This window comes from Streptomyces sp. NBC_00094, assembly GCF_026343125.1.
Classification (GTDB): domain Bacteria; phylum Actinomycetota; class Actinomycetes; order Streptomycetales; family Streptomycetaceae; genus Streptomyces.
The window spans coordinates 2122115-2178916 of sequence record NZ_JAPEMB010000001.1; the positions used below are offsets into that span (position 1 = coordinate 2122115).

Below are 56802 nucleotides of genomic sequence, written 5' to 3' on the forward strand. Positions count from 1 at the left end.
GTGGGTGAGGAGTTCGGCGCCGTTCGCCGCGTACCAGCCGGCCATGGGGGCGGTGACCTCGGCGGGCAGGGCGCCGGCGAGGGGGCGGTCGGCCGCCTCGACGACGGTGACGGCGCAGCCCGCCTCGCGCGCGGCGGTGGCGAACTCGGCGCCGATCCAGCCGGCGCCGACGACCACGACGGCGTGGCGGCGCTCCAGGACGGGGCCGAGGCGCACGGCGTCGTCGAGGGTGCGCAGGAGGTGGACGCCGGGTACGCCCTCGGCGCCGGGGAGGGTGACCGGGTGGGCCCCGGTGGCGACGACCAGGACGTCGTACGGGACGGGCCCGGCCTCGGTGTCGACCTCGTGGTCGGCGGCGCGGAGCCCGGTGACGTCGAGGCCGAGGCGGAGGTCGATGTCCAGGGCCTCGAAGTCGACGTCGAAGGCGGAGTCCTCGGCCTTGCCGAGCAGGATCGCCTTGGAGAGCGGTGGCCGGTCGTAGGGCTGGTGGGGTTCGGCCCCGATGAGGGTGACGGTGCCGGTGAAGCCCTGTTCGCGCAGGGCGACGGCGGTCTGCACTCCCGCCATCCCGGCACCGACGATCACGACCTGCTGCTGGGCCTGCTTCTGCTCGCTCACCCGACCACCTTACGCATCTGACGATCCGTCAGGAAGGGAGGGGCCTGGGACCGCATCGGGGCTGCGGCTAGTCTGGCGGGCGTAAAGCACTCGCGGGAGCCCGGACGCACCGGGCTGAGAGGGAGGCTGGGCGGCCTCCGACCGTACGAACCTGATCCGGGTCATGCCGGCGAAGGGAGGGGCTGGACGCCCATGCGTTCTTCCGATGTCCTCGTGGTCGGGGGCGGCATCATCGGCCTGGTCACGGCCTGGCGGGCCGCGCAGCGCGGGCTGCGCACCGCCGTGGTCGACCCGGACCCGGGCGGCGGCGCCGCGCGGGTCGCGGCCGGGATGCTCGCCGCCGTCACCGAACTCCACTACGGCGAGGAGACCCTGCTCGGTCTCAACCTCGCCTCCTCCGCACGCTATCCCGCCTTCGTCGCCGAGCTGGAGGAGTCCACCGGTCACGACGTCGGCTACCGCGCCTGCGGCACCCTCGCCGTCGCCCTCGACGCCGACGACCGGGCCCACCTGCGCGAACTGCACGCCCTCCAGACCCGCTGCGGCCTCACCTCGGAGTGGCTGAGCGGGCGCGAGTGCCGCCGTCTCGAGCCGATGCTCGCTCCCGGGGTGCGCGGCGGGCTGCGCGTGGACGGCGACCACCAGGTCGACCCGCGCCGGCTGGCCGCCGCGCTCCTCACCGCCTGCGAGCGGGCCGGGGTCGTCTTCCACCGGGCCCTCGCCGAGCGCCTGACGGTGGTACGGGACCGGGCCCACGGAGTCGTCCTCACGGGCGGCGACGAGGTGACGGCGGACCAGGTCGTGCTGGCCGCGGGCAGCCTGAGCGGGCGGCTCGCGGGCGTGCCCGCCGAGGTCCTGCCGCCGGTCCGCCCCGTGAAGGGCCAGGTCCTGCGGCTGCGGGTGCCCGCCCCGTACGCCCCCTTCCTCTCCCGTACCGTCCGGGCCGTCGTCCGCGGCAGCCACGTCTACCTGGTGCCCCGCGAGAACGGCGAGCTCGTCGTCGGCGCCACCAGCGAGGAGCTGGGCTGGGACACGACGGTGACGGCGGGCGGGGTGTACGAGCTGCTGCGCGACGCCCACGAGCTCGTCCCCGGGATCACCGAGCTGCCGCTCACCGAGACCCGGGCCGGACTGCGCCCCGCGTCCCCGGACAACGCGCCGCTGCTCGGCCCCAGCGCCCTGCCCGGCCTGCACCTGGCCACCGGCCACTACCGCAACGGGGTGCTGCTCACCCCCGTCACCGGCGACGTCATGGCGGAGGTGCTCACCACGGGCGCCCTTCCCGACGAGGCGCGCCCCTTCACCCCCCGGCGCTTTTCCCCTACTCCTCCCGTACGACAGGAGCAGCCCGCATGAACGTGTCCGTGAACGGAGAACCCCGCGAGCTCGCCGGTCCCGTCTCCCTCGACGCCCTCGTCGCGACCCTGAGCACGGCCCCGACCGGGGTGGCCGCGGCCGTCAACGAGGCGGTCGTCCCGCGCAGCGAGTGGGCGGCGACGCTGCTCGGCGAGGGCGACCGGGTCGAGGTCCTGACCGCGGTGCAGGGGGGCTGAGCGCGATGTCCGACGACCTGTTCACCCTCGGGGGTACGGAGTTCTCCTCGCGTCTCATCATGGGCACCGGCGGCGCGCCGAGCCTCGACGTCCTGGAGCGCTCGCTGATCGCCAGCGGCACCGAGCTGACCACCGTCGCGATGCGGCGACTCGACCCCACGGTCCAGGGCTCGGTGCTCTCCGTCCTGGAGCGGCTCGGCATCCGGGTCCTGCCCAACACGGCGGGCTGCTTCACGGCGGGCGAGGCGGTCCTGACCGCCCGGCTCGCCCGGGAGGCGCTCGGAACCGACTGGATCAAGCTGGAGGTCGTCGCCGACGAGCGGACCCTCCTTCCCGACGGGGTGGAGCTCCTCGACGCGGCGGAGACCCTGGTCGACGAGGGCTTCACCGTCCTGCCGTACACCAACGACGACCCGGTCCTCGCGCGGAAGCTGGAGGACGTGGGGTGCGCGGCGATCATGCCGCTCGGCTCCCCGATCGGCTCGGGGCTCGGCATCCGCAACCCGCACAACTTCCAGCTGATCGTGGAGCGGGCGGAGGTCCCGGTGATCCTGGACGCCGGGGCGGGTACGGCCTCGGACGCGGCGCTCGCGATGGAGCTGGGGTGTGCCGCGGTGATGCTGGCCTCGGCGGTGACGCGGGCCCAGGAGCCGGCGCTCATGGCCTCGGCGATGCGGCACGCGGTGGAGGCGGGCCGGCTCGCGCACCGGGCGGGCCGCATCCCCCGCCGCCACTTCGCGGAGGCCTCCTCCCCGGTGGAGGGCCGTCCGCACCTGGACCCGGAGCGCCCGGCGTTCTGACGCGAGCCCGGCCTGATCGACAAGACACCCCCTGGGGCACTCGTCACAGCTGCGCTGCAGACCGGGGCATCCGCACGGGGGCCGTGTCCACGGCTCGTAGACTCGACGCCGTGGACACGACCCTTCAGGACCCCCTCGTCGGGAGGCTGCTCGACGGCCGCTACCGCGTCGACGCGCGCATCGCCGTCGGCGGGATGGCCACGGTCTACCGGGCCGTCGACACCCGCCTCGACCGCGTCCTCGCGCTCAAGGTGATGCACCCCGCCCTCGCGACGGACGCCGCCTTCGTCGAGCGGTTCATCCGCGAGGCCAAGTCCGTCGCCCGGCTCGCGCACCCGAACGTCGTGGGCGTCTTCGACCAGGGCGCCGAGGGCGCGTACGTCTACCTGGCGATGGAGTACGTCGCCGGCTGCACCCTCCGCGACGTCCTGCGCGAGCGCGGCGCGCTCGCGCCCCGCGCCGCCCTCGACATCCTGGAGCCCGTCCTCGCCGCGCTGGGCGCCGCGCACCGGGCCGGGTTCGTGCACCGCGACATGAAGCCGGAGAACGTCCTGATAGGGGACGACGGCCGGGTCAAGGTAGCCGATTTCGGTCTCGTACGGGCCGTGGGCTCGGCGACCGCCACCACCGGCTCGGTCCTCGGCACGGTCTCGTACCTCGCGCCGGAGCAGATCGAGCACGGCACGGCCGACACCCGCGCCGACGTGTACGCCTGCGGCGTCGTCCTGTACGAGATGCTGACCGGCGGCAAGCCCCACGCCGGCGACACCCCCGCGCAGGTGCTCTACCAGCACCTCCACACGGACGTGCCCGCCCCCTCCCTCGCCGCCCCGGGGCTCGCCCTGGAGCTGGACGAGCTGGTCGCGGCCGCCACGGCCCGCAACCCCGAGGTCCGCCCGCACGACGCCGTCGCGCTGCTCGCCCTGCTCCGGGAGGCCCGCGCCACGCTCGGTGACGAGCAACTGGACGCCGTGCCCCCGCAGGCGCGTTCCGAGGCCCGGGAAACGGCCGAGGACCGGACGAGCGTGATCGCCCGCGCCGTCCCGGCCGCCGCGGACGTCCAGCAGGTGCAGTACACGAACCGTCTTCCGGCCCCGGAACCGCCTCCGGCCGGCGCCCGCCGCAGGCCGCCCCGCGGCCCGCTGCTGATCGTCCTCGGCGTCCTGCTCGCGCTCGGCCTCGGAGCCGGCGTCTGGTACATCAATTCCGGCCAGTTCACCCGTGTCCCGGCCGTCCTCGGCCAGACCGAGGCCGTCGCGACCCAGCGGATCAAGGACGCCGGCCTGGACGTCGGCACGACGAAACGTGCCTTCAGTGAGGTGTACGAGCGCGGCACGGTCATGGCCGTCGACCCGGCGCCCGGCGAGCGCGTCCGGGGCAGCGACACGGTCACCCTCACGCTCTCCCGCGGCCCCGAGATCGTGAAGGTGCCCAACCTCAGGAACAAGCCGCTCCCGGAGGCCCAGCGCATCCTGAAGGAGGAGGGCCTGGCACCCGGAGTGATCACCAACGAGTTCAGCGACTCCGTCGCCCAGGGCGCCGTGATCAGTTCCGACCCCGAGCCCGGTACCGAGCGACGCCCCGACTCCGCCGTCGCCCTGGTGGTCAGCAAGGGCTCCCCGATCGACGTGCCCGACGTCACCGGCGAGACCGTCGCCGACGCCACGGCCGCGCTCCAGGAGGCCGGCCTCACCGTGCGGATCGCGCCGGAGCGGATCCACTCCCCCGAGGACACCGGCGCGGTCGCCGCCCAGTCCCTCGCCGAGGGCAGCCGGGCCGCCGAGGGCGACACGATCACTCTCACCGTCTCCAAGGGACCGAAGCTGGTCGAGGTCCCGGACGTCACGGGCGAGAGCACCGACGACGCCCGCGCGGCACTCGAGGAAGCGGGCTTCGAGGTGGAGGTCAAGAAGTCCTTCCCCTTCCTCGGCAACACCGTCGCGAGCCAGTCCGTGGACGGCGGTTCCACCGCCCCCGAGGGCTCCGTCGTCACCATCACGATCAAGGGACTCTAGAAACTCATGCGCAACCCCGTCGGCGGCCATGTGCCCGTGGCCGGTGGCCTCGCCACGACCGGTCTCGCCTACGCCCGCGTGCTCGGCGCCGAGACCGTCCAGGTCTTCGTCGCCAACCCGCGCGGCTGGGCCACCCCGGTCGGCAACCCGGCCCAGGACGAGCGGTTCCGGGCCGAGTGCGAGGCCGGGTCGATCTCGGCCTGGGTCCACGCGCCGTACCTGATCAACTTCGGCTCCCACACCGAGGCCACCGTGGAGAAGTCGGTCGAGTCGCTGCGGCACTCGCTGCGCCGGGGCCGGGAGATCGGCGCGAAGGGCGTGGTCGTGCACACAGGCTCGGCGACCGGGGGCCGCCCGCGCGAGGTGGCCCTCGCCCAGGTCCGGGAGCGGATGCTGCCGCTCCTCGACGAGCTGACCCACGAGGACGACCCGTACCTGCTCCTGGAGTCGACGGCCGGCCAGGGCTTCTCGCTCTGCTCGCGCGCCGAGGACTTCGGTCCGTACTTCGACGCCCTCGACCGCCACCCGAAGCTCGGAATCTGCCTCGACACCTGCCACATCTTCGCTGCGGGCCACGACCTCGCGGAGCCGGGCGGGGCGGTACGGACGCTCGACGAGCTGGTGGAGGTGGTCGGCGAGGGACGGCTGAAGCTGATCCACGCCAACGACTCGAAGGACGTCGTGGGCGCCCACAAGGACCGCCACGCGAACATCGGCGCCGGTCACATCGGCGAGGAGGCCTTCCGGGCGCTCCTGCGCCACCCGGCGACGGACGGGGTACCGCTGGTCATCGAGACCCCGGGCGGCACGGAGGGACACGTGGCCGACGTGGAGCTCCTGAAGAAGCTGCGCGGCTGATCCCGGGGCGCGATTTCCCGTTGAGGAATACCCCAGGGGGGTATAGCGTTGGGACAACGGCAGGAATCGCTACCCGAGCTTGGGGGCACTCATGCAGCACGACGCGCACGCCCATCACGACCACACCGCCCACGAGGGGCACGCCCAGCACGGCGAGCACCAGGAGCACGAGGGGCACCACGAGCAGCACCAGGGGCACCAGGGACACGCCCCGGCTCACGGCAAGGTCTCCTGGTCCACGGCCGCCAAGGCCACGCTGCACTGCCTCACCGGCTGCGCCATCGGCGAGGTGCTCGGCATGGTCATCGGCACCGCGCTCGGCTGGGGCAACGTCCAGACGATGATCCTCGCGATCATCCTGGCCTTCTTCTTCGGCTACGCGCTCACCCTGCGCGGCATCCTCACCGCCGGCGTCGACTTCCGGACGGCCGTCAAGGTCGCGTTCGCCGCCGACACCCTCTCGATCGCCGTCATGGAGATCATCGACAACGGCGTCATCGCCCTGTGGCCCGGCGCCATGGACGCGCATCTCTCCGCGCCGCTGTTCTGGATCGTGCTCGCCATCGCACTCGCCGCCGCCTTCGTGATCACCACGCCGGTCAACAAGTGGATGATCGGCCGCGGCAAGGGCCACGCGGTCGTCCACCAGTACCACCACTGAACGAACCGCACGGCAGCATCCCGACGGTCCGGAGCCGCTAGGGGGTGCCTTGTCGATCGGGCCGGATCAGGGAGCGGGGTCTGGTGCCGTGGATCGCAAGGCGGAGGAGGGAGTCAACGCGGAGCGTTGGTGACCGACGACAACGCGGCGAGGCGCGGCACCAGACCCCGCGAGCCCGGCCTGATCGACAAGACACCCCCTACAGCTCCGGGCCGTCGCCCGGTTCCTCCTGGTACGAGAAGCGCTGCTCCGTCCACGGGTCACCGAGGTTGTGGTAGCCGCGCTCCTCCCAGAAGCCCCGGCGGTCGGCGGCCATGTACTCCACGCCCCGGACCCACTTGGGGCCCTTCCAGGCGTACAGGTGCGGGACGACGAGCCGCAGCGGGAAGCCGTGCTCGGCGGTGAGCAGCTCCCCGCCCTTGTGGGTGGCGAAGATCGTGCGGTCCGCGGCGAAGTCGGCGAGCCGCATGTTGGCGCTGTAGCCGTACTCGGCCCAGACCATGACGTGCGTGACCTGCGGCGCGGGAGGAGCCAGTTCGAGGATGGTCCGGGCGGGTACTCCACCCCATTCGGCCCCGAGCATGCTGAATTTCGTCACGCAGTGCAGATCGGCCACGACCGTGGAGAACGGCAGGGCCGAGAACTCCTCGTGGTTCCAGCACCGCTTGTCGCCGTCCGCCGTCGCGCCGAAGACGCGGAACTCCCAGCGGTCCGGCTTGAACTTGGGGACGGGGCCGTAGTGCGTGACCGGCCAGCCGCGCTGAAGCCGCTGACCCGGCGGAAGATCCGGTGGACGACCGGGCTCCCCCGCTTCCCCTTCCCGGCGTTCTCCGCTCTCCGGCTGACCCATGTCATCCATGGTGACAGACGGCGAGGGGTGGTCATGACCAGCCAACCTCCCACCCGTCGGCGATTCGGGCAACTCCCACTAAGCCTGCACTTACTGGACGCCCCCCATTCGGGGTGCGAGGATGCGGCCATCCTGCCCAGTGACGGCACAGACACGCAACGTGGAAGTGGAAGGAGCCTCTGCGATGCAGGGCGACCCCGAGGTCCTCGAGTTTCTCAACGAGCAGCTGACCGGCGAGCTGACGGCCATCAACCAGTACTGGCTGCATTACCGCATCCAGGACAACAAGGGGTGGACGAAGCTCGCCAAGTACACCCGCGAAGAGTCCATCGATGAGATGAAGCACGCGGACAAGATCACCGAGCGCATCCTGATGCTCGACGGCCTGCCGAACTACCAGCGGCTCTTCCACGTACGGGTCGGCCAGACGATCACCGAGATGTTCCAGGCGGACCGCCAGGTCGAGGTGGAGGCGATCGACCGCCTCAAGCGCGGGATCGAGGTCATGCGCGCCAAGGGGGACGTCACGTCCGCCAACCTCTTCGAGGAGATCCTCGCCGACGAGGAGCACCACATCGACTACCTGGACACGCAGCTGGAGCTGATCGAGTCCCTGGGCGAGGCGCTCTACATCTCGACCCTGATCGAGCAGCCGAGCTGATCGCGGCCGCTCACGGCGCTCAGGCGGCCTCGGAGAGCCCCTCGGGGTCGACCACGTCCGCCGCCAGGGCCGGTATGCCCTGATCGAGGAGCTCACGGCGCGGGCAGCTGCCACGCCCGAGGATGGCCTGAATACGACGGACGCAGGAACCGCAGTCCGTTCCGGCCTTGCAGGCCGAGGCGATCTGGCGGGGCGTGAAGGCGCCCGCGTCCGCGTGCTCCTTGACCTGCTTCTCCGTGACACCGAAGCATGAGCAGACGTACACGCGGTTCACCTCCCGCCGAGATCGATAAGGCTAACCTAACCTTACCCGGCGGCCCGGAGCCTCAAAAGCCCCGGATACGAGGATGGGGCGCGGATCACATGGATCCGCGCCCCATCCTCGTAGGTACCTACCTACTGATCACGCTCACTGGTCGCGGTACATCTCCGCGACGAGGAACGCCAGGTCGAGCGACTGGCTGCGGTTGAGTCGCGGGTCGCAGGCCGTCTCGTAGCGCTGGTGCAGGTCGTCGACGAAGATCTCGTCGCCGCCGCCCACGCACTCGGTGACGTCGTCACCGGTGAGCTCGACGTGGATGCCGCCCGGGTGGGTGCCGAGCTCCTTGTGGACCTCGAAGAAGCCCTTGACCTCGTCGAGCACGTCGTCGAAGCGGCGCGTCTTGTGGCCGGAGGCGGCCTCGAAGGTGTTGCCGTGCATCGGGTCGGTGACCCAGGCGACGACAGCGCCCGAGGCGGTGACCTTCTCGACGAGCTCGGGGAGCTTGTCGCGGACCTTGTCGGCGCCCATGCGGACGATGAAGGTCAGTCGGCCCGGCTCGCGGTCCGGGTCGAGGCGGTCGATGTACGTCAGCGCCTCGTCCACCGAGGTGGTCGGGCCGAGCTTGATGCCGATCGGGTTCGCGATCCGCGCCGCGAACTCGATGTGGGCGTGGTCGAGCTGGCGGGTGCGCTCACCGATCCAGACCATGTGGCCGGAGGTGTCGTACAGCTTGCCGGTGCGCGAGTCCGTACGGGTCAGGGCGCCCTCGTAGTCGAGCAGCAGCGCCTCGTGGGAGGCGTAGAACTCGACGGCCTTGAACTCGGCCGGGTCGGTGCCACAGGCCTTCATGAAGTTCAGCGCGTTGTCGATCTCCCGCGCCAGCTGCTCGTAGCGCTGACCCGAGGGGGACGACTTCACGAAGTCCTGGTTCCAGGCGTGCACCTGGCGCAGGTCGGCGTAGCCACCGGTGGTGAAGGCGCGCACCAGGTTGAGCGTGGAGGCGGAGGCGTTGTACATCCGCTTCAGGCGCTCGGGGTCCGGGACGCGGGACTTCTCGTTGAAGTCGAAGCCGTTGACCGAGTCACCGCGGTACGTCGGCAGGGTCACGCCGTCGCGGGTCTCGGTGCCCTTGGAGCGGGGCTTCGAGTACTGGCCGGCGATGCGGCCGACCTTCACCACGGGCACGGACGCCGCGTAGGTGAGGACGGCGCTCATCTGGAGCAGCGTCTTGAGCTTGGCCCGGATGTGGTCGGCGGACACGGCGTCGAAAGCCTCGGCGCAGTCGCCACCCTGGAGCAGGAACGCCTCGCCACGGGCGACGGCTCCCATCCGGGCGCGCAGCTGGTCGCACTCGCCGGCGAAGACGAGGGGAGGATACGACTCGAGGTCCGCGATCACATCGCGCAGAGCCTCGGCATCGGGGTACTCAGGCTGCTGCGCCGCGGGCAGGTCTCGCCAGGTCGCCTTGGCGACGGCGTGGGAATCAGCGTTCACGGTCACACGCACCACACTACGGGGTTCTTCGTCCAGTCTCGGTCCCCTGCCCAATGACTGAGACGCGCGCCCGAAATGTCTGTCGACGATCTTCACGCCTTCGGGTGGTGTTACCCTCTGGCCCGTTTCACATGACAGTCAATTCACAGGGGTGGGCGTGACCCAGAGGCACCGCAGGGACCGCAAGAAGAAACGACTCATGTACGGAGCGGCGGCCGCGGTCGTCGCCACCGCCACGATCGGCACCATCGCGGTCGCCTCACCGGGCCTCCTCGGTGCGGCGGGCGATGGCAAGGCGGCTGCTGGGGACGTTTCCCTGCAGTCGCAGTTCGCAAACGCGGCGCGCGAGTTCGATGTCCCGCAGAGCGTGCTGATGGCGGTGTCGTACCAGCAGACCCGCTGGGAGTCGCACGACGGTGAGCCGAGCACGACCGGCGCGTACAACGTCATGGGTCTGACGAAGGTCGACCCGGAGGACGTCCAGAACCAGGTCACCGACGAGCAGATCGAGCACTTCAACGGCTCCGGTCGGCCGGAGATCGAGAAGACGTTCGACCGCGAGAAGCTGCGGAGCGTCCTGGAGAAGATGCTCGTCGACACCGACGACCCTCAGCTCCACACCCTGGACAAGGCCGCCGGGCTGATCGACAGCTCCACCGAGGCCGTCCAGAACGACACCGCCGCCTCCATCCGCGCCGGCGCCGCCCTCCTGGTCGAGTACCAGAAGCAGGCGGGCGCCGAGCTGTCGGAGGAGCCGGGCGACTGGTACCCGGCCGTGGCCCGCTACGGCCAGTCCTCCGACCGGAAGGGCGCCGACCTCTTCGCGAAGCGCGTCTTCGAGTCGGTCAAGAAGGGCGAGCGGGCGCTCACCCTCGACGGCGAGCAGGTCGCCCTGCCGGCCGACCCCTCGGTCGAGCCGGTCAAGCCGGCGAACGTGCCGCTGGCCGCGAGCTTCGCGAGCACCACGGCGGCCGCGCTTCCCGAGTGCCCCGCCGGCCTGAACTGCAACGTCAAGCTGAGCGTCCCCAACTCCACGGGGAAGAAGAACTACACCGCGGCCGACCGCCCCAACCAGGGCGTGGACATCCGTCAGATCGTCATCCACGACACCGAGGGCGCGTACCAGCCCTCGCTCGACGTGCTCACCGACCCGACGTGGCCGGGCAGCGCCCATTACCTGATCAAGGCCTCGGACGGCCTGGTCACCCAGATGCTCGAGAACAAGAACCTGGCATGGCACGCGGGCAACTGGACCCACAACATGCACTCGATCGGTGTGGAGCACGAGGGCTTCGCGATCAAGGACGGCAGCTGGTACACCGAGCCCCAGTACCGCTCCTCCGCGGCGCTGGTGAAGCACCTGGCGACCACGTACGGCGTGCCGATCGACCGTGAGCACATCATCGGCCACGACGAGGTCGCGCTCCAGACGGACGGCGACGTCGACAAGCTGCACTGGGACGCGGGCCCGTACTGGGACTGGAACTACTACATGTCGCTCCTGGGCGCCCCGCAGGGCGACAAGGGCGCGGGCGGCCTGCTCAAGGCCGGCCAGGTGGTCCGTGTGGTGCCGCCGTTCACCACGGCGAACCAGCCCCAGCTCACCACGGGTGGCACGGCCGTCCCCGCGCGCCCGTCCAACTTCGGCTACCTGTACACGTCGCCTTCGACGAGCTCCACGACGCTGAAGGACCCGTACTTCACCTCGGGCTGGTCCGAGGGTTCGAACTACGGGAACAAGGTCCGCGCGGGCGGCCTCTACGTCGTCGCCGAGGCCCAGTACAACTGGACGGCGATCTGGTACGCGGGCCAGAAGGCCTGGTTCTACAACCCGGCCGGTCAGTACACCGCGCCGGTGAACGGCGCCACGACCGTGAAGCTGACGTCGGGGCTTGCCTCGACCAAGCCCTTCGGACGCTCCTTCCCGGAGACCGCCGCCTACACCGCGGCCGGGCTGACCGCGCCGGGCGACGAGAACGACCCCCTGTCGAAGTTCACGTTCGCCGCGGGCCAGGCCTATGTGAAGGCCGGCCCGGCGGTGAAGGGTGACGACTGGTTCGGTTCCGCCCAGAAGAACGTCGTCGGCACCACGATGTTCGTGCCGATCCGCTTCCACCACAAGGTCGTCTGGGTGAAGCAGACCGACATCGTGGAGGCGCCCGGCGCCACCCCCGTCGCCACGAACAACCGCTACAACGTCCTCGCCCGTGACACCGCCGGTGTCCTCTGGCAGTACCAGGGCACCGGCAGCGCGACCACTCCGCTCCTCAGCCGGTACCGGGTGGGCGGCGGCTGGCAGGGCTACAACGTGATCACCGCGATGACGGCCATGCGGGCCGACGGCACCGGTGACGTCGCGGCCCGGGACACCTCCGGCGTGCTCTGGTACTACCAGGGCAGCGGCAACATCTCGGCGCCGCTCAAGAACCGGGTGAAGGTCAGCGCCGGCTGGCAGATCTACGACCGGATCATCGGTGTCCGGGATGTGACCGGGGACGGCAAGGCCGACCTGATCGCCCGCGAGAAGTCGGGCGTCCTGTGGCTGTACAAGGGCACCGGCATCCCGTCGGCACCCTTCGCGACCCGCACCACGATCGGCCCCGGCTGGCAGATCTACAACTCCCTCGTCAGCTCCGGCGACGTGACCGGTGACGGCAAGGCCGACCTGATCGGCCGTGACGCCTCCGGCGTGCTGTGGCTGTACAAGGGCACCGGCGGCGCCAACGCCCCGTACGCGACCCGCACCAAGATCGGCCCCGGCTGGCAGATCTACAACACCATGTCGGGTCCGAGCGATCTGACCGGTGACGGCAAGGTCGACCTCCTGGGCCGTGACGGCTCCGGTGTGCTGTGGCTGTACAAGGGCACCGGCGGTGCCAACGCCCCGTACGCGAGCCGCACCAAGATCAGCGCCGGCTGGCAGGGCTTCAACCTGATCGTCTGATCGGGTAGTTCAGCAGGGTCTCGGGGCCCGGCCCGCACCGTCCACGGTGCGGACCGGGCCCCGTTTCCGTGTCCGCTGGGCTACAGTGCTCGCATGTTCGCGCTGCAGATCCAGAACTGGTGGTGGACCGCTCATCCGGCGGCCCACTGATCGCGCGTACACCGACTGACACGCGAAGGCCGCCCGAGGGCGGCCTTTTCTCGTACCCGGGCCGCTCCTCTCCGCACCCCCCCGGAAGGAACGACCCACCCCATGGACCTCTCCCGTCTCCTGGACGACTCCTGCCCGCCCTTCGCCCTGCTGCGCAGGCGCACCCCCGGCCGTGACCACGACACCGTCGAGGTGCTGATCGGCCGGGTCCACGAGGCGGAGCGCCTCGCCGAACTGCCCGTGGGCCCGCTGCCGACGCTCGCCCTCGTGCCCTTCCGGCAGATCCGGGAGCGCGGCTTCGACGTGCGGGACGACGGCACCCCGCTCTCCGTGCTCGTCGCCGACGAGACGTACGAGCTGCCGCTCGCGGAGGCCCTGCGGCAGCTGCCCGCGCACGACGTGACCGTCGAGGACGGCCGGTTCGACGTCTCCGACGAGGAGTACGCCGGGACCGTGCGCCGGGTCATCGACGAGGAGATCGGCTCGGGCGAGGGCGCGAACTTCGTCATCCGGCGCACCTACACCGGCGAGATCCCGGGCTTCGGGCGGGCCGACGCCCTCGCCCTGTTCCGTCGGCTCCTCGCGGGCGAGCGGGGCGCGTACTGGACGTTCGTCGTGCACACCGGCGACCGGACGCTCGTCGGGGCCAGCCCCGAGGTGCACGTGCGGATGGCGGGGGGCACGGTCGTGATGAACCCGATCAGCGGCACGTACCGCTACCCGGCCGGGGCCGCGCCGACCCCGGAGGACCTGCTCGCCTTCCTCGCCGACCGCAAGGAGACCGAGGAGCTCTCCATGGTGGTGGACGAGGAGCTCAAGATGATGTGCACGGTGGGCGACATGGGCGGGGTGGTGATCGGTCCGCGACTGAAGGAGATGGCCCATCTCGCGCACACCGAGTACGAGTTGCGGGGCCGCTCCACGCTGGACGTGCGGGAGGTGCTGCGGGAGACGATGTTCGCGGCGACCGTGACCGGCTCGCCGGTGCAGAACGCCTGCCGGGTGATCGAGCGGCACGAGGCCGGCGGGCGGGGCTACTACGCGGGGGCGCTCGCGCTGCTCGGTACGGACGAGAGCGGGGCGCAGACGCTGGACTCGCCCATCCTCATCCGTACGGCGGACATCTCCGGCGACGGAAAGCTGCGGGTCCCGGTCGGCGCGACCCTCGTCCGGCACTCGGACCCCGCCGGCGAGGTCGCCGAGACCCACGCGAAGGCGGCCGGGGTGCTCACCGCGCTCGGGGTGCGGGAGGGCCGGCCGGTGGCGGACGCGGCGGCTCCGGCCCCCGCGCGGCTGGCCGACGATCCGCGCGTACGGGCCGCCCTGGACGCGCGCCGGGCCGATCTGGCGCCGTTCTGGCTGAAGATGCAGGTCCGTTCGGCGGAGCTGTCGGGCCACGCGCTGGTGATCGACGCCGAGGACACCTTCACGGCGATGCTGGCGCACGTCCTGCGTTCCTCGGGCCTTGAGGTGTCGGTCCTCCGCTACGACGAGCCGGGGCTGCGGGAGCTGGCGCTCGCCCACGAGGGGCCGGTCGTGCTGGGCCCCGGTCCGGGCAACCCGGCGGACGCCGCCGACCCGAAGATGCGCTTCCTGCGCGGTCTCACGGCCGAGCTGGTGCGGGACCACCGGCACGGTCTGCTCGGGGTGTGCCTGGGGCACGAGCTGATCGCCGCCGAGCTGGGCCTGGAGATCGTCCGCAAGCGGACCCCGTTCCAGGGGGCCCAGCTGCGGATCGACCTGTTCGGTCAGGAGCAGACGGTCGGCTTCTACAACAGCTTCACCGCCCGCTGCGACGACCGGGCGGCGACGGAGCTCGCCCTGCACCGGATCGAGGTCAGCCGGGACGCGGGGACGGGCGAGGTGCACGCGCTGCGCGGACCGGGCTTCGCGGGCGTGCAGTTCCACCCCGAGTCGGTCCTGACGATGGACGGCGCGTCGCTGACGGCCTCGCTGCTCGCGGGAGTCCTGGTCTAGGACGTGTCGTGGCGCGCCCGGCCCGATCGGCGAGGCGACTCCTAGGAGACCCTCGGCACCAGGACGTTCTCGCTGCGCCGCCCGGCGGTGTAGTCGAGGACGTTCCGGACGGTGGTGTCGATGATCTGGCCGACCGCGTCCACCGTGTAGTACGCCTGGTGGGAGGTGACCACCACGTTCGGGAAGGTGACCAGGCGGGCCAGGGTGTCGTCCTCGACGACCTCCAGGGACTTGTCGAGGAAGAAGAGCCCGGCCTCCGCCTCGTACACGTCCAGGCCGACTCCGGTGAAGCGGCCGGTCCTGAGTTCGGCGACCAGGGCCTCGGTGTCGATGAGCCCGCCGCGGCTGGAGTTCACCAGGATCGCGTCGTCCTTCATGGCCCGGAGGGCGGCGGCGTCGATGAGGTGGTGGGTGGACGGGAGCAGCGGCACGTGGAGGCTGATGAGGTCGGCCTCGGCGAAGAGCCGTTCCTTGTCCACGTACTCCATGCCCAGCGCGACGCAGACCGGGTTCTCGGCGACGTCCCAGCCGAGCAGCTTCATGCCGAAGCCGTCGGCGATCCGGGTGAAGGCCTCGCCGATCTTGCCGGTGCCGAGGACGCCGACCGTACGGCCCCGCAGGTCGCGGCCCATCAGTCCGTCGAGGCGGAAGTCGAAGTCACGGGTCCGGTTGGAGGCGCGGACGATCCGGCGGTTGACGGCCATCGCGAGCGTCCAGGCGAACTCGGCGACGGAGTAAGGGGAGTAGTACGAGACCCGGGCGACGGTGAGGCCGAGGCGCTCGGCCACCTCCAGGTCGATGTTGTTGAAGCCCGTGGAGCGCTGGGCGATCATCTGGGTCCCGCCGGCGGCGAGGGTCTGCAGGACCCTGCTGTCGAGGCTGGCGTTGACGCTGGTGGAGACGATTTCGTAGCCGGCCGCGATGGGCGCCGTGTCCTCGGTGAGGAAGACGTCCAGGCAGCGGACGTCATGATGCCCTTCGAACGCCTTCTCCATCAGGGGCTGCTCGTCCGCCTGCACGCCGAATGCCAGGATTTCCACGAAACTCCCCTAGAAACGATGAAGGGCCGTATATGCGCGGTCCTCGCGAATATACGGTCCCCCACGTCGCCGCGCCCGGTACCGAAGGCCCTCTACGCGTCGTCGAGCCCGCGCTCGATGGCGTACCGGACGAGCTCCACCCGGTTGTGGAGCTGGAGCTTGCCGAGCGTGTTCTGCACGTGGTTCTGGACGGTGCGGTGCGAGATCACCAGGCGCTCGGCGATCTGCTTGTAGCTGAGCCCCTTGGCGACGAGCCGCAGGACCTCCGTCTCGCGCTCGGTCAGCTGCGGCGCCTTCGGCTCGTCGCCGCCGGCCGCCGGGGCGGGCTCGGAGGCCAGCCTCCGGTACTCGCCGAGGACCAGGCCGGCCAGGCCGGGGGTGAAGACGGGGTCGCCGACGGCCGTCCGCCGTACGGCGTCGATCAGCTCCGCCGTACTGGCCGACTTGAGGAGATAGCCGGTGGCGCCGGACTTGACCGCCTCCAGGACGTCGGCGTGCTCGCCGCTCGCCGAGAGGACGAGGACCCGCAGCGCGGGCTGCGCGGCGACGAGCTCCTTGCAGACCTGGACACCGGGCTTGACCGGCAGGTTCAGGTCCAGGACGAGGACGTCGGGGCAGGCCGCCATGGCCCTGCGCACCGCCTGCTCGCCGTCGCCCGCGGTGGCGACCACGTCGAAGCCCGCCTCCGCGAGATCCCTGGCGACCGCGTCCCGCCACATCGGATGGTCGTCGACGACCATCACCTTGATCGACTGCTGCTCGCTCATCTTCCCTGTCCTGCCTTCCCCCGTGGAACCTTCAACTCGACTTCCGTGCCCTGCCCCGGGACCGAGATCAGCTCGGCCGATCCGCCGAGGTCCCGCAGTCTGCCCCGGATGGAGAGGGCGACGCCCATCCGGCCCTCGCCCTCGGCCTGCGCGAGGCGGCCCTCCGGGATGCCGGGACCGTCGTCCCGGACGGTGACGATCACCTCGTCCGGCCAGTCCTCGACCAGGATCCAGGCCCGGGCGTCCTCCCCCGCGTGCACCCGGACGTTGTCCAGGGCGGCGCCGACGGCGGCGGCCAGCTCACGCGCGGCGGGCGGCACCAGCAGCACCGGCGCGCCCGGCTCGGAGAGGGTGACCCTGGCCCCGGCGCGCGGGGCGAGCAGGAGCCGCAGGTCGACGGGGGTGTCGTCGTCCGGCTCGTCGTCCACCTCGACGACCCGCACCACGGCCCCTTCGGACTCGTCCTCCGAGACCAGGCTGGGCCGGGTGAGACCGCCCGCGACGAGCGTACGGAGCGCCACCTCCTGCTCCCCCGCCATCCGCCCGAGCTCGGCCGCCTCACCGCCCAGCGCCGTGCCGCGCCGCTGCACCATCGCGAGGACCTGCAGGACGCTGTCGTGGATGTCCCGGGCGAGCCGCTCCCGCTCCCGGGTCGCGGCCTCGATCTCCAGGGCCCGGGCGAGGGTGCGCTCGGAGGCGCGGGCGACCTCGACGACGTATCCGATGGCGATGGAGGCCACCCAGACGAGCAGGACGTTGTGGAGGGTGTCCCGGCTGGGGTCGCCGCGCTCCACGATGTTGGCGACGGCGACCAGGGAGGAGGCGACTCCCGCCCAGCGCCAGCCGCCCTTGATCGCGAACGCGAGGACGGAGCCCGCGGTCCATATCGACGGCAGCGTGGGGCCGTCGACCGACTGCGCGTGGGCGTCGGCGAGCGGGGTGAGCAGGATCCCGACGAGGGCGACGGTGAGGTCGGCGGCGAGGAAGCGCTTGGTGCAGCTGGCCGCGTTCGCCACCCTGGGAAGGGTCGCGAGGGTCCAGACGCACATCACCGCCAGATAGGCGACGGCGACCCAGGGCCGCTCGTACCGCTCCCGCCCGAAGGCGAAGAGCAGGACCGCGTAGATCATCGTCAGGACGCGGTAGCCGGTCAGCGCCCGCCACAGCGGCTGCTCTACCGACATGCGCACGACACGCTCGCGCTTGGCCATCTCCCCCACCCCCGGGCACCCGTCAGCGGGTGCTTACGCGCCGGACTCTTCCCGCGCCGCGATCTCGGCCTTGACGGCCTCCTTGGCCGCCTTCTCCGCGTCCGCGATCTGCCGCTTGGCGGCGGTCGCGTAGATGTCGACGTACTCCTGGCCGGACAGCTTCATGATCTCGTACATGACCTCGTCGGTCACCGAGCGGAGGATGAAGCGGTCCCCGTCCATCCCCTGGTAACGGGTGAAGTCCAGCGGCTTGCCGATCCGGATCCCCGGGCGCATCAGCTTGGGGACGACCTTGCCGGGCGGCTGGATCTTCTCCGTGTCGATCATGGCGACCGGGATCACGGGCGCGCCGGTGGCCAGCGCCACCCGCGCCAGACCGCCGGGCTTGCCGCGGTAGAGACGGCCGTCGGGCGAACGGGTGCCCTCGGGGTAGATCCCGAAGAGCCCGCCCTTCTCGATGACCTCGATACCGGCCTTGATCGCCGCCTCGCCGGCGCCGCGGGCACCCGAGCGGTCGACCGGGAGCTGTCCGACGCCCTTGAAGAAGGCCGCGGTCAGCTTGCCCTTGACCCCCGGGGAGGTGAAGTACTCGGCCTTGGCGATGAAGGTGACCTTGCGGTCCAGGACGGCGGGGAGGAAGAAGGAGTCGGAGAAGGAGAGGTGGTTGCTCGCCAGGATCGCGGGACCCTCGGCCGGAATGTTCTCCAAACCCTCGACCCAGGGCCGGAAGGCAAGCTTCAGGGACCCTCCGATGGAGAACTTCATTGCGCCGTAGATCAACTCGCCATGCCTTCCGTGTGCCGTCGCCACGACTTTATCCCGTACCGGCCCACGGCCCCCGCTACGGCCCTGGTCGGTGTCGGTCCGGTCGCGTACCGTGAAGGTCCTTCCCCATTTTCCGTCGCTTCGGCGCACCCGAAGTCGAACGAACAGGAGACCCCGGTGCCGGTCCTTCCCGGAGCCGAGCCGTACCGCCATGAAGGCGGAGAGGTCGGCGTCCTTCTCTGTCACGGATTCACCGGATCCCCGCAGTCGATGCGCCCGTGGGCCGAGTATCTGGCCGGCCGCGGGCTCACGGTGTCGCTGCCGCTGCTCCCCGGCCACGGCACCCGCTGGGAGGACCTGCAGCTCACCACGTGGCACGACTGGTACGCGGAGGTGGACCGGGCCCTGCGCGAGCTCCTGGAGCGGTGCGAGACCGTCTTCGTCTTCGGTCTCTCCATGGGCGGGGCGCTGACCCTGCGGCTGGCCGCGCAGCACGGCGACGCGGTACGGGGCGTCGTCCTCGTCAACCCGGGCAACAAGGTGCACGGCCTGGCGGCGCACGCGCTGCCGGTCGCCCGCCATCTGGTCCGCACGACGAGCGGCATCGCGAGCGACATCGCCAAGGAGGGCGTGACGGAGGTCGGCTACGACCGGGTGCCGCTGCACGCGGCGCACTCGCTGCGGCAGTTCTTCCGGACGGTGGACGCGGAGCTCCCGCAGGTCACGCAGCCGCTGGTGGTGCTGCACAGCCCGCAGGACCATGTGGTGCCGCCGGTCGACTCGGCCCGGATCCTGAGCCGTGTGTCCTCGACGGACGTCCGCGAGATCCTGCTGGAACAGAGCTACCACGTCGCGACGTTGGACCATGACGCGGAGCGGATCTTCGAGGAGAGCTGGGCATTCGTCGAGCGGCTCGCGCCGAGTCCGGTCGACGGGAAGAGGAGCAGCAGCGGTGGCTGATCAGCAGGACGGCGGCGAGCGGGAGCCGCAGCCCATCGACGAGGAGGCGGCCTGGGCCGCGATCGTCGCCGGGTACGGGGAAGAGCCCGCGGACCCCCCGGGGGCCAGGCCGTACCGGCCGATCGAGAACCTGTCGCTGCCGGAGCCGGAGGACGAGCCGGAGGACGAGCCGAAGAAGCCGGTCGCCGACACCGGGGCCGACACGGGTACGGGCACGAGCACGGGTACGACCACAGGATCGGGCTCGGGGACCCCTGCCGGGTCCGGGACCGGGTCCGAGACCGGCGGCACGTCCGGGCCGGGGACCGCCCCCGGCGGCGAGCCCGGGACCGGGAAGGACGCCGAGGCATCGGCCGACGCCGACCGGAAGCCGGAGGCAGGAGCGGGGAAGCCCACGCTGGGCAGCTCCGTCGTCTTCGCGCCCGGGGTGCGGCCGAGCGGCCCCCGGGACTACTCCCCGGCCGAGCCGGAGGACGGTCCTGGCGGCTCCGACGAGGGCCACTTCGTCCCGCCGGAGCCCCCGCCGCTGCCGGAGGCGGACGCGACGACCAAGTTCGCCTGGCTGGGCGTGGTCGGCGGTCCGGTGCTGATGCTGCTGGCCGTCCTGCTCCAGTGGGACATGACCTGGTGGCTGACGACGCTCTGCGTGGGCGGCTTCCTGGGCGGCTTCGCGACCCTGGTCACGCGCATGAAGCACGATGACGACGATGACGACGGTTTCGGCGACCCGGGCCGCGGGGCGGTCGTGTAGCCGATCCTCCCGACGCCGCCCTCGCGCCGCTCGGCGCCGGGGCGCCTCCCGGGCTTCGGACGGCTGCGCCGGACTCCGTCCGCCGATCGCGCGGCCGGGGTCCGGCCCACGGCACGTCGCCGTCAGGTCGTCGCAGGCACACGGACCGCCGCCAGTACGGGCAGGTGGTCCGTCGCCGTTCGCAGATCCGTGGGGTCCAGGTGCTCCGGGACCCCGCAGCCGAGGAACTCGATGCCCGGGGTGGCCAGGATCGCGTCGATCCGCTGGTGCGGGTCGGTGGGGGTCGAGGTGTGTTCGCCGCCCCAGGGGCTGACCGCCCAGCCGTCCCGGAGCTCCGTCGTGAGCCGGGTGAAGGCGGGGCCGCCCGGGCGTTCGTTGAGGTCGCCGGCGACGAGGGTGTACGGGGTCCCCAGCGCGGCGACCTGGTCGAGGACCATCCCGGCCTGGGCGTACCGCTCGTCCTTCCGCAGGCTCAGATGGCAGCTGACCAGTCCGACCCTGGCGCCGGCGAAGCGGACGACGGCGGTCGCGAGGCCCCGGCGGTGCAGGCCCGGGGTGAGGGGCAGCAGGACGTCCTCGGTGCGTTCCACGGTGGCCCGCAGCGAGCAGAGCAGCAGCGGTCCGGCCGCGGTGGCGCCGCCGCTCAGGACGACGAGCTCGCTCTTCGCGGCGAGCCGGGCCGCGTGCTTGCGCCAGCGGAAGAAGCGCGGGGCCTCCTGGACGAAGACGAGGTCCGGGGCGCAGGCGCGGATCACCCGGGCGAGGGCGTCCTCGTCGTCGCGCATCGAGCGGACGTTGTAGCTCAGGACCCGGAGGACGGCCGAACCGTCCGCCTCGGTGCGGGAGTTGGGCAGTTCGCTGATCGCCATGCCTGGCAACATACGACAACCGCCCGCCGCGTCCGAGAGGACGCGACGGGCGGTCGGGGTGACGGTGATCGGCCGGGGGCGGCCGGTGCTCAGCCCTGACGGGCCAGGTCCGCCGCGCCGACCAGGCCGGCCTTGTTGCCGAGCTGCGCGGCGAGCACCTGCGCGTGCGGGCGCCACTGGCCGCCGATCAGCCAGCGCCGGAAGGACTTCCGGATCGGGTCGAGGACGAGCTCGCCCTCGTCCGAGACACCACCGCCGACGATGAAAGCCGACGGGTCGAAGAGCGAGGCCAGGTCGGCGAGACCGGCACCCGCCCAGCGGGCCAGCTCGCGGAAGGAGTCGACGGCGACCGGGTCGCCCGCGCGGGCGGCCTGGCTGACGTGCTTGCCCTCGATGCCCTCGGGGGTGCCGTCGCCGAGGGCGAGCAGGACCTCCGCGCGCTCCGGGGTGGCCGCGGCGCGCTGCCGGGCGTACCGGACGAGCGCGCGCCCGGAGGCGTACTGCTCCCAGCAGCCCTGGCTGCCGCAGCCGCACAGCAGGCCGTCCGGGACGACCCGGATGTGGCCGAACTCGGCGGCCACGCCGAAGCGTCCGCGGCGCAGCTTGTTGCCGATGATGATGCCGCCGCCGAGGCCGGTGCCGAGGGTGATGCAGATGACGTCCTCGTGGCCCTGGCCCGCGCCGAACTTGTACTCGCCCCAGGCCGCCGCGTTGGCGTCGTTCTCGACGACGACGGGCAGGCCGACCCGCTGCTCGACCTTGTCCTTGAGCGGCTCGTGCCGCCAGTCGATGTTCGGCGCGAAGAGGACGGTGGCACGCTTGTCGTCGACATAGCCCGCCGCACCGATGCCCACAGCCTCGATCGAGTGCCCCTTGCCGGCCTCGGAGACCGCGGCGCTGATCGCGTCGACGATGCCCTCGGGGGTCGGCGGGGTGGGCACCTTGTGCGTGTCGAGGATGTTGCCCTCCTCGTCGACCACGCCGGCCGCGATCTTCGTGCCGCCGATGTCGACGCCGATGGTGAGTCCCATGTGTCCCTCAGTTTTCGGTCGAGCCCCGCTAGGGCCCACCGTACCCGAGGGGGAGGGGCGTCCCGATCAGTCCAGGTCGATGTGCTGGCCGGTTCCGGGCCCTTCGTCGTCGCGGCCCGGCTTGTCGTCGCGGCCCGTCTCGTCCTTGCCTTCACGATCGCCGTCACCGTCGCCGGTGGCGTCGGCCTCGCGGCGCGGGTCGTCCTCGGAGACGGTCCCGCCGCGGGTCCAGCGGGTCTCGTGACCCTCGACGGCGGAGCGGTAGGCGGCGAGCAGTTCGCTCCCGGCGGCGGCGAGGTGGTCGAAGACCTGCGGGTTGCGCTCGATGACGGGCTCGACCGCGGCCTTCGCCTGGCTGACGAACTGCTGCACGGTCTGACCGCTGATCCCGCCGCCGAGCCCGCCGAGCAGCGAGCCCCCGAGTCCCCCGGCGACCTTGTCGGCGACGGCGTCGAAGAGCTTGCGGAGCTCCTCGGCGGCCGAGCCGGGCTCGGCCCCGCTCTCCGCGCGACGGCGGGCCTTCTCCGCCTCCAGGTCCTCGGCGCACGCCTTGGCCCAGGCGTCCGAATCGCTCATGGCGTACTCCTCACAGGCTGGTACTTCGACGGTACACGCCCTCAGGGGGTACGTGGCCAGAGTCCCGGGTCCGGGGTGAAGCGCACCCGGAGGTCCCCGTCGACCAGGCCCGCGCCGGTCACGGTGCAGCGGCGCAGGGCGCCCGGCAGAGCCAGGTGACGGCGGAACGGGCCGACGGTCAGGAGGAGTTCGTCGCCGCGGCGGACGAGGGAGAGCTCCTCCTTGACGGCACCGGGCAGGGCGAGGTGCCAGACGAGGACGCCGTCCTCCTCCCGCCGGTCCTCGACCTCCCGTCCGGGGGCGGGCGCGAGGGGTACGGCCGGCGGGACGGAGGCGAGGAGGGCGAGGTCCTCGGCGCCGCGGGGGTCGCGGCCGAGGTGCGGCAGCTCGTGCACGACGCCCGCGGCGGTACGGAGCTCCGCCAGGTGCCGGTGCTGCTGGGCGGTGAGACCCGCGAGCCAGGGGTCCTCGGAGTCGGCGGGCAGCAGCCGGTTGGCGACGACGGCGTCGAGGGCGAGGCCCTGCAGGGCGAGGCCGAGCCGGGCGGTGCGCAGGGCCCGGACGGCGGCGGGGCCGGGTTCGAGGACGAGGCGGACGCGGGTGGTGGGGGCGTCGGCGACGGCCTGGGCCGCCGCGAGTTCGGCTTCCCAGCGGGCGGTGGTCTCGTACAGCCACTGCGCGGGCATGGGGACGCCGGCGAGCTGGGCGAGCATCGGGCGCAGCGCGCGGGCGGCCTGCCGTTCCGGGGGCAGGAGGCGGCGCAGGTAGCGGCGGAGCTGCTCCGGCAGGGCGAGGAGGGCGAGGGCCTCGGGGAGCGGGGGCAGGTCGACGACGGCGAGGTCGTGCTCACCGGCGGCTGCGTCGCGCAGGGCCCTCAGCAGGGCGAACTGCCGGCTGCCGGGGAGCTCGGTGAGCTCGGCGTCCTCGAAGGGCGCGGCGCCCAGCAGGTCGAGGGCGGCGCCGGAGCGCGCCTGGAGAGCGAGGAATTCGCGGCGGAAATCCGCGGCGGGGTCGGGCCGATGGACCCGCAGGCTCCCGCCGCCGGGAAGAGGAGGAGTCGAGCCCTGCTCGTCGTCCGCAGAGCGGGGAGTCGAGCCCTGCTCGCCGTCCGGAAGCCGGGGAGTCGAGCCCTGCGGCGTGCCCGCGCCTCCGAGGGCTTCCGGGAGCGGGCCCCTCAGCGGGTCGGGGTCCTCCGAGACGAGGAGGACCCGGTGGCCCGCACGCGCCTCGGCGAGGGCGGTCGCGGCGGCGACGGTGGTACGCCCGGCGCCGCCGAGGCCGGTGACAAGGATGATCCGCATGTGGAGGACGTTACCGCCGCCCTCCTGACGGCTCTGCTGCCGGTCGGACCGGACCGGCCGGCGACGTGCCCCGGAGGGTCACGCGCCGGATTCGACGCGCTTCTTCAGGCCGGCGAGGGCGCGGTCGATGATGACCTTCTCCGCCTTGCGCTTGATCATGCCGAGCATGGGGATCTTGACGTCGACGGTCAGCTGGTACGTGACCTCGGTGCGGTCGCCGCCGAGCGAGGTGAGGCGGTAGGAGCCGTCGAGCGAGCGGAGCATCTGGGACTTGACCAGGGTCCAGCTGACCTCGTCCGCGCCGGTCCAGGTGTACGCCAGGGTGTGGTCGTCCTTGATGGCTCCGGCGTCGAGGAGCAGCCGGACCTTCTCCGCGCGGCCGGCGGTGTCCGTCTCCAGCACCTCGGCCTCCTTCACCTCGCCCGTCCACTCCGGGTAGCGGGCGAAGTCGGCGATCACACCCATGACGTCGGCCGGCGCCGCCTCGATGGTGATGCTCGAGCTGGTGTGTTCGGCCATCGCGGTGGCTCCTCCACTGTGCGGTCCGGCGAGAACTCGAAGGAAAAAGGGCACGGACGTACAGATGTGCCGACGGAAGGCTATCGCGCTCGGGCGCCCGGCCCGCCACCCCGGGCCCGGGCTCCCGCTCACCACTCCAGGGCGAAGGGCCTGCCGGAGGACGCGAAGTGGCCGACGTTCACGCACTCGGTCGCGGCGATCCGCATCCGCCGGGCGAGCGGCTGGTGGACGTGGCCGAAGAGGGCGTACCGGGGCCGGGTGCGCCGGATCGCGTCGAGCAGGGCGCGGCTGCCGCGCTCGAAGCGGCGGGCCACCGTGTCGTACGTCAGCTCCGGCACCTCCGGCGGGATGTGGGAGCAGAGGACGTCGACCTCGCCGAGGGCCTCGACCTTGGCCGCGTACTCCTCGTCCGAGATCTCGAACGGGGTGCGCATCGGGGTGCGCAGTCCGCCGCCGACGAAGCCGAAGGTGAGGCCGCCGATCTCGACGCGCTGCCCGTCGAGGACGGTCGTGCCGGGACCGGCGAACTCGGGCCAGAGCCGGGGGATGTCGACGTTCCCGTACGTGGCGTAGGTGGGGGTCGGGAAGGCGGCGAAGAGCTCGGCGTACTGGCGGCGGACGGCGGCCTCGATGGCGGTGTCGCGGTCGACGTCCAGCTCGGCCCAGAGGCGGCGGCCCAGGTCACGGGCCTCGTCGAAGCGGCGGGCCGTGCGCAGCTCCACGAGCCGGTCGGCGTTCTCGACGCCGAAGAGGTCGGGGAAGATCCCGCGGCCGTGGTCGGCGTAGTCGAGGAAGAGGACCAGGTCCCCCAGACATATGAGGGCGTCGGCGCCCTCCCCCGCCCTGGCGAGGTCTCCGGCGTTGCCGTGCACGTCACTGACCACATGGACTCGCATGGGCCCACCTTAGGGGGTGTCACCTGCGGTTACTTCCGAGTCGGGAAAGCCGTGGATTACTGTGCGAACAGCATCGTCATGGATGTGTGACGCACGGAACATCTGGCCGGGACCCCCTATCGGAACCAACTACTGATGGGTAACGTCCGGGCAGTCCAGTCGTGCTCACCCCCACTGAGCACCTGCCCGATCATGGACCACACCGGTGCATCACACAGAGCCGTGGCGCCGGCGCCCGATGAGGAGCAGCAGTCTTGCGCGAGTTCAGCCTTCCGGCCCTGTACGAGGTCCCCACGGACGGCAATCTGACGGATCTCATCCGCCGCAACGCCTCCCGGCACCCAGATGTCGCCGTGATGGGGCGCAAGGTCGACGGGGTCTGGACCGACGTGAGCGCCACGCAGTTCCTCGCGGAGGTCCGCGGGGTCGCCAAGGGCCTGATCGCCGCGGGCGTGGAGCCGGGCGACCGGATCGCGCTGCTGTCCCGTACGCGCTACGAGTGGGTCCTCCTGGACTTCGCGATCTGGAGCGCGGGCGCGGTGACCGTGCCGGTGTACGAGACGAGCTCGCCGGAGCAGATCGAGTGGATCCTCGGTGACTCGGGCGCCACGCTGGCGCTCGTGGAGAGCGCGGCCCACGAGGCGTCCGTGGCCTCGGTCCGTGCGGGCCTGCCGGACCTCAAGGACGTCTGGCAGATCGAGGCGGACGCGGTCGCCCGGCTGACGGAGACGGGCGCGGAGATCTCCGACGAGCTGCTCGACGAGCGCATGTCGGCGGCGAACGCGGACGACCCGGCCACGATCGTCTACACCTCGGGAACGACCGGCCGCCCCAAGGGCTGCGTCCTCTCCCACCGGGCCTTCTTCGCCGAGTGCGGCAACATCGTGGAGCGGCTGAAGCCCCTCTTCCGTACCGGCGACTGCTCGGTGCTGCTCTTCCTGCCGGCCGCGCACGTCTTCGGGCGGCTCGTCGAGGTCGCGTCGGTCATGGCGCCGATCCGGCTGGGCTGCGTACCGGACATCAAGAACCTCACCGACGAGCTCGCCTCGTTCCGGCCGACGCTGATCCTGGGCGTGCCGCGGGTCTTCGAGAAGGTCTACAACTCGGCCCGGGCCAAGGCGCAGGCCGACGGCAAGGGCAAGATCTTCGACAAGGCCGCGCACACGGCGATCGCGTACAGCCGGGCGATCGGGACCCCCGAGGGCCCGTCCCTCGGCCTCAAGCTCAAGCACAAGCTGTTCGACAAGCTGGTCTTCGGCAAGCTGCGGGCGGTGCTCGGCGGGCGCGGCGAGTTCGCGATCTCGGGCGGCGCGCCGCTGGGCGAGCGGCTCGGCCACTTCTTCCGGGGCATCGGCTTCACGGTCCTGGAGGGGTACGGCCTGACGGAGTCGTGCGCGGCGACCGCGTTCAACCCGTGGGACCGGCAGAAGATCGGCACGGTCGGGCAGCCGCTGCCGGGCTCGGTGGTGCGGATCGCCGACGACGGCGAGGTCCTGCTGCACGGCGAGCACATCTTCTCGCGGTACTGGAACAACGAGGCGGCGACGGCCGAGGCCCTCGCGGACGGCTGGTTCCACACGGGTGACATCGGCACGCTCGACGAGGACGGCTACCTCGCGATCACCGGCCGCAAGAAGGAGATCCTCGTGACGGCGGGCGGCAAGAACGTCGCCCCGGCGGTCATCGAGGACCGCATCCGGGCGCACGCTCTGGTCGCGGAGTGCATGGTGGTCGGCGACGGGCGTCCGTTCGTGGGCGCGCTCGTCACCCTGGACGAGGAGTTCCTCGGCCGCTGGGCCAGCGACCACGGCAAGCCGGCCGGCTCGACGGCGGCCTCCCTGCGCGACGACGCGGAGCTCCTCGCGGAGGTCCAGCGGGCGATCGACGACGGCAACGCGGCGGTCTCCAAGGCGGAGTCGGTCCGCAAGTTCCGCGTCCTCCCGGCCCAGTTCACGGAGGAGGCGGGTCACATCACCCCGTCCCTGAAGCTGAAGCGGAACGTGGTGGCGAGGGAGTTCGCGGACGAGATCGAGGCGATCTACCAGGGCTGAGCCCGGTCGCGGCGCGAGAACGTACGGAGAGGGGCCCGGGGTGACATCACCCCGGGCCCCTCTGCGTACGTTCTCGGATTCCCCAGGTCTCGGACTCCGCACGTCTCGGACTCCGCGCGTTCGCGGACTCCGCACGTGTCAGAGCAGCTCGCGCAGCCGTTCCGCGAGCAGGTCCCAGCGCCACTTCTCCTCGACCCAGGCGCGGCCCCGCTCGCCCATGCGGGCCCGGAGCTCGGGGTCGAGGAGGAGGGTGGCGACGCGGTCGGCGGCCTCGTCCGGGGAGTCGCCGCGGACGACCCAGCCGGTCTCGCCGTCGAGGACCGCGTCGGGGGCGCCACCGGAGTCACCGGCGACGACCGGGAGGCCGGTGGCGGAGGCCTCCAGGTAGACGATGCCGAGGCCCTCGACGTCGAGGCCGCCGCGGCGGGTGCGGCAGGGCATGGCGAAGACGTCGCCGGCCCCGTAGTGCGCGGGCAGTTCGGACCAGGGGACGGCGCCGGTGAACCGTACGGAACCGGCCACCCCGGTCTCCTCGGCGAGGCGGCGCAGGTCCTTCTCGTACGGACCGCCGCCGACGATCAGGAGGACCGCGTCCGGGACCCGGCGCAGGATCGCGGGCAGGGACCGGATCAGGGTGTCCTGGCCCTTGCGCGGGACGAGCCGGGAGACGCAGACGACGACGGGACGGTCGGTGAGCCCGAGGCGGGCGCGGACCTCGGCGCCGCCCGAGTCGGGATGGAACGTCTTCTCGTCCACACCGGGCGGGAGCTGCGCCATGCGCCCGGCGGCGTCGGGCGTGAGGGCCGTCGCGATCCGCGAGCGGGTGTACTCGCCGAGGTACGTGAGGGTGTCCGTGCCCTCGCCGATCCGCCGCAGCAACTGCCGGGCGGCGGGCAGTTGGGCCCAGCCGGCCTCGTGCCCGTGGGTGGTGGCGACGAGCCGCTTGGCACCGGCCCTGCGCAGCGCGGGGGCCATCAGACCGAGCGGGGCGGCCGCCCCGAACCACACGGACTCGCAGCCGTGCTCGCGCAGCAGCGCGGTGGCACGGGCGGTGACCCGGGGAGTGGGCAGCAGCATGGTGGTGCGATCGCGGACAACCGTGAAAGGCTGTTCGGCGTCAAACAGAGCGGTTGCCTCGACCCCTTCGCGGCTTCGCTTCCAGGTGGAGGCGTAGACCACGATCTGTTCAGGGTCCAGGCGCAGCGCCATGTTGTGCAGGAACGCCTGGATTCCGCCGGGTCGCGGCGGGAAGTCGTTGGTTACGATCAGGGTCTTGTGCATCGTGGCCGACAGTACGCGATGGCACCCTCCGCCCGGCAACACCACTTCTCCGCGCGAGCGGACCGACAGGACAAGGACGAGACAGTGAAGACGGGCGGCGCAATGAAAATAGGGACCCTCGCGAGTCTGCGGCTTCCGCTCGGCCTCTGGGGTCTCACCCGGATCATCCTGCTGCTCTGCGTCTTCAAGGTCGTGGTCGTCCCCGGGCCGGACATCACCTTCGACGTCTCGAACATCTATCAGGGCTGGTACGAGGTCCTCCGGACCGGCACCTACCCGCTGGACGACGTCACGTGGCAGTACCCGCCGGCCGCGGCCCTCGCGATCCTCTCCCCCGGACTGCTGCCGTTCCTCGGCTACGCCTCCGCCTTCTTCGTCCTCGCCTTCCTCTGTGACGCCCTCGTCTTCGGGCTGCTCGTCCACACGGGCCGCCGTGCGGGCCGGACGCTCCACGGTGCCTGGATCTGGATCGCCGGCGTCCCGCTGCTCGGCCCGACCGCGTACGCCCGGTACGACGTGATGGTGACCGCCGTCGCCGTGGCGGGGCTGCTCGCGGCCGGCCGGAGCCCGCGCGTCCTCGGCGCGCTCGCCGGGTTCGGCGCCGTCCTGAAGGTGTGGCCCGCGCTGATCCTCGCGGGCACCCCGAAGGGCCGCGCGACCTTCCGCTCCTGGTCGGCGGCGGCGGGTGCGGCGGCCGCCGTGCTGCTGCTGTGCGTGCTGTGGATGCCGGGCGCGCTGGCCTTCCTCTCCTTCCAGCGGGACCGGGGCACGGAGGTCGAGTCGCTGGGCGCGATGGTCTTCCATGTGATCCGGCACTTCGGCTGGGAGGGCGAGGCGCGGATGAACTACGGCTCCATCGAGTTCCTCGGCCCGTACGTCTCCGCGGTCTCCACCGCCGCCCTCGCGCTCACCATCGCCGCCTTCGGCTGGCTCCTGCTGTGGCGAGTCCGCTCGCGCCGCTTCACCTCGTCGACGGTGGCGGACGCGGCCTTCGTCGCGGTGCTGCTGTTCACCCTGACCAGCCGGGTGCTCTCCCCGCAGTACCTGCTGTGGCTCGTCGGTCTGGGCGCGGTCTGCCTCGCCTTCCGGTCGAGCCGGATGCAGCGGCCCGTGCACCTGGTGATCTGGGCGACGGCGGTGACGCAGTTCGAGTTCCCGGTGTGGTTCTCGCACGTGACGCGGAGCGATCCGCTGGGCATGGCGGTGCTGTTCACGCGGAACGGCCTGCTGATCGCCGCCGCCCTGATCGCCTGCCGCATCCTGTGGCGCCAGACGGTGACCGAGCCCCGTCTCGCCGAGGCCTCCATCCCCGCCCAGGCGGTTCGCCCGGAGCGCGAGAAGGCCCTGACCGGCTCCTTCTGACCGGAGCGCGGGAAAGCCCTGACCGGCTCCCTCCGACCGGAGCGCGGGAAAGCCCTGACCGGCTCCCTCCGACCGGAGCACGGGAAAGCCCTGACCGGCTCCCTCCGAGGGGGCGTCCTCAGCCGAGCCGCTCCCCCAGGTACGTCCGCCACGCGGCCGTGAACTCCTCCGGGGTGGTGTCCAGGACCTCCTGGAGCGCCTTCTCCACCGCGCCCTCCCGGCCGGGGTGCGCGCCCACCGCCCGGTAGAACTCCGTCAGCTCCGTCTCGCCCCACCGCTCCGCGATGAGCGCGCACGCCAGCCAGCCGCCCTCATAGGCCCGCGCCAGCGCCTCCGCGTCGCCGCCGAAGCCGAACTCGGCGTCCTCCGGGAGCCGGGCGGGCAGTTCGCCGGCACGGACCGCGCGGCGTAGTTCGGGGGCCGCCTGCGCGGCGGTACGGCCGGTGCCCCGGTAGGCGACCCAGTCGGCGAAGCCCTCGGAGAGCCAGACCGGGGTGGCCGCGGAGGTGTGGGCGCGGGTGGCGACGTGGACGGTCTCGTGGGTGAGGACGAGCTGCCGGCCGAACTCGCCGAGGAAGCCGTACGCGTCGGGATTGACGATCACCCGGTCCGCGGGCGCGTCCGCCCTGCGCTCGGTCTCTCCCGTGGTGACGGCGGCGATGCCCCGGTAGGAGGCTCCGGGGGCCCCGAGAAGCCCGCCCATGGCGTCCAGGGAGCCGGGGACGAGGACGACGACCTTCCGGGCCCACTCCGACGGCCACGCCCCGCTCACGGCGGGCACCGCCCGGTCCGCGGCGGCCGCTATCGCCCGGAGCCGCTGCGGGTCCTGGTCGACGCCGAGGACGAGCGAGCGGGCGCCCTGGACGGTCCGGACGTCCCCCTGCTCCCACAACTGCCGCGGGGCGCCCTCCGCGGGCCGGTCACCGGTCACGTACCAGCGTCCGTCCCGTTCGGTCAGGTCCAGGACGCGGCCGCTGGTGACGGGCCCCTTGTCGTGGCCCCGGAGCCGGTACCCGAGCACGGCGGCGACGGTGGCCCGGTCGTCCCCGGTGCGGTCGACCCGGGTGACCCGGTACGTCCAGTCGTCGAGCGGCACCGCCGCGAGCCGCCGGAACACGGTCAGCGCGGTCGGCGCGTACGCGGGGTCGAGGGCGACCCGGAAGCCGGGCTCGTCGCGGGCGAGGAGCGCCCGGGCGTGCCGGTCGAGGAGCGTCCGTATCTCCCCGGAGGCGGTGTCGGCGGGGCGGGCCGCCGTGCAGCCGACCAGCCCGGTGAGGACGAGCAGCAGGGCGAGCAGGCAGGCGGCGGCCGTTCGCCGCGCTCCACTCCCCTGACCTGCCACGCGTCCGATCGTACGGTCGGACCGCCCCGTACCGCTTCCGGTGGCCGGGATCGGTGCCCCGGCCCGGAACCCCGGACGGAGGTCAGACCCGGGTCACCGTCACGTTCGACATCATGTTCACCGGGTCGTAGCGGACCCGCGCGCCCGGATAGGGGGCGTGGATGACCTGGCCGTTGCCCGCGTAGATCCCCACGTGGCTGGCGTCGCCGCGGTACGTGACCAGGTCGCCGGGCTGCGCCTGCGAGAGCGGCACCTGCCGGCCCGCGTGCCGCTGCGCGGCGGAGGTGCGCGGCAGGCTGATCCCGGCCTGCCGGTACGACCAGACCATCAGGCCCGAGCAGTCGAAGCCGGAGGGCCCGGTCGACCCCCACACGTACGGCTTGCCGATCGCGCTGCGGGCGGCGAGCACGGCGGCGGAGGCCCGTGAGGAGGCCGGGCCGAGGTCGGCGAGCGGCGGCTGGTCCTCCGCGCGCCCGCCGGAGCGGGAGGCGCGGTCGAAGTCGGCGCGCTCCTCGGCAGTGAGGGAGGCGAGCAGCCGACGGGCCTCGGCGAGCTTGCGCTCGACGGTCCGCTTGTGGCGGGCGACCTCGGCCCGGCTCTGCTCCAGGTCGGTGAGGGCCCTGCGCGCCTCGGTCCGCTTCTGGTCCAGCCGGCGCTGCTCCCGCTGGAGCTCGCCGAGCGCGGCGCTCTGCCGGGCGGTGGCCCGGTCGAGGGCCGAGGCGCGGTCGAGGTAGGTGTCCGGGTCGGAGGAGAGCAGCAGCGCGAGGGCGGGGTCGATGCCGCCGGAGCGGTACTGGGCGCCGGCCACCGAGCCGAGGGCGCCGCGCATGTGGTTGATGCGCTCCTGGCCGCGGGCGAGTCCGTCCCGTGCCCGGGAGACCGTCCGGCGCAGGGCGTCCGTCTTCTCGTCCGCCCTGTTGTAGCCCTCGGTGGCCTTCTCGGCCTCCTCGAAGAGGTGGTCGACCGTGGCGCGGGTGGCCGCGGGCGTGGGACCGGGGTCGGCGCTCGCGGGGACGGCCCCGAGGGAGGCGGCCGCTGTGGCCGCGGCGGCCGCGGTCAGGACGGTGACCCTCGCGGGTCGGCGGTGGGACGCCACTAATCGCGCTCCGTTCGGCTCGACGCAGACTGGCGCGGCAGACAGTAGCCGCTGAGCAGTCCGCGTCCAACGAACCCGCCGGACACACAAAGTGACGCCCCGCCGGAGAACACAGGTCACCGGCGGGGCGTCAGGTCAGCGCGTGTCCCGGTGAACCACCCGATTGGGCGGTGTGCCGGAGCGGTTCGCGGGGCGGGGCGTCAGCCGCCGACCCGGACACCGAACTGGAACGTGCCCATGTAGTTCATCGACTCGTAGCGCACGCTGGCACCCGGCTTGGGGGCGTGCAGGATCGTGTTGTTGCCCACGTACAGGCCCACGTGCGACAGGCTGTTGAAGAAGACCAGGTCGCCCGGCTTGAGCTGGCTGCGGCCGATCTTCGTGCCGTCGTTCTGCTGGGTGTAGGTGGTGCGGGTGATGTCGACGCCGGCCTGGCGGTAGGCCCACTGGGTCAGCCCGGAGCAGTCGTACGAGTTCGGGCCCTCGGCGCCGGAGACGTACGGCTTGCCGATCTGCGTCGCGGCGGCGGCGAGCGCCTGGCCGCCGAAGCCGGACGCGGGGGCCTCGCCACCGAGGTCGACCCGCACGTTGGCGGCGCGGCTGGCGCGCTGCTCCTGCTCCCGCTCCTGCTCCGCGATGCGGTCACGCTCGGCCTGGGTCAGGCTGTTGAGGAGGGCGCGGGCGTCGGCCAGCTTGCCCTGGTACTTCTTCTTCTTGTCCCCGAGGGTCTTGCGGACGTCCTCGAGGTCGGTCAGCTTCGTGGTCGCCTCGGCGCGCTGCTGGGCGAGGGTCCGCTGCTTGGCCTGGATCGAGGTGAGCACGTCGGCCTGCTGAGCGCTCAGCTGGTCGATCGCGGTCGCCTTGTCGAGGTACGTGTCCGGGTCGGCGGAGAGGAAGAGCTGGAGCGCCGGGTCGATGCCACCGGAGCGGTACTGGGCGCTGGCGACGGAACCGATCTGGTCGCGCAGGGTGTTGAGCTCCTGCTGACCTCGGGCCACCTTGTCCTGGAGGTCGCCGATCTCCTTCTGCAGCTTCCCGCGGCGCTCGTCGGCGAGGTTGTACTGCTCCGTGGCCTCTTCGGCCTCGTGGTGCAGCTTGTCGACCTTCGTCTTGACTTCGTCGATCGTGGGCTTGGGGGCCGCCTGGGCACCGGTCTGGGCGGAGAGCGCGACGGCGGCGGCCGCGGTCGCGGTGAGCACGGTCACGCGGGTGCGGCTGGGCTGCTTGGGTCGACGGTGGGACGCCACGAAGGCGAGCTCCTTCTTCCTCAGAGCCGCCCAACCGGTCAGGTGCAGGCGGTCCCTCCGCTGCCACCCCGGATGGGTGATCAACCGCGCGAAGGTTCGAAGGCCGACCCTAGTGACCAAGTTGTGATCAGTTCAAATCCCACCGGCAAAAATATTGCCCACACGGCACTTTGTTTACTCGCACCACACGGGCAGTGATGGCCGTTTGACGGTGCGCCATCCAGAATTCGGGCATAACGCCCAGGAGTTGTGACTCTCTACGAGAGCCGCGAAAGCCGCTTCAGCAACAATGCGGACGAGACGGGCCTCGCGCCCGCCTTCGCGACTCCGTCGGCCACCTCGCGGTCGGTGGAGACCACCACCACGGGCCGCCCCGACGGCTCGGCCCGCACCAGCTGCCGGATCAACTCGTCCGCCGTGACACCGGGCTTGGAGAACAGCACCCGCACCCCGCGCGGCGGCGCGAGCAGCACCGGGGCCGCCAGCTCCGCCCCGTCGAAGACACAGGTGACCTCGGCGCCCGAACGGGCCGCGAGCGCCGACAGGCTCCCGAGCAGCCGCAGCCGCTGCTTCTCCAACGGCATCGTCGGATAGCCGGTCTTGGTGACGTTGTAGCCGTCGACGACCAGATGGGTCTGCGGCAGCGTGAGGAGTTGGTCGAGCAGCGCGGGGTCGGTCTCGGAGAGCGCCCGCGTCGCGATGTCCTTCGGGGACATCCGCCCCGGCTCGACCGCGTCCACGGTGTCCGCGGGATGCACGGAGACGGGCGGCAGGGCGAGTTCACGGCGCAGCCCCTGGGCCGCGTCGAGGACCGTGTCGAGCAGCAGCCGCAGCCGCATGTCCTCCACCGAGCGGCCCTCGCGGGCGGTCCTGCGGCTCGCCTCCAGGGCCGCCTCGACCTCACCGAGCCGGGCCTTGAGCCGCCGGCTCTCGCTCTCGGCGGCCGACACCTGGGCCGCCGCCTCCGCCTTCGCGGCGTCGATCTCGCCCTGCGCGCGGCGCATCGCGGCCTCGCCGCGCTTCACGTCGCTCTGGGCGCTGCGCAGCTTGCGGTGAAGCGATTCCGCTTCCTTCCGGGCGGCCTCCAGATCGTGGCGCAACTGCTCCGTCTCGCCCCGGGACCGGTCCCGCGCGGCGGCCAGCTCCTCGCGCAGCCGTTCCAGTTCGCGCCGGCCGGCCTCGTCGGCCCGCTCGGCGTCCGCCCGCAGGGCCTCCTCGCCCGCGGCGGCCACGAGCTTGACCCAGCCGGGCGGGCGCAGCACGTAGGCGGCCGCGGCCACGTCGACCGGGTCGGCGGCGGCCGGCGGGGTGCCGGTCTCGACGGCTCCGGCCAGTTCGGGCTCCGACTGCTTGAACCGCTCGCCGATCCGCTGCCGGAAGAGCGGGTCGCCCTCCAGCGCGGCCGCCATGGCGTTGCCGGCGAACTTGGCCCGCCGGCTCGCGGTGAACCGGGCGTACTGACGGAGGGGGGCGGGAAGCTCCGCGACGGTCAGCCCGCCGAAGGCGTCCGCGACCAGCGCGACGACCCGCCGACGTACACCTTCCGTCAGTGGGTGGTCGAGCGTCTCGGCAGCGTCACCTGCCGCGCCGGCCGGCTCTCCACCGTGCGCGGGCTGCTCCACGATCCGTCACCCCTATGTCGTCCGCGCCGTCCCTCAGGAAGCGGCGCCCGGCCTGTCCACCAATTCGATCTGGTCCACCGCGTTGCACCAGCGGCAGCGGACCGACTCGATGGTCTCACTGACCACCTGCCGCTCCTCGACCGTCGGGTCTCCCGCGAGGTCCAGATGGACGTACTCGACGACCTTCGACGAGCGGGTCACGTCGAAACGGGTCAGGTTGCCGCAGAGCGTGCAGCGCCAGCGGGTCTCGGCGGTCGGCAGGGGAACCGTCGTCATCGAGCCGTCCTTCTTCCTGTTGCGTGGTACTCAGGTGCGGGAGCCGCGGTGCGCCGTCGAACTGCGGTCGTACTGCCCGTTACCCTACGGCCTCGCCGCGCCCCGCCGGTGCGCCGGGGCACGGCGAGGCACTCTGTCCAGTTCGGCCCCGGTACGCCATCATCTGTCCATGATCGACTGGCGAGCGGCGACCCTCGGTGCCTGGCGGGGCACACGCGGCGGCCCCACGGTGACCTACGGCCTGATCGCCGCCTGCTGCCTCCTCTTCGTGATCGGCCCGGTCTCCGGACTCAATCCGGCGTACGGCACGGGTGACGAACTCCTGGCGGCGCAGGGCGCGTACTTCCGCCGCTGGGGCGTGGTCCCCGCCGAGCTGATGAGCGGCGAACCGCACGCCCTGCTCACCCCGCTGACCGCGCTCTTCATCCACGGCAGCTGGCTCCACCTGCTGGGGAACATGCTCTTCCTCTACGTCTTCGGCGCGATGGCCGAGGAGCGCATGGGCCCGGCCGGGTTCGCCCTCTTCTACCTGGGCACCGGCTACCTCGCCCTGCTCGGGTACGCGGCGGCCCACGCGAACAGCGAGCAGACCCTCGTCGGGGCGTCGGGGGCGATCTCCGGGGTCCTCGGGGCCTTCCTCTTCCTCTTCCCGCGCTCCCGGGTCACCAGCCTCTTCCCCTTCCTCTTCTTCCTGCCGCTGCGCTTTCCCGCCTGGATCGTGCTGATCTTCTGGTTCGTGCTCCAGTGGCTGGCGGCGCGGGCGGCGGGGCCGGGTCCGGGCGTCGCCTATCTGGCCCATGTGGTGGGCTTCTCCGTCGGCTTCCTCTACGCCTGGGGCCGCTACCGGGGTGGGGATAGAGTGAAGGCTCCAGCCGCGGCGACCGAGGGAGAAAGCCAGCCGTGATCACCGCGATCGTGCTCATCAAGACCAGCGTGGACCGCATCCCCGAGATCGCCGAGTCGATCGCCGCGCTCGACAGCGTCAGCGAGGTCTTCTCGGTGACCGGCACGTACGACCTGATCGCCATGGTCCGGGTCTCGCGCCATGACGACCTGGCGGACGTCATCCCCGGCAGCATCAGCAAGATCCCGGGCGTCGAGGCCACGGACACCCACGTGGCGTTCCGTACGTACTCCCAGCACGACCTGGAGGCGGCCTTCGCCATCGGCCTGGAGTCCTGAGGCCGCACACGCGTCATGGGTGAAGGGGGCCTCCCGATCGGGAGGCCCCCTTCACCCATACGAGTGAGTGCTCAGCCGCGGTCCGGGACGCAGCGGCCGTCCTCGGTACGGTACTTCCACTGCGCGCCGTCCCGGACGAGCTCCTTCACGGCGCCGACGAACCGCTCCACGTGCTCGTCGGGCGTACCGGCGCCGAAGCTCACCCGGATGGCGTTGAGGGACCGCTCCCCCGGGGCCGCCTCGGGGGCGCCGCACTCCCCCTGGGTCTGCGGGTCGCTGCCGAGCAGCGTGCGGACCAGCGGGTGGGCGCAGAACAGACCGTCGCGGACGCCGATGCCGTACTCGGCGGAGAGCGCGGCGGCGAAGTGGGAGCTGTTCCAGCCGTCCACGACGAAGGAGATGACGCCGACGCGGGGCGCGTCGTCGCCGAAGAGCGAGAGCACCTTGACCTCGGGGACCTCCGCGAGGCCCGCGCGGACCGTCTCGATCAGGTGCTGCTCCCGGGCGACGAGCTGGTCGAAGCCGGCCTCGGTGAGCGCCTTGCAGGCGGAGGCGATGGAGTAGACGCCGATGACGTTCGGGGAGCCGGCCTCGTGGCGGGCCGCGGTGGTGTGCCACTCCACGTCCACGCCGCCGTCGGCCCGCCGCGCCACCTTGCGGGAGGCGCCGCCGCCCGCGAGGTACGGGTCGGCGTCCTGGAGCCAGTCGGAGCGGCCCGCGAGGACGCCCGAGCCGAAGGGCGCGTACAGCTTGTGTCCGGAGAAGGCGACCCAGTCCACGTCCAACTCGCGTACGGAGACGGGGTGGTGGGGCGCGAGCTGGGCGGCGTCGAGGACGATCCGGGCGCCGTGGGCGTGCGCGGCGGCGGCGAGCTCCTTCACCGGCCACAGCTCACCGGTGACGTTCGAGGCGCCGGTGACGCAGACCAGGGCGGGGCCGTGAGGGTCGCGGTCGGCGAGCGCCCGCTCCAGGGTCTCGACGGCCTGCGCCGGGGTGCGGGGCGCGTTGAGGTAGGTGACGCGGGCGTCCTGCCACGGAAGGAGCGAGGCGTGGTGCTCGGTCTCGAAGACGAAGACCTCGCAATCGGCCGGAACGACCCGGGCCAGCAGGTTGAGCGAGTCGGTGGTGGAGCGGGTGAAGACGACCTGGTCGCCGGGGCGGCAGTCGAGGAACTCGGCGACGGTGACCCGGCTGTTCTCGAAGAGGTCGGTGGAGAGCTGGGAGAGGTAGCCGGCGCCGCGGTGGACGCTGCCGTAGTAGGGGGCGTACGCGGCGACGTCGTCCCACACCCGCTGGAGGGCCGGCGCGCTGGCCGCGTAGTCGAGCGCCGCGTAGGTCACCTCGCCGCCGGTGACGAGCGGGACGGTGACGTCCCGGCCGAGGACGGGCAGCGGGGCGGCGCAGCAGGGGTCGGCGGAGTCGGCGACGGTCTCGACGGCGGCGTTCGGGTATGCGGACATGGCGGTATCTCCCGGCGGGCGGTGCGGAATGGCTTCAGTGGAATCCGTACGCGGCCGGGGATGGCGGGGTACGGGTGATGCCTCGGAGGGCAACGGGTACGCGGGTACGCGGAATCGGCCCTGTTCCGAGGGTGAAGTAGGGGCGGACTCGCCCTATCGCATTCGCTTGCTCACGGAAAAAGCTCCTCGAGAGACCAGGACCCCTGGTGTGTCGAGGGGCCCGCGCTTGCCGTAGACCTCGCTGCCTACGGCCTGGTCTTCACCCGGGGCACCCCGCCACGGACGGAGGGTTGCCGGACAGCAAGCCGGGGCTTCGTAGCTGTCACTCATGACCTGACATGCATCCTGCCACATGATCGCGCATGCGCAAGACCCCGGTCCGCATACTGGACCGGGGTCTTGGGGGAACGACTACGCGTTGCTGGCGGCGATCCAGCGTTCCAGCACCTGGCGGGCGGCGCCGGAGTCGATCGACTCGGCCGCCCTCGCGATGCCGGCGCTCAACTGCTCCACGAGAGTGCCCCCGCCCGCTTCGAGCGCCGTGAGCGCCGCCGCCGCGTTGAGCAGGACCGCGTCCCGTACCGGCCCGGTCTCCCCGGCGAGCAGCCGACGGGCGACGTCCGCGTTGTACGAGGCGTCCGCGCCGCGCAGCGCCTCCAGGGGTACGAGGTCGATGCCCACGTCCCGCGGGTCGAAGCGCTCCTCGGTCACCGTGCCGCCGCGGACCACCCACACGCGGGAGGTGGACGTGGTCGTCAGCTCGTCCAGGCCGTCGTCGCCGCGGAAGACCAGGGCCGAGTTGCCGCGCTCGGCGAAGACCCCGGCCACGATCGGCGCCATGCGCGCGTCGGCGACTCCGACGGCCTGGGCCCGCACCTTGGCCGGATTGGTCAGCGGGCCGAGGACGTTGAAGGTCGTCCGGATGCCCAGCTGGCCGCGCGCGGCGGCGACGTGCCGCAGCGCCGGGTGGAACTTCACCGCGAAGCAGATGGTGATGCCGGCTTCCTCGGCGACCTCGACGACCCGCTGCGGGGTCAGGCCCAGGTTGATGCCGAGCTTCTCCAGGACGTCGGAGGAACCGGAGGCGGAGGACGCGGCGCGGTTGCCGTGCTTGACGACCTTCGCTCCCGCTCCGGCGGCCACGATCGACGCCATCGTGGAGATGTTGACGGTCTTGGCGCCGTCGCCGCCGGTTCCGACGATGTCGACGGCGGGGCCCGGCACCTCGATCACGTTGGCGTGCTCGTACATGCTCCGTACGAGGCCGGTGATCTCCGCGACCGTCTCGCCCTTGGCCCGCAGCGCCACCATGAATCCGGCGATCTGGGCGTCGGTGGCCTCGCCGCGCATGATCAGGTCCATCGCCCAGGCCGTGTCGTCGGCGGCGAGGTCGCGGCCTTCGAGCAGGCCGTTCAGGAGGGCGGGCCAGGAGCGGCCCGCCGACGTAGGTCCTCCAGCGGGGGTCGCAGCGCTCATGGCAGCTCCTGATCGTCACGTAGGGAATACAAGGGTCACCCTATCGACCCCCGGAGACGGCGAAGAGCCCCGTCCATCGAATGGACGGGGCTCTCACCGTGGCGACCTACGTCATCGGAAGGTCAAGGTGATCAGTGGTGGCCGTGGCCGCTCTGGATCTCCTTGTACTCCTCCGAGGTGGGCTTGGCGACCTGGCTGTCGCCGCCGTAGTAGCCCTTGTTGAGCTTGACCCGGAGCTTCTCGATCGCGCCGATCTTGCGCTCCACGCCGTTCTCGTCGACGGCCGGCGGCAGCTCCGCGGGCTCGTACTGCTCGTGCGCCGTGAGGCGGTGCAGCTCGCCCTGGCTGAGCGGCTCGTGGACCTCGACGAACTCACCGTGCGGCAGGCGCTTGATGATGCCCGACTCGCGGCCGTGCAGCACCTTGTCCTTGTCCCGGCGCTGGAGGCCGAGGCAGATCCGCTTGGTGGCGATGAACGCGATGACCGGGCCGACGAAGAAGAAGATCCGCACGAACCAGGTGATCGAGTTGATCGACAGGTGGAAGTGGGTCGCCCAGAGGTCGTTTCCACCACCCACGAGCATGATCATGTACGCGGTGATCCAGGCGACACCGAAGCCGGTGCGCGTCGGAGCGTTGCGCGGGCGCTGCGAGATGTGGTGCTCGCGCTTGTCGCCGGTGATCCAGGACTCGATGAACGGGTAGACCGCGATCGCGCCGAGCACCGCCGGGAAGATCGCCAGCGGGATCATCACGCCCAGGACCAGCGTGTGGCCCCAGAGGTTGATCTCCCAGCCCGGCATGACACGGATCAGACCCTCGGCGAAGCCCATGTACCAGTCGGGCTGGGCGCCGGTGGACACCTGGTCCGGGCGGTACGGGCCGAGGGCCCAGATCGGGTTGATCGAGGCGATCGCCGAGATGACCGCGATGACACCGAAGACCAGGAAGAAGAAGCCTCCGGCCTTCGCCATGTACACGGGCAGCAGCGGCATGCCGACGACGTTCTTGTTCGTGCGGCCGGGGCCCTCGTAGTGCGTGTGCTTGTGGACGACCACCAGGATGAGGTGGGCGACCACGAGGCCCAGCATGATGCCGGGCAGCAGCAGCACGTGCGCCGAGTAGAACCGGGCCACGAAGTCGCCGCCGGGGAACTCCCCGCCGAACAGGAACATCGAGAGGTACGTGCCGACGACCGGCACGGACAGGATCGCGCCCTGCATGAAGCGGACACCGGTGCCGGAGAGCAGGTCGTCCGGGAGCGAGTAACCGGTGAAGCCGGTGAACATGCCCAGGAAGAACAGCAGGAAGCCGAACAGCCAGTTGATCTCACGCGGCTTGCGGAACGCGCCGGTGAAGAACACGCGCATCATGTGCACGAACATGCCGGCGAGGAAGATCAGCGCCGCCCAGTGGTGGATCTGCCGGATCAGCAGACCACCGCGCACCTCGAACGAGATGTGCATGGTCGAGTTGAACGCCTCGGACATCAGCTGTCCCTGGAGCGGGACGTACGGTCCGACGTACTCCACCTCGTTCATCGACGGGTGGAAGAACATCGTCAGATAGACGCCCGTCAGGATGATGATGAGGAAGCTGTAGAGGCAGATCTCGCCCAGCATGAAGGACCAGTGGTCCGGGAAGATCTTCCGCATGTTGGCCTTGGCCAGCGTGTAGATCCCCAGGCGACCGTCGGCCCAGTCGACGACCCGCTCGCCGGCGGGTGCCTTCTTGTTCGTATCGGTCACGGTGCTCATCCGCGCTCCCAGAAGGCAGGACCGACGGGCTCGTCGAAGTCGCCGAGCGCCTCCAGGAAGCCCTTGTCGTTCACGCCGATCCGCAGCTGCGGGAGGGCGTGACCGGCCGGGCCGAAGATGACGCGGGCGCCGTCGGAGAGGTCGAAGGTGGACTGGTGGCACGGGCAGAGCACGTGATGCGTCTGCTGCTCGTACAGGGAGATCGGGCAACCCACGTGGGTGCAGATCTTCGAGAAGGCGACCACGCCCTGGTGCGACCACTCGAGCTCGCGCTTGTCCTTGATGTCCTCCGGCTGGATCCGGACGATCATCAGGGCGGCCTTGGCGATCTCGGTCTGGAAGTCGTGGTCGTGCTCCGACATGCCCTCGGGCATCGCGAAGGTCAGCGAACCGACCGCGACGTCCTCGGGGCGCAGCGGCTCATGCGTGTTCATGTTGATGAGCTGCTTGCCCCTGGCCCACTTGGTGGTCCGGAGCTTCTTCTCGGGCAGCGGGCCCATGTCACGCAGGAGCATGACGCCGGAGAGCGGGACGAGCGCCAGCGCACCGAACATCGTGTTGCGGATGAGCTTGCGACGGCCGAAGCCGGACTCGGCGGCACCGGCCGCGAAGTCCGCCAGGACCTGCGCCTTGACCTCGGGCGACGCCGCGATCGGGTGACGCTCGTCGGCGACCTCGACGTCGGACATCAGGGTGCGGGCCCAGTGGACCGCACCCGCGCCGATGAAGAAGAGCGCCGCACCGAGGGTCAGACCCAGCGCGAAGTTCAGCGAGGACACCCGGCCGAAGGGCCAGATGTACACGATGTGGTCGACCGGGAAGATCACGTACGAGGCGATGAAGCCGACGGTGGCCAGCATCGACAGCGTGAACATGAAGGCGACCGCACGCTCGGACCGACGGGCGGCACGCTCGTCGATGTCCTGGATGCGCGGCTTGTGGGGCGGGAGGCCCGGGTCGGCGAACGGGTCGTCGGCGACCTTCACCGCGCCGTGCGCGGTGTCCTGCCCGGCGGGCAGGTTCTCTTCTGGAATCTCTTGGGTACTCATGACTTCTTGGCCTTAGCGGTGTGGGCCGCGACCCAGATGGCAACTGCGATGAGCGCACCCAGACCGAAGATCCAGGCGAACAGACCCTCGGAGACGGGGCCGAGGCCACCGAGCTTGAGACCGCCCGGGTTGTCGGCCTTGTCGCTGTTGACGGCCTGGACGTACGCGATGATGTCCTGCTTCTGCTTCTCCGGCATGATCGTGTCGGGGAAGGAGGGCATGTTCTGCGGGCCGGTCTGCATGGCCTCGTAGAGGTGCTTCGGGCTCACGCCTTCGAGGCTCGGGGCGTACTTGCCGTTGCTCAGCGCGCCGCCCTCACCGGTGAAGTTGTGGCACTGGGCACAGTTGGAGCGGAACAGCTCGCCACCCTTGGCGACGTCCGCACCGTCAGGGCTGTACTGGCCCTCGGTCGGCGTGATTGCACCGGCACCGAGAGAAGCCACGTACGCCGCGAGCTGATCGATCTCAGCCTGCGAGTAGATGACCTTCTTCTTTGGGACCTGGGCGCCCGGCTGCTGGGCCGGCATGCGGCCCGTGCCGACCTGGAAGTCGACGGCGGCCGAACCGACGCCGACCAGGGACGGGCCGTCAGTGGTGCCCTGACCGCCGGTTCCGTGGCAGCTGGCGCAGCCGACGGAGTAGAGCTTCTTGCCCTCCTCGATCGCGAGGGACTGGGCGGTTTCATCGGCCTTCGCCGTGCCCGCGGGCGCGAACGCGGCGTACAGCCCCCCAGTGGCCGCCAGCGCGAGTAGGAGGACGACGACCGCCGCCAGCGGATGGCGTCGTCGTGCGGAGAGCTTTTTCACGGATTACCCCGGTGTCAGGATCTTCTGCGTCGATGCTTGCTGGATGTCTCGGTCCGCCGTGTCGGCGGGACCGATTACTTGATCATGTAGATCGTGGCGAAGAGGCCGATCCAGACGACATCGACGAAGTGCCAGTAGTAGGACACGACGATGGCGGCGGTTGCCTGCTCGTGGGTGAACCTCTTGGCGGCGTACGTCCGGCCGAGGACCAGCAGGAAGGCGATGAGACCGCCCGTCACGTGCAGGCCGTGGAAGCCGGTGGTCAGGTAGAACACCGAGCCGTACGGGTCCGACGAGAGCGAGAGGCCCTCGTGCTTCACCAGCTCGGTGTACTCGAAGACCTGGCCGCCGATGAAGATCGCACCCATCACGAACGTGATGATGAACCACGACCGGAGCTTCTTCACGTCGCCCCGCTCCGCGGCGAAGACGCCGAGCTGGCAGGTGAGTGAGGAGAGCACCAGGATCGTGGTGTTGGTCGCCGAGAACGGGAAGTTCAAGGCCGAGGCCTTTTCCGCCCAGAACTCGGGACCTGTCACCGATCGCAGGGTGAAGTACATCGCGAAGAGGGCCGCGAAGAACATCAGCTCGGAGCTCAACCAGATGATGGTTCCGACGCTGGTGAGGTTCGGTCGATTGACCGACGGGTGCGCGTGCCCTGTTTCTACTGTCGTTACTGTCGCCACGACCGACATTATGTCGGTCGCTTATCCCGCCCTCACTCCGGGGGGTGCCGTTCGGAGTGTCAGAGGGGTGTGTCCAGCCCGAACGGCCCATCGGAAGCCCCTTCGAACAGGTGCTGAACGGGTGTTGACGGGGTGTGGACCGGAGTAGCATCCCGCGCATCGATCGACGACCTTCCCACGGACTTCCCCACGGAGGAACGATGCAGTCGAGTGCCACGGTCCTGGTCTACAGCGACGACGCGAACACCCGCGCGCAGGTGCGCCTCGCCGCGGGGCGCAGGCCCGCGGCCGACGTGCCCCCGGTCGCGTTCGTGGAGTGCGCCACGCTGCCTGCGGTGCTGAAGCGCCTGGACGAGGGCGGCATCGACGTCTGCGTCCTGGACGGCGAGGCGGTGCCCGCCGGCGGCATGGGTGTCTGCCGGCAGATCAAGGACGAGGTCTTCCGCTGCCCGCCGGTGCTGCTGCTCATCGGGCGCCCGCAGGACGCCTGGCTGGCCACCTGGAGCCGCGCGGACGCCGCGACCACCCTCCCGGTGGAACCGGTGGAGTTCGCGGCGTCCCTGGCCGCCCTGCTGCGTTCCCGGCTGTCCCTGGACGCGTAACCCCCAGGCGAGTGAGCCGAAGGGGCGCGGCCGGGGGAACAGTCCCGAGCGCGCGGAGGCCCGTGAGGAACTGGGGGTCCCCCCGCCGAAGGCAGGGGGAGGGTCGAGCACGGTCGGGACTGTGAGCCCGGCTTGAGCGCCCCGTGGGGGTCCCCCCGGCGAAGCCAGGGGGAGAACCGAGCCCTAGAAAGAGAGCGGCCGGAGGCGGGCCTTGGCGTCCTCGGTGGCGGTCGGGTCCCCCGACGCCTCCACCAGGGCGCTGCCCTTGCGCCACTTCTCCCACGGCATGTTCCAGTCGCCGAAGCCGTTGCCGAAGGTGTCCATCGTGTCGCCACGGCTGTTGACGGTCCTGACGATGTCGCCGGGGCGGACGGTCTTGTAGAACCAGGCCGCGTTCCCGGTCGACATGCCGACACAGCCGTGGCTGACGTTCGCCACGCCCTGCGAGCCGACGGACCACGGCGCGGCGTGGACGTATTCACCGCTCCATGTCACCCGAGTGGCGTAGTAGACCGGCAGGTCGTACGACTCGGCACTGCCCTCGGCTATGCCGACGCTGGTGCCGCGCATCCGGACGTAGTACTCCTTGCCGAGCACGACCTTGATGCCGTTGCGGGTGGAGAAGCCGGGCTTGCCGGTGGTCACCGGAATGGTGTTGATCACTTCTCCGTTGCGCCGCACGGTCATGTAGTGCGACCCGGCGTCCGCGACAGCCTCGACGCGGTCGCCGATGGAGAGCTTCAGCGGCTTGGACGCGCCGCCGTAGAGCTTGTCGCCCACCTTGAGGCCGTCCAGGTTGGCGGTGGCCGTGACGAGCGCGCCGGCGGGCCAGTACTCCTTCGGGCGGAAGTGCAGCTTCTTGTCGTCCACCCAGTACCAGGAGCCCTGCACGGCGGGTGTGGAGCGGACCTTGAGGGCCCGCTCGACGACGGCACGGGCCGCCCGGTCCTTGACGGGGAGGGCGAGGTCCGCGGTGATCGGCTGTCCGACGCCGTAGGTGCCCGCCTCCGGCCCGAAGGCGACGGTCAGGGCCCGCTTGGCCGGAGCCGTCTCGAACGTGTACGTACGGGCGCCTGGAGCCCCGTCCTCGTCCTCGGTGGCCACCCGGACCGTGTAGCGGGTGCCCGCCGCCAGAGCGGCCGTGGAGCGCCAGCGCTGCCCGTCCGCGGTGAGTTCGCCCGCCAGATGGCGGTCGGCCGCGTCGGTGACGGTGACGTCGGTGATCCGACCGCCCTCGCCCTTGGCGGAGATCTCCAGGGGCTTCTCGGGGTCCGCCTTCGCGCCGCCGACCGCCGCGCTGATGGCGAGCTGGTCCGCCGCGTCATAGGGCTTCACCGACAGCGGATGGCCGTCGGAACCCGCGCACGCCGTGGCGGCTGCGGTGACGGTGACGGCCAGAAGAGTGCAGCTCAGAACAGTCCGAATGCGCGGCGTGTCGTTCATGACATCACCGTAAGAACAATCCCCGGCGTGGGCGCGTCGAGTGCTGCAAACGAGGGGCCCGGACACTTCGGTGACGAAGTGTCCGGGCCCCTCGGTGTGCTCCGGTACGGAGCGGGGTACCGCTACTGGTTCTGGTTCTCGCCGCGGTAGAACTCGAAGACCCAGCCGAAGAGGCCGACCAGGAGCAGCGGGAACGAGAAGTACAGGATCCACCAGCCCATCGCGACGGCGAGGAAGGCGAGCGCACCGCCGACGGCCAGCGACAGCGGCTGCCAGCTGTGCGGGGCGAAGAAGCCCACTTCACCGGCCTCGTCCGCGACGTCGGCTTCCTTGTCGTCCTGCGCCATCGCGTCGACACGCTTGGCCGTGAAGGCCAGGTAGTAGCCGATCATGATGGACAGGCCGAAGGCCAGGAAGAGCGCCGTCGTACCGACCGGCTCCTTGGACCAGACGCCGTAAAGGATCGCCATGGCAAGGATGAAGACGCTCAGCCAGATGAACATCTTGCCTTGGATCTTCACTTGCCGGCCTCCTTGCTGCCCGCGAGGGCCTCGACGGCGTGGCCCTTGTTCTCGAGCTGGTCGACAGCCGCGATCTCAGGGTGGTGCAGATCGAACGCCGGGGATTCGGAACGGATCCGCGGCAGGGTGAGGAAGTTGTGCCGCGGCGGCGGGCAGGACGTCGCCCATTCGAGCGAACGGCCGTAGCCCCACGGGTCGTCGACCTCGATCTTCTTGCCGTACTTGGCGGTCTTCCAGACGTTGTACATGAACGGCAGGATCGACAGACCGAGCAGGAAGGAGGAGATCGTCGAGATCGTGTTCAGCGCGGTGAAGCCGTCGGCGTCGAGGTAGTCCGCGTAACGACGCGGCATGCCCTCGGCACCGAGCCAGTGCTGCACCAGGAAGGTGCCGTGGAAGCCGATGAACAGCGTCCAGAACGTGATCTTGCCGAGGCGCTCGTCCAGCATCTTGCCGGTGAACTTCGGCCACCAGAAGTGGAACCCGGCGAACATCGCGAAGACCACGGTGCCGAAGACGACGTAGTGGAAGTGCGCGACGACGAAGTACGAGTCGGAGACGTGGAAGTCCATCGGCGGCGAGGCCAGGATGACGCCGGTCAGACCACCGAAGGTGAAGGTGATCAGGAAGCCGATCGTCCAGAGCATCGGTGTCTCGAACGACAACGAGCCCTTCCACATCGTTCCGATCCAGTTGAAGAACTTCACGCCTGTCGGTACGGCGATGAGGAACGTCATGAAGGAGAAGAACGGCAGGAGCACGCCGCCTGTGACGTACATGTGGTGCGCCCACACGGTCACGGACAGGCCGGCGATCGCGATCGTCGCGGCCACCAGACCGATGTAGCCGAACATCGGCTTACGGCTGAAGACCGGGATGATCTCGGAGACGATGCCGAAGAACGGCAGCGCGATGATGTACACCTCGGGGTGGCCGAAGAACCAGAAGAGGTGCTGCCACAGCAGCGCTCCACCGTTGGCCGCGTCGAAGATGTGCGAGCCGAACTTGCGGTCCGCCTCCAGGGCGAACAGCGCAGCCGCCAGGACCGGGAAGGCGAGCAGGACCAGGACACCGGTCAGCAGCACGTTCCAGACGAAGATCGGCATGCGGAACATCGTCATGCCCGGAGCGCGCATGCAGATGATCGTGGTGATGAAGTTGACCGAACCGAGGATCGTGCCGAAGCCGGAGAAGGCCAGACCCATGATCCACAGGTCGGCGCCGACACCCGGCGAGCGGACGGCGTCCGACAGCGGGGAGTAGGCGAACCAGCCGAAGTCGGCGGCACCCTGCGGGGTGAGGAAGCCGGCGACCGCCATGATCGAGCCGAAGAGGTACAGCCAGTACGCGAACATGTTCAGCCGCGGGAACGCCACGTCGGGCGCGCCGATCTGCAGCGGCATGATCCAGTTCGCGAATCCGGCGAACAGCGGCGTCGCGAACATCAGCAGCATGATCGTGCCGTGCATCGTGAACGCCTGGTTGAACTGCTCGTTCGACATGATCTGCGTACCCGGACGGGCCAGCTCGGCGCGCATGAAGAGCGCCATCAGGCCGCCGACGCAGAAGAACGCGAACGACGTGACCAGGTACATCGTCCCGATCGTCTTGTGGTCGGTGGTGGTCAGCCACTTGATCACGACGTTGCCGGGCTGCTTGCGCCGTACGGGCAGCTCGTTCTCGTACGAGTCCTCAGCTGCGGCGGCACCCTGGGTTTCGTTGTGGATGCTCACAGTTGGTTCTTCTCCGCATTCCTGGCCGGGTCCGTCTGCTCGATGCCAGACGGGATGTAGCCGGTCTGCCCCTTCTCGGCCAGCTCCTTCAGGTGCTGCTGGTAGCGCTCCGGAGAGACCACCTTGACGTTGAAGAGCATCCGGGAGTGGTCGACGCCGCACAGTTCGGCGCACTTGCCGAGGAAGGTGCCTTCCTGCGTCGGGGTCACCTCGAAGGAGTTGGTATGACCCGGGATGACGTCCTGCTTCATGAGGAAGGGGACCACCCAGAAGGAGTGGATGACGTCACGCGAGGTCAGGACGAACCGGACCTTCTCGCCCTTCGGCAGCCACAGGGTCGGACCCGGGTTGCCGGTCTGGGGGTTCCGGTCACCGGGGATACCGGCGTCGTAGACGCCGCCGGCGTTCGCCGGGAAGTCGTCCTGGAACTTGTCCGGGATGGCGGCGAGGTTCGGGGCCGTCTTGGCGTCACCCGTCACACCCGGCACGTTCTCGACGTAGTTGAAGCCCCAGCTCCACTGGTAGCCGACCACGTTGATGGTGTGGGCGGGCTTGTCGGCGAGCGACAGGAGCTTCGACTCGTCGCGCGCGGTGAAGTAGAAGAGGACCGACACGATGATGAGTGGCGTCACCGTGTACAGCGCCTCGATGGGCATGTTGTACCGCGTCTGCGGGGGTACCTCGACCTTGGTACGGCTGCGCCGGTGGAAGAAGACGGACCACAGGATCAGCCCCCAGACCAGGACGCCCGTGACGAGCGCAGCCGCCCACGAGCCCTGCCAGAGGGAGAGGATCGTGGGTGCCTCTTCCGTAACCGGAGTGGGCATACCAAGGCGGGGGAAGTCTTCCCAGTTGTACGAGCAGCCGGTGGCTGTCGCCAGGATCAGGCCCGCAGTCAGCACCTGCGGCAGCTTCCGCCGCATCGGGCGCCGCGACGAGCGGTCGGAGCCGTTGGGACTCACGTAGCGCCTTCCCGAGAGTCTCGGCCCGCGCTTGGTCGGCCACGGCCGTCCGTCTCGCTGGTCGGTCGCCGCCCCGTGCCGCGGGCAGGGGTTTGGATGTTTATGCGGACCAAACCCTACTGGACGCTATTTGGGGTCGCGCGGGGAGGGTGCCCAACGCGCCGTCCGAGTCCCCGAAGGGGTGGACTCCGGGGTTCCGGAGGGGGGTCCCAGGCGGCCGTTCGGCGGTCTGGCGGCGTACCGGAGCGCACTTCTGACGAGGACTCACGAGAAGCGGACGGGTGTGCGGGCCGGGCGCGTCGGGCGTGTCGGACGGGCGGGGGCGGGGGCGCGGGAAGGGAGGGGTGGAACGTACGCGGGGAGGGTGGGACGTACGCGGGGAGGGGCGGGGCGCACCCGGAGAGGGGCGGGGCTCGCGCCGGCGGCTTCGGGCCGCAGGCCGGGCGGGGCAAGGCGCGCGGCGGCCGGGGCCCGACCGGCGGGCCGGTGGGGCGGGGGTGCCGGTCGGGGCGTGGGGGGAGGACCTACCGTGGGCGGATGCCGTATTTCGACGCCGCGTCCGCCGCTCCCCTGCACCCCGTCGCCCGCCAGGCGCTGCTCGCCTCCCTGGACGAGGGCTGGGCCGATCCGGCCCGGCTGTACCGGGAGGGGCGGCGGGCCCGGCTGCTGCTCGACGCGGCGCGGGAGGCCGCGGCGGACACGGTGGGGTGTCGCCCGGACGAGCTCGTGTTCACTCCTTCGGGGACGCGCGCGGTTCACGCGGGGATCTCCGGAGCCCTCGCGGGCCGTCGGCGTGCCGGGAACGGGCTCGTCGTGTCGGCGGTCGAGCACTCCTCCGTCCTGCACGCGGCCGAGCAGCACGCGGCGGCGGGCGGCGTCGTCACCGAGGTGCCGGTGGGCCGGTCCGGCGCGGTGGACCCGGCCGTCTTCGCGGCGGCACTCGGCTCCGGGGACTCCGGGACGGCGCTGGCGTGTCTCCAGTCGGCCAACCACGAGGTGGGGACCGCGCAGCCGGTGGCGGCGGTCGCCGAGGCCTGCCGGGCGGCGGGCGTGCCGCTGCTCGTGGACGCGGCCCAGTCGCTGGGCTGGGGACCGGTGGAGGCCGGCTGGTCGCTGCTCGCGGCGAGCGCGCACAAGTGGGGCGGGCCGGCGGGCGTGGGGCTGCTCGCCGTCCGGAAGGGGGTGCGGTTCGCTCCCCAAGGCCCTTCGGACGAAAGGGAGTCGGGGCGGGCGCCCGGCTTCGAGAACCTGCCGGCGATCGTGGCGGCAGCGGCCTCGCTGCGGGCGGTCCGGGCGGAGGCGGCGGCCGAGGCGGCGCGGCTGCGGGCCCTGGTGGACCTGATCCGGGCGCGGGTGCCGGAGCTGGTGCCGGACGTGGAGGTGGTGGGTGACCCGGTGGACCGGCTCCCCCATCTGGTCACGTTCTCCTGTCTCTATGTCGACGGAGAGACGTTGTTGCACGAGCTGGACCGGGAGGGTTTCTCCGTTTCGTCCGGTTCGTCGTGTACGAGTTCGACGCTGACGCCCAGCCATGTGCTGCGTGCGATGGGGGTGCTGAGCGAGGGGAACGTCCGGGTGTCCCTGCCGGCCGGCACGGCGGCGGAGGACGTGGACCGGTTCCTCGACGTGCTGCCGGAAGTGGTCGCGGGGGTACGCGAGCGGCTCGGCGCGCCGGCGGCCTCGGCCGCGGTCCCGGCGGCCGGTCCCGGCTCGCTCGTGGTGGACGCGCTCGGCCGGCGCTGCCCGGTCCCGGTGATCGAGCTGGCGAAGGTGATCGGCGACGTGCCGGTCGGCGGGACGGTGACCGTCCTCGCCGACGACGCGGCGGCCCGCCTCGACATCCCGGCCTGGTGCGAGATGCGCGGCCAGGAGTACGTGGGCGAGGAGCCGTCCGCGCGGGGCGGCGTCGCGTACGTGGTGCGGCGGGTGGCCTGAGGGCCCACCCGCCGCACCTCACCCCGGGGGTGTCAGGCCAGGTGGGACTGGACCTCGGCGGCGGCCTCGTCGCCGTACGCCTTGGTGAAGCGGTCCATGAAGTTGGCGCGGCGCAGGGTGTACTCCTGCGTGCCCAGGGTCTCGATGACCAGGGTGGCGAGCATGCAGCCGACCTGGGCGGCGCGCTCCAGGCCGACGCCCCAGGCCAGACCGGTCAGGAAACCGGCGCGGAAGGCGTCACCGACGCCGGTCGGGTCGACCTTCGCCGTCTCCTCGGGGCAGCCGACCTCGATCGGGGTCTCGCCGACGCGCTCGATGCGTACGCCGCGCGAGCCGAGCGTGGTGATCCGGTGGCCGACGCGGGAGAGGATCTCCGCCTCGGTCCAGCCCGTCTTGGACTCGATGAGGCCCTTCTCGTACTCGTTGGAGAAGAGGTAGGTGGCGCCGTCGAGGAGGGTGCGGATCTCCTCGCCGTCCATGCGCGCGATCTGCTGCGAGAAGTCGGCGGCGAACGGGATGGACCGGGAGCGGCACTCCTCGGTGTGCCGGAGCATCGCCTCGGGGTCGTCGGCGCCGATCAGGACCAGGTCGAGGCCGCCCACGCGGTCGGCGACGGCCTTGAGCTCGATCAGCCGGGCCTCGCTCATGGCGCCCGTGTAGAAGGAGCCGATCTGGTTGTGGTCCTTGTCCGTGGTGCAGACGAAGCGCGCGGTGTGCAGGACCTCGGAGATCCGTACCGAGGAGGTGTCGACGCCGTGCCGGTCGAGCCAGGCGCGGTACTCGTCGAAGTCGAAGCCGGCGGCGCCCACGAGGAAGGGGCGGCTGCCGAGCTGGCCCATGCCGAAGCAGATGTTGGCCGCGACGCCTCCCCGGCGCACGTCCAGGTTGTCGACAAGGAACGAGAGGGACACCGTGTGGAGCTGGTCGGCCACGAGCTGGTCGGCGAACCGGCCGGGGAAGGTCATGAGGTGGTCGGTGGCGATGGAGCCGGTGACTGCGATACGCACGGAGGGCGCTCCTGCGGGAAGGCGGTAATGACAGTTCACGCTACCGGGTGAGGGGCGCGCTGCCGAACAGGGGAAACTACCCCAGAGTAGGCCTTTTCCCCGGGGCACCCGGATGCATACGGTGCGCCCATGACCATGTACCCCGCTCCCGGTGAGCGTCACGAGTCCGAGCTGAGCCTCGCGCAGCTGCGCGGCGACAGCGCGCGGATGGTCCCGCACTGGGTGACCCCGGCCCCTCCCTCCCCCGCCCCGGTCTCCCCCGCGCTGATCCACGGGGTCGTCGTACCGGCCGCCTCGGCGCGGCTGATCGACGCCACCGCCGAGTACGGCGGCTGACGGAGGGAACCGTCCGCCCGTCCGCTCCGTCCCATCGGTGGCTTCCACAGGGATGTCAGGGTCCGAAGGAGCGATGCGGTGAGCGTTACGGAGAACGGCCAGAGGCGGCGGAGGCTGCTCACCGCCTCGGTGGCGGCGGGTGTCCTGCTCGCCGGGGGCGGCGGGGTCTACCTCGCCGTCGCCGCGACGGCGCCCGGCGAGGCCGTCCCGGCCGGCAGCCGGGCGGCCGACGCGGCCGCGCCGCCGCTGCTGAGCCTGGAGGAAGGGAGTCCGGGTACGGAGGGCGGCGGTGGTACGGGCGACGGTCCCGGTATCGCCCCCGGCGAGCCCGACCCGGGCGGCGGTCCGAACGGGACCGTCTACACGACCAAGGGCCCACTCCCCCAAGGGCCCTCCTCGGCCGCGGTCCACCGGCCCGAGGGCCTGGTCACCTCCGCGGAGGTGACCAGGCTGGCCGAAGCGCTGGGCGTCTCCGGCAGCCCGGCCCTGGTGGGTGAGGTCTGGACGATCCGGCCCGAGAAGGACGGCTCCGGTCCGCGCCTCGACGTGGCGCGGAAGGCGCCGGGGAACTGGACGTACTCCTGGTACGACGGCGGCCCGGTGGGCGACAGCTGTCTCAAGGGCAAGGCGTGCCCCCCGCCGGGCGAGGCGAAGCCCTCACGCGGCGGTTCGCCGGTGAGCGAGGCGGCGGCGAAGGCGGCGGCCGCGCCCGTCCTGAAGGCGATCGGGCAGGACGACGCCAAGGTGTCGGCGACCCAGGTGATGGACGGCTCGGTACGGGTGGTCAACGCCGAGCCCGTCGTCGGCGGACTGCCGACCTACGGCTGGTCGACGGGGCTCCACATCGGGCCGGACGGCAAGCCGGTCGCCGGGAGCGGGATGCTCAAGGATCCGGTGAAGGGCGACACGTACCCGGCGATCGGGGCGGAGAAGGCGCTCGCCGAGCTGAACGAGGCCTCGAAGGGCACGGGTCCGATCGGCATCGGCGGCTGCGCCACCGACCCGCCGGCCGGGGTGCCGGAGGCCGGGAAGCCGGACACCGGGCAGCCGGACGTCGGGACGCCCGACCTGGGCGAGCGGAAGACCGGGGCGAGTACACCGGGCGCGCCCTGCCAGACGATCGTGGACATGGCGCCGCCGGACCAGGTGCCGGTGACGCGCGCGGTCTTCGGTCTGGCCGCGCAGGACGTGGCCGGGGAGCGGCTGCTCGTACCGGCGTGGCTGTTCACGGCGGACCCCGCGGACGCGGCGCCGTACACGGTGACGCAGACGGCGGTGGCCCCGGAGTTCCTGGCGCCGCCGGTGGAGCCGTCGCCGGCGCCGACGCCGCCGCCCTCGTCCGACGAGGGCACGTCCGTGCCGCGGCAGATCGAGTCGTTCCGGACCGAGGGGGACGGCCGGAAGCTGACCGTCACCTTCTGGGGCGGGGTGTGCAGCGAGTACACGGTGTCCGCGCAGGAGAGCGCGGACCGGGTCACGGTGCGGGTGAAGGAGACGCCCATCGATCCGGACCGGGCGTGCATCGCCATCGCGGTCGAGGTGAGGAAGTCGGTGACGCTCGACCGGCCGCTGGGCGACCGGCCCGTGGTCGACGGGGCGAGCGGGGAGGCCGTACCGCGCCGCTGACCCCGTCGGGTCGTACACGGCGGCACACGCGTGAGGGCGGCGGCCCGGGGAATCCCGGACCGCCGCCCTCACGTTCGTGCGGTGCTGCGACCTAGCTGAACGAGTCGCCGCAGGCGCAGGAGCCCGTGGCGTTCGGGTTGTCGATCGTGAAGCCCTGCTTCTCGATGGTGTCCACGAAGTCGATCGAGGCACCCCCGAGGTACGGGGCGCTCATGCGGTCGGTGACGACCTTGACGCCATCGAAGTCCTTCACGACATCGCCGTCGAGCGAACGCTCGTCGAAGAACAGCTGGTAACGCAGGCCGGAGCAGCCACCGGGCTGAACGGCGACGCGCAGGGCCAGGTCCTCGCGGCCTTCCTGGTCGAGGAGGGCCTTGACCTTGGCCGCGGCGGCGTCGGACAGGAGGATGCCGTCGCTGACAGTGGTCTTCTCGTCCGATACGGACATCTGCTTCTCTCCCGGTGTGTACGGAGACTGCTTGCCGACAGTGGTAACCGCCGGTGCCCCGGATTCATTCCGGGCCGCGTGAGGTCTTCCTCTCTTCATGCTCGCACACCCTGCCCGCGAGCGCGGACGGCGAATTCGTCACATCGACACTATGGACATCGTCAACGTGACGTGAAGCAGTTATGATAGATAACGTCATTTCGACGAAAAGGTTTCTCCGAAGAAAGGGTGCGTGACGTGACCACCGCCCAGCCCCTGGATGTTCAGCCGACGCCGCTCGCTCTGCTCCTGCTCGGCCGCGAGGCCGACCCGAAGAGCGAGCGCGGCGTGGAGTGTCCCGGCGATCTGCCGTCGCCCTCCGACCCGGACCTCGTGGAGCGTGCCCGCGCCGCCAAGGAGAAGCTCGGGGACAAGGTCTTCGTGCTCGGCCACCACTACCAGCGTGACGAGGTCATCCAGTTCGCCGACGTCACCGGCGACTCGTTCAAGCTCGCGCGCGACGCCGCCGCCAAGCCCGAGGCGGAGTACATCGTCTTCTGCGGTGTGCACTTCATGGCGGAGTCGGCCGACATCCTCACCACCGACGACCAGAAGGTCGTCCTGCCGGACCTGGCGGCCGGCTGCTCGATGGCCGACATGGCCACCGCCGAGCAGGTCGCCGAGTGCTGGGACGTGCTGACCGAGGCCGGCGTCGCCGAGCAGGTCGTGCCCGTCTCGTACATGAACTCCTCGGCCGACATCAAGGCCTTCACCGGCAAGCACGGGGGCACGATCTGCACCTCGTCGAACGCGAAGCGCGCGCTGGACTGGGCCTTCGAGCAGGGGGAGAAGGTGTTGTTCCTGCCGGACCAGCACCTGGGCCGCAACACCGCCGTCCGCGACATGGGCATGTCCCTGGACGACTGCGTGCTCTACAACCCGCACAAGCCCAACGGCGGGCTCACCGTCGAGGAGCTGCGCGCCGCCAAGATGATCCTGTGGCGGGGGCACTGCTCGGTGCACGGCCGTTTCTCGCTGGACTCGGTCAACGACGTCCGGGAGCGCATCCCGGGCGTGAACGTGCTGGTCCACCCGGAGTGCAAGCACGAGGTCGTCGCCGCCGCGGACTACGTGGGCTCGACCGAGTACATCATCAACACCCTGGACGCGGCCCCGGCCGGCTCGAAGTGGGCCATCGGCACCGAGCTGAACCTGGTCCGGCGCGTGGCCAACGCGCACCCGGACAAGGAGATCGTCTTCCTCGACAAGACGGTCTGCTTCTGCTCGACCATGAACCGCATCGACCTGCCGCACCTGGTGTGGACCCTGGAGTCCCTGGCCGAGGGCAACCTCGTCAACCAGATCCGGGTCGACGAGGAGACGGAGAGCTTCGCCAAGCTCGCCCTGGAGCGGATGCTGGCGCTGCCGTAACGGTTCCTCGGATACGGGAGAAGGGGCGCCCCGCGCGATCGCGGAGCGCCCCTTCCTCGTGTCCTCAGGCCGTACGGTTCCTCGTGTCCTCAGGCCGTACGGGTCGGGCCGGTCAGACCGCGGCCGGCTCCTTCGCCTGCGGCGGGACCGTCACGTCGCCGGCCTTCGCCGTCTTCTTCGCCGCCTTCTTGTTCGCGCGGCGCTCCTTGCGGAGCTCGACCATCGCGTAGAGCGTCGGGACGAGGAGAAGCGTCAGCAGCGTCGAGGTGATCAGACCGCCGATCACCACCACGGCGAGCGGCTGGGCGATGAAGCCGCCCTCGCCGGTGACACCGAGAGCCATCGGCAGCAGGGCGAAGATCGTCGCCAGGGCGGTCATCAGGATCGGGCGGAGCCGGTGCCGGCCGCCCTCGATCACCGCTTCGACGACACCCAGGCCCTGGGCCCGGTACTGGTTGATCAGGTCGATCAGGACGATCGCGTTGGTCACGACGATGCCGATGAGCATCAGCATGCCGATCATCGCCGGGACGCCCATCGCGGTGTCCGTGACCACG

At 71.2% G+C, this 56802-nt stretch carries 54 protein-coding genes and 2 riboswitches (2 of these 56 only partly in view); of the genes, 21 read left to right on the forward strand and 33 right to left on the reverse strand.

Annotated features, from left to right (window positions below; translation table 11 throughout):
- Positions 1-618, reverse strand: the 5' portion of a protein-coding gene (locus OG580_RS09180) for an NAD(P)/FAD-dependent oxidoreductase (protein WP_267043144.1). Its footprint begins 597 nt before the window's first position; only the first 618 of its 1215 coding nucleotides appear in the window; it begins with the start codon at positions 616-618; its stop codon lies off the left edge, out of view.
- 82 nt (positions 619-700) lie between these two features.
- A riboswitch (TPP riboswitch) is annotated at positions 701-813 on the forward strand.
- On the opposite strand from OG580_RS09180, the gene thiO reads away from it, so the two are divergent.
- From thiO to OG580_RS09210, 6 genes are all read left to right on the forward strand, one after another.
- On the forward strand, positions 811-1974 hold the full coding sequence (gene thiO / locus OG580_RS09185) for a glycine oxidase ThiO (RefSeq protein ID WP_267043145.1): 1164 nt from the start codon (positions 811-813) through the stop codon (positions 1972-1974). (Overlaps the previous riboswitch by 3 nt.)
- Positions 1971-2171: a sulfur carrier protein ThiS gene (gene thiS, locus OG580_RS09190; RefSeq protein ID WP_267043146.1), complete on the forward strand. Its 201-nt coding sequence runs from the start codon at positions 1971-1973 to the stop codon at positions 2169-2171. The genes thiO and thiS overlap by 4 nt, the downstream gene beginning before the upstream one ends.
- A gap of 5 nt (positions 2172-2176) precedes the next feature.
- Positions 2177-2971 carry a thiazole synthase gene (locus tag OG580_RS09195; RefSeq protein ID WP_267043147.1) on the forward strand — a complete coding sequence of 265 codons (795 nt, stop codon included), beginning with the start codon at positions 2177-2179 and terminating at the stop codon, positions 2969-2971.
- A gap of 110 nt (positions 2972-3081) precedes the next feature.
- A complete protein-coding gene (pknB, locus tag OG580_RS09200) occupies positions 3082-4986 on the forward strand; it encodes a Stk1 family PASTA domain-containing Ser/Thr kinase (protein ID WP_267043148.1) in 1905 nt (634 codons plus the stop codon).
- 6 nt (positions 4987-4992) lie between these two features.
- Complete coding sequence (locus OG580_RS09205) at positions 4993-5844, forward strand: deoxyribonuclease IV (protein WP_267043149.1); 852 nt, start codon at positions 4993-4995, stop codon at positions 5842-5844.
- 91 nt (positions 5845-5935) lie between these two features.
- Positions 5936-6505 (forward strand): DUF4396 domain-containing protein, encoded by a 570-nt coding sequence (locus tag OG580_RS09210; RefSeq protein ID WP_267043150.1) that lies wholly within the window; start codon positions 5936-5938, stop codon positions 6503-6505.
- 199 nt (positions 6506-6704) lie between these two features.
- Here the strand turns inward: OG580_RS09210 and OG580_RS09215 are convergent, their stop codons facing one another.
- The gene (locus OG580_RS09215) at positions 6705-7355 is read right to left on the reverse strand and encodes a sulfite oxidase-like oxidoreductase (protein ID WP_267043151.1); all 651 of its coding nucleotides are present in this window, start codon (positions 7353-7355) and stop codon (positions 6705-6707) included.
- 184 nt (positions 7356-7539) lie between these two features.
- On the opposite strand from OG580_RS09215, the gene bfr reads away from it, so the two are divergent.
- Positions 7540-8016, forward strand: coding sequence for a bacterioferritin (gene bfr / locus OG580_RS09220; RefSeq protein ID WP_267043152.1), 477 nt, complete (start codon positions 7540-7542; stop codon positions 8014-8016).
- A 19-nt stretch (positions 8017-8035) separates the two neighbouring features.
- On the opposite strand, the gene OG580_RS09225 is transcribed toward bfr, so the two are convergent.
- Together OG580_RS09225 and OG580_RS09230 are read right to left on the reverse strand one after the other, a co-directional pair.
- A complete protein-coding gene (locus OG580_RS09225) occupies positions 8036-8290 on the reverse strand; it encodes a bacterioferritin-associated ferredoxin (RefSeq protein ID WP_267043153.1) in 255 nt (84 codons plus the stop codon).
- A 135-nt stretch (positions 8291-8425) separates the two neighbouring features.
- Entirely contained in the window at positions 8426-9772 is a 1347-nt protein-coding gene (locus OG580_RS09230) for a class II 3-deoxy-7-phosphoheptulonate synthase (protein WP_267043154.1), read from the reverse strand.
- 157 nt (positions 9773-9929) lie between these two features.
- Here OG580_RS09230 and OG580_RS09235 point away from each other — a divergent pair, with 157 nt between their 5' ends.
- The 3 genes from OG580_RS09235 (at position 9930) to OG580_RS09240 (ending at position 14843) form a co-directional block, all read left to right on the forward strand.
- Positions 9930-12716 (forward strand): N-acetylmuramoyl-L-alanine amidase, encoded by a 2787-nt coding sequence (locus tag OG580_RS09235; RefSeq protein WP_267043155.1) that lies wholly within the window; start codon positions 9930-9932, stop codon positions 12714-12716.
- Positions 12717-12809: 93 nt separating this feature from the next.
- On the forward strand, positions 12810-12866 hold the full coding sequence (locus tag OG580_RS36265) for a trp operon leader peptide (RefSeq protein WP_079110815.1): 57 nt from the start codon (positions 12810-12812) through the stop codon (positions 12864-12866).
- A 102-nt stretch (positions 12867-12968) separates the two neighbouring features.
- A complete protein-coding gene (locus OG580_RS09240; protein ID WP_267043156.1) occupies positions 12969-14843 on the forward strand; it encodes an anthranilate synthase family protein in 1875 nt (624 codons plus the stop codon).
- Between the two features lie 41 nt (positions 14844-14884).
- Here OG580_RS09240 and OG580_RS09245 read toward each other — a convergent pair whose 3' ends face one another.
- From OG580_RS09245 to OG580_RS09260, 4 genes are all read right to left on the reverse strand, one after another.
- The gene (locus tag OG580_RS09245) at positions 14885-15883 is read right to left on the reverse strand and encodes a 2-hydroxyacid dehydrogenase (RefSeq protein WP_267043157.1); all 999 of its coding nucleotides are present in this window, start codon (positions 15881-15883) and stop codon (positions 14885-14887) included.
- 92 nt (positions 15884-15975) lie between these two features.
- Positions 15976-16650: a response regulator transcription factor gene (locus OG580_RS09250; protein WP_267043158.1), complete on the reverse strand. Its 675-nt coding sequence runs from the start codon at positions 16648-16650 to the stop codon at positions 15976-15978.
- On the reverse strand, positions 16647-17861 hold the full coding sequence (locus OG580_RS09255; protein ID WP_267043159.1) for a MacS family sensor histidine kinase: 1215 nt from the start codon (positions 17859-17861) through the stop codon (positions 16647-16649). Before OG580_RS09255 ends, OG580_RS09250 begins: the two co-directional genes overlap by 4 nt.
- A 33-nt stretch (positions 17862-17894) precedes the next feature.
- The gene (locus tag OG580_RS09260) at positions 17895-18626 is read right to left on the reverse strand and encodes a 1-acyl-sn-glycerol-3-phosphate acyltransferase (protein WP_267043160.1); all 732 of its coding nucleotides are present in this window, start codon (positions 18624-18626) and stop codon (positions 17895-17897) included.
- Positions 18627-18803: 177 nt separating this feature from the next.
- Between OG580_RS09260 and OG580_RS09265 the strand changes: the two genes are divergently transcribed.
- Both OG580_RS09265 and OG580_RS09270 read left to right on the forward strand, forming a co-directional pair.
- Entirely contained in the window at positions 18804-19586 is a 783-nt protein-coding gene (locus OG580_RS09265; protein WP_267043161.1) for a carboxylesterase, read from the forward strand.
- The gene (locus OG580_RS09270) at positions 19579-20337 is read left to right on the forward strand and encodes a hypothetical protein (RefSeq protein ID WP_267043162.1); all 759 of its coding nucleotides are present in this window, start codon (positions 19579-19581) and stop codon (positions 20335-20337) included. Before OG580_RS09265 ends, OG580_RS09270 begins: the two co-directional genes overlap by 8 nt.
- Before the next feature lie 122 nt (positions 20338-20459).
- Here OG580_RS09270 and OG580_RS09275 read toward each other — a convergent pair whose 3' ends face one another.
- From OG580_RS09275 to OG580_RS09300, 6 genes are all read right to left on the reverse strand, one after another.
- Positions 20460-21206 (reverse strand): endonuclease/exonuclease/phosphatase family protein, encoded by a 747-nt coding sequence (locus OG580_RS09275; protein WP_267043163.1) that lies wholly within the window; start codon positions 21204-21206, stop codon positions 20460-20462.
- An 89-nt stretch (positions 21207-21295) separates the two neighbouring features.
- Positions 21296-22237: an ROK family glucokinase gene (locus tag OG580_RS09280; protein WP_267043164.1), complete on the reverse strand. Its 942-nt coding sequence runs from the start codon at positions 22235-22237 to the stop codon at positions 21296-21298.
- A 66-nt stretch (positions 22238-22303) separates the two neighbouring features.
- The gene (locus OG580_RS09285) at positions 22304-22813 is read right to left on the reverse strand and encodes a DUF5304 domain-containing protein (RefSeq protein WP_267043165.1); all 510 of its coding nucleotides are present in this window, start codon (positions 22811-22813) and stop codon (positions 22304-22306) included.
- Between the two features lie 41 nt (positions 22814-22854).
- Complete coding sequence (locus tag OG580_RS09290) at positions 22855-24114, reverse strand: ArsA-related P-loop ATPase (RefSeq protein WP_267043166.1); 1260 nt, start codon at positions 24112-24114, stop codon at positions 22855-22857.
- Between the two features lie 78 nt (positions 24115-24192).
- Positions 24193-24633 carry an SRPBCC family protein gene (locus OG580_RS09295; protein ID WP_267043167.1) on the reverse strand — a complete coding sequence of 147 codons (441 nt, stop codon included), beginning with the start codon at positions 24631-24633 and terminating at the stop codon, positions 24193-24195.
- Between the two features lie 128 nt (positions 24634-24761).
- Positions 24762-25529 carry a metallophosphoesterase gene (locus OG580_RS09300; RefSeq protein ID WP_267043168.1) on the reverse strand — a complete coding sequence of 256 codons (768 nt, stop codon included), beginning with the start codon at positions 25527-25529 and terminating at the stop codon, positions 24762-24764.
- 254 nt (positions 25530-25783) lie between these two features.
- On the opposite strand from OG580_RS09300, the gene OG580_RS09305 reads away from it, so the two are divergent.
- Positions 25784-27580: a long-chain fatty acid--CoA ligase gene (locus OG580_RS09305; protein WP_267043169.1), complete on the forward strand. Its 1797-nt coding sequence runs from the start codon at positions 25784-25786 to the stop codon at positions 27578-27580.
- Between the two features lie 138 nt (positions 27581-27718).
- Here OG580_RS09305 and OG580_RS09310 read toward each other — a convergent pair whose 3' ends face one another.
- Positions 27719-28861 (reverse strand): glycosyltransferase family 4 protein, encoded by a 1143-nt coding sequence (locus OG580_RS09310; protein WP_267043170.1) that lies wholly within the window; start codon positions 28859-28861, stop codon positions 27719-27721.
- A 102-nt stretch (positions 28862-28963) separates the two neighbouring features.
- Between OG580_RS09310 and OG580_RS09315 the strand changes: the two genes are divergently transcribed.
- Positions 28964-30223: a glycosyltransferase family 87 protein gene (locus OG580_RS09315; protein WP_267043171.1), complete on the forward strand. Its 1260-nt coding sequence runs from the start codon at positions 28964-28966 to the stop codon at positions 30221-30223.
- A 118-nt stretch (positions 30224-30341) separates the two neighbouring features.
- On the opposite strand, the gene OG580_RS09320 is transcribed toward OG580_RS09315, so the two are convergent.
- From OG580_RS09320 to OG580_RS09340, 5 genes are all read right to left on the reverse strand, one after another.
- Complete coding sequence (locus tag OG580_RS09320) at positions 30342-31565, reverse strand: hypothetical protein (RefSeq protein WP_267043172.1); 1224 nt, start codon at positions 31563-31565, stop codon at positions 30342-30344.
- A gap of 82 nt (positions 31566-31647) precedes the next feature.
- Entirely contained in the window at positions 31648-32661 is a 1014-nt protein-coding gene (locus OG580_RS09325; protein WP_267043173.1) for an NlpC/P60 family protein, read from the reverse strand.
- Between the two features lie 200 nt (positions 32662-32861).
- Positions 32862-33908 carry a C40 family peptidase gene (locus tag OG580_RS09330; RefSeq protein WP_267043174.1) on the reverse strand — a complete coding sequence of 349 codons (1047 nt, stop codon included), beginning with the start codon at positions 33906-33908 and terminating at the stop codon, positions 32862-32864.
- Positions 33909-34165: 257 nt separating this feature from the next.
- Positions 34166-35530 carry an NYN domain-containing protein gene (locus OG580_RS09335; protein WP_267043175.1) on the reverse strand — a complete coding sequence of 455 codons (1365 nt, stop codon included), beginning with the start codon at positions 35528-35530 and terminating at the stop codon, positions 34166-34168.
- Between the two features lie 33 nt (positions 35531-35563).
- On the reverse strand, positions 35564-35806 hold the full coding sequence (locus OG580_RS09340; RefSeq protein ID WP_017238847.1) for a hypothetical protein: 243 nt from the start codon (positions 35804-35806) through the stop codon (positions 35564-35566).
- A gap of 169 nt (positions 35807-35975) precedes the next feature.
- Here OG580_RS09340 and OG580_RS09345 point away from each other — a divergent pair, with 169 nt between their 5' ends.
- Positions 35976-36710 carry a rhomboid family intramembrane serine protease gene (locus OG580_RS09345; protein WP_267043176.1) on the forward strand — a complete coding sequence of 245 codons (735 nt, stop codon included), beginning with the start codon at positions 35976-35978 and terminating at the stop codon, positions 36708-36710.
- Complete coding sequence (locus tag OG580_RS09350) at positions 36707-36988, forward strand: Lrp/AsnC family transcriptional regulator (RefSeq protein WP_024755605.1); 282 nt, start codon at positions 36707-36709, stop codon at positions 36986-36988. Before OG580_RS09345 ends, OG580_RS09350 begins: the two co-directional genes overlap by 4 nt.
- Positions 36989-37059: 71 nt before the next feature.
- Here OG580_RS09350 and OG580_RS09355 read toward each other — a convergent pair whose 3' ends face one another.
- The 6 genes from OG580_RS09355 to OG580_RS09380 form a co-directional block, all read right to left on the reverse strand.
- Positions 37060-38448 (reverse strand): aminotransferase class V-fold PLP-dependent enzyme, encoded by a 1389-nt coding sequence (locus OG580_RS09355; RefSeq protein WP_267043177.1) that lies wholly within the window; start codon positions 38446-38448, stop codon positions 37060-37062.
- A gap of 217 nt (positions 38449-38665) precedes the next feature.
- A riboswitch (SAM riboswitch) is annotated at positions 38666-38782 on the reverse strand.
- A gap of 77 nt (positions 38783-38859) precedes the next feature.
- Positions 38860-39924, reverse strand: coding sequence for an anthranilate phosphoribosyltransferase (trpD, locus tag OG580_RS09360; protein ID WP_267043178.1), 1065 nt, complete (start codon positions 39922-39924; stop codon positions 38860-38862).
- A 131-nt stretch (positions 39925-40055) separates the two neighbouring features.
- Positions 40056-41681, reverse strand: coding sequence for a cytochrome bc complex cytochrome b subunit (locus OG580_RS09365; RefSeq protein ID WP_267043179.1), 1626 nt, complete (start codon positions 41679-41681; stop codon positions 40056-40058).
- The gene (locus OG580_RS09370) at positions 41678-42730 is read right to left on the reverse strand and encodes a Rieske 2Fe-2S domain-containing protein (RefSeq protein ID WP_267043180.1); all 1053 of its coding nucleotides are present in this window, start codon (positions 42728-42730) and stop codon (positions 41678-41680) included. Before OG580_RS09370 ends, OG580_RS09365 begins: the two co-directional genes overlap by 4 nt.
- Positions 42727-43536, reverse strand: coding sequence for a c-type cytochrome (locus tag OG580_RS09375; protein ID WP_267043181.1), 810 nt, complete (start codon positions 43534-43536; stop codon positions 42727-42729). Before OG580_RS09375 ends, OG580_RS09370 begins: the two co-directional genes overlap by 4 nt.
- A 74-nt stretch (positions 43537-43610) precedes the next feature.
- On the reverse strand, positions 43611-44231 hold the full coding sequence (locus tag OG580_RS09380) for a heme-copper oxidase subunit III (protein ID WP_267043182.1): 621 nt from the start codon (positions 44229-44231) through the stop codon (positions 43611-43613).
- A 191-nt stretch (positions 44232-44422) separates the two neighbouring features.
- Between OG580_RS09380 and OG580_RS09385 the strand changes: the two genes are divergently transcribed.
- Positions 44423-44824: a hypothetical protein gene (locus tag OG580_RS09385; protein WP_267043183.1), complete on the forward strand. Its 402-nt coding sequence runs from the start codon at positions 44423-44425 to the stop codon at positions 44822-44824.
- 183 nt (positions 44825-45007) lie between these two features.
- Here OG580_RS09385 and OG580_RS09390 read toward each other — a convergent pair whose 3' ends face one another.
- The 4 genes from OG580_RS09390 to coxB all read right to left on the reverse strand — a co-directional run bounded on the left by OG580_RS09390 (position 45008) and on the right by coxB (position 49483).
- The gene (locus OG580_RS09390; RefSeq protein WP_267043184.1) at positions 45008-46267 is read right to left on the reverse strand and encodes an Ig-like domain-containing protein; all 1260 of its coding nucleotides are present in this window, start codon (positions 46265-46267) and stop codon (positions 45008-45010) included.
- Positions 46268-46389: 122 nt separating this feature from the next.
- Entirely contained in the window at positions 46390-46788 is a 399-nt protein-coding gene (locus OG580_RS09395; protein WP_267043185.1) for a cytochrome c oxidase subunit 4, read from the reverse strand.
- Positions 46785-48521 carry a cytochrome c oxidase subunit I gene (ctaD, locus tag OG580_RS09400; RefSeq protein WP_267043186.1) on the reverse strand — a complete coding sequence of 579 codons (1737 nt, stop codon included), beginning with the start codon at positions 48519-48521 and terminating at the stop codon, positions 46785-46787. Before ctaD ends, OG580_RS09395 begins: the two co-directional genes overlap by 4 nt.
- Positions 48518-49483, reverse strand: a complete 966-nt coding sequence (gene coxB, locus OG580_RS09405; RefSeq protein ID WP_267043187.1) for a cytochrome c oxidase subunit II — start codon at positions 49481-49483, stop codon at positions 48518-48520. The genes ctaD and coxB overlap by 4 nt, the downstream gene beginning before the upstream one ends.
- 537 nt (positions 49484-50020) lie before the next feature.
- On the opposite strand from coxB, the gene OG580_RS09410 reads away from it, so the two are divergent.
- Positions 50021-51418, forward strand: coding sequence for a cysteine desulfurase/sulfurtransferase TusA family protein (locus tag OG580_RS09410; protein ID WP_267043188.1), 1398 nt, complete (start codon positions 50021-50023; stop codon positions 51416-51418).
- A 32-nt stretch (positions 51419-51450) separates the two neighbouring features.
- Here OG580_RS09410 and OG580_RS09415 read toward each other — a convergent pair whose 3' ends face one another.
- A complete protein-coding gene (locus OG580_RS09415; RefSeq protein WP_267043189.1) occupies positions 51451-52425 on the reverse strand; it encodes a carbohydrate kinase family protein in 975 nt (324 codons plus the stop codon).
- 129 nt (positions 52426-52554) lie between these two features.
- Here OG580_RS09415 and OG580_RS09420 point away from each other — a divergent pair, with 129 nt between their 5' ends.
- Together OG580_RS09420 and OG580_RS09425 are read left to right on the forward strand one after the other, a co-directional pair.
- Positions 52555-52761 carry a hypothetical protein gene (locus tag OG580_RS09420; protein ID WP_267043190.1) on the forward strand — a complete coding sequence of 69 codons (207 nt, stop codon included), beginning with the start codon at positions 52555-52557 and terminating at the stop codon, positions 52759-52761.
- A 78-nt stretch (positions 52762-52839) separates the two neighbouring features.
- A complete protein-coding gene (locus OG580_RS09425; RefSeq protein WP_267043191.1) occupies positions 52840-54387 on the forward strand; it encodes a hypothetical protein in 1548 nt (515 codons plus the stop codon).
- Between the two features lie 91 nt (positions 54388-54478).
- Here the strand turns inward: OG580_RS09425 and OG580_RS09430 are convergent, their stop codons facing one another.
- Complete coding sequence (locus tag OG580_RS09430) at positions 54479-54835, reverse strand: iron-sulfur cluster assembly accessory protein (RefSeq protein ID WP_015033024.1); 357 nt, start codon at positions 54833-54835, stop codon at positions 54479-54481.
- A gap of 228 nt (positions 54836-55063) precedes the next feature.
- Between OG580_RS09430 and nadA the strand changes: the two genes are divergently transcribed.
- Positions 55064-56245, forward strand: a complete 1182-nt coding sequence (nadA, locus tag OG580_RS09435; RefSeq protein ID WP_267043192.1) for a quinolinate synthase NadA — start codon at positions 55064-55066, stop codon at positions 56243-56245.
- A 112-nt stretch (positions 56246-56357) separates the two neighbouring features.
- On the opposite strand, the gene OG580_RS09440 is transcribed toward nadA, so the two are convergent.
- Positions 56358-56802: the 3' end of an efflux RND transporter permease subunit gene (locus OG580_RS09440; protein WP_267043193.1), read on the reverse strand. The gene runs 2684 nt beyond the window's last position; the window shows 445 of its 3129 coding nt (coding positions 2685-3129); its start codon lies off the right edge, out of view; its stop codon occupies positions 56358-56360.

Excerpts from the sequence above, each read along its gene's own strand:
- thiO (WP_267043145.1), top strand. The coding sequence starts at position 811 with ATGCGTTCTTCCGATGTCCTCGTGGTCGGGGGCGGCATCATCGGCCTG.
- thiS (WP_267043146.1), top strand. The coding sequence starts at position 1,971 with ATGAACGTGTCCGTGAACGGAGAACCCCGCGAGCTCGCCGGTCCCGTC.
- OG580_RS09195 (WP_267043147.1), top strand. The coding sequence starts at position 2,177 with ATGTCCGACGACCTGTTCACCCTCGGGGGTACGGAGTTCTCCTCGCGT.
- OG580_RS09205 (WP_267043149.1), top strand. The coding sequence starts at position 4,993 with ATGCGCAACCCCGTCGGCGGCCATGTGCCCGTGGCCGGTGGCCTCGCC.
- OG580_RS09210 (WP_267043150.1), top strand. The coding sequence starts at position 5,936 with ATGCAGCACGACGCGCACGCCCATCACGACCACACCGCCCACGAGGGG.
- OG580_RS09215 (WP_267043151.1), bottom strand. The coding sequence starts at position 7,355 with ATGGGTCAGCCGGAGAGCGGAGAACGCCGGGAAGGGGAAGCGGGGGAG.
- bfr (WP_267043152.1), top strand. The coding sequence starts at position 7,540 with ATGCAGGGCGACCCCGAGGTCCTCGAGTTTCTCAACGAGCAGCTGACC.
- OG580_RS09240 (WP_267043156.1), top strand. The coding sequence starts at position 12,969 with ATGGACCTCTCCCGTCTCCTGGACGACTCCTGCCCGCCCTTCGCCCTG.
- OG580_RS09250 (WP_267043158.1), bottom strand. The coding sequence starts at position 16,650 with ATGAGCGAGCAGCAGTCGATCAAGGTGATGGTCGTCGACGACCATCCG.
- OG580_RS09255 (WP_267043159.1), bottom strand. The coding sequence starts at position 17,861 with ATGGCCAAGCGCGAGCGTGTCGTGCGCATGTCGGTAGAGCAGCCGCTG.
- OG580_RS09260 (WP_267043160.1), bottom strand. The coding sequence starts at position 18,626 with ATGAAGTTCTCCATCGGAGGGTCCCTGAAGCTTGCCTTCCGGCCCTGG.
- OG580_RS09275 (WP_267043163.1), bottom strand. The coding sequence starts at position 21,206 with ATGGCGATCAGCGAACTGCCCAACTCCCGCACCGAGGCGGACGGTTCG.
- OG580_RS09280 (WP_267043164.1), bottom strand. The coding sequence starts at position 22,237 with ATGGGACTCACCATCGGCGTCGACATCGGCGGCACGAAGATCGCGGCC.
- OG580_RS09285 (WP_267043165.1), bottom strand. The coding sequence starts at position 22,813 with ATGAGCGATTCGGACGCCTGGGCCAAGGCGTGCGCCGAGGACCTGGAG.
- OG580_RS09290 (WP_267043166.1), bottom strand. The coding sequence starts at position 24,114 with ATGCGGATCATCCTTGTCACCGGCCTCGGCGGCGCCGGGCGTACCACC.
- OG580_RS09295 (WP_267043167.1), bottom strand. The coding sequence starts at position 24,633 with ATGGCCGAACACACCAGCTCGAGCATCACCATCGAGGCGGCGCCGGCC.
- OG580_RS09300 (WP_267043168.1), bottom strand. The coding sequence starts at position 25,529 with ATGCGAGTCCATGTGGTCAGTGACGTGCACGGCAACGCCGGAGACCTC.
- OG580_RS09310 (WP_267043170.1), bottom strand. The coding sequence starts at position 28,861 with ATGCACAAGACCCTGATCGTAACCAACGACTTCCCGCCGCGACCCGGC.
- OG580_RS09315 (WP_267043171.1), top strand. The coding sequence starts at position 28,964 with ATGAAAATAGGGACCCTCGCGAGTCTGCGGCTTCCGCTCGGCCTCTGG.
- OG580_RS09340 (WP_017238847.1), bottom strand. The coding sequence starts at position 35,806 with ATGACGACGGTTCCCCTGCCGACCGCCGAGACCCGCTGGCGCTGCACG.
- OG580_RS09345 (WP_267043176.1), top strand. The coding sequence starts at position 35,976 with ATGATCGACTGGCGAGCGGCGACCCTCGGTGCCTGGCGGGGCACACGC.
- OG580_RS09355 (WP_267043177.1), bottom strand. The coding sequence starts at position 38,448 with ATGTCCGCATACCCGAACGCCGCCGTCGAGACCGTCGCCGACTCCGCC.
- trpD (WP_267043178.1), bottom strand. The coding sequence starts at position 39,924 with ATGAGCGCTGCGACCCCCGCTGGAGGACCTACGTCGGCGGGCCGCTCC.
- OG580_RS09365 (WP_267043179.1), bottom strand. The coding sequence starts at position 41,681 with ATGAGCACCGTGACCGATACGAACAAGAAGGCACCCGCCGGCGAGCGG.
- OG580_RS09370 (WP_267043180.1), bottom strand. The coding sequence starts at position 42,730 with ATGAGTACCCAAGAGATTCCAGAAGAGAACCTGCCCGCCGGGCAGGAC.
- OG580_RS09380 (WP_267043182.1), bottom strand. The coding sequence starts at position 44,231 with ATGTCGGTCGTGGCGACAGTAACGACAGTAGAAACAGGGCACGCGCAC.
- OG580_RS09385 (WP_267043183.1), top strand. The coding sequence starts at position 44,423 with ATGCAGTCGAGTGCCACGGTCCTGGTCTACAGCGACGACGCGAACACC.
- OG580_RS09390 (WP_267043184.1), bottom strand. The coding sequence starts at position 46,267 with ATGAACGACACGCCGCGCATTCGGACTGTTCTGAGCTGCACTCTTCTG.
- OG580_RS09410 (WP_267043188.1), top strand. The coding sequence starts at position 50,021 with ATGCCGTATTTCGACGCCGCGTCCGCCGCTCCCCTGCACCCCGTCGCC.
- OG580_RS09420 (WP_267043190.1), top strand. The coding sequence starts at position 52,555 with ATGACCATGTACCCCGCTCCCGGTGAGCGTCACGAGTCCGAGCTGAGC.
- OG580_RS09430 (WP_015033024.1), bottom strand. The coding sequence starts at position 54,835 with ATGTCCGTATCGGACGAGAAGACCACTGTCAGCGACGGCATCCTCCTG.